The 55,616-nt window shown below is 69.4% G+C and carries 53 protein-coding genes and 2 tRNA genes (2 of these 55 only partly in view); 17 read left to right on the top strand and 38 right to left on the bottom strand.

Annotated elements, in window-relative coordinates:
• Nucleotides 1-7: the 5' portion of a TfoX/Sxy family protein gene (locus tag LWF15_RS09970; RefSeq protein ID WP_232810144.1), read on the bottom strand. The gene continues 323 nt to the left of window position 1, outside the view; 7 of the gene's 330 nt are visible here — the first part of the coding sequence; the start codon lies at nucleotides 5-7; the stop codon falls past the left edge of the window.
• A 150-nt stretch (nucleotides 8-157) separates the two neighbouring features.
• Here LWF15_RS09970 and LWF15_RS09965 point away from each other — a divergent pair, with 150 nt between their 5' ends.
• From LWF15_RS09965 to LWF15_RS09945, 5 genes are all read left to right on the top strand, one after another.
• Nucleotides 158-1,915, top strand: a complete 1,758-nt coding sequence (locus tag LWF15_RS09965) for an ATP-binding protein (protein ID WP_232810143.1) — start codon at nucleotides 158-160, stop codon at nucleotides 1,913-1,915.
• A gap of 62 nt (nucleotides 1,916-1,977) precedes the next feature.
• Nucleotides 1,978-3,156 carry an exonuclease SbcCD subunit D gene (locus LWF15_RS09960; protein ID WP_232810142.1) on the top strand — a complete coding sequence of 393 codons (1,179 nt, stop codon included), beginning with the start codon at nucleotides 1,978-1,980 and terminating at the stop codon, nucleotides 3,154-3,156.
• Nucleotides 3,153-6,689 carry an AAA family ATPase gene (locus LWF15_RS09955; RefSeq protein ID WP_232810141.1) on the top strand — a complete coding sequence of 1,179 codons (3,537 nt, stop codon included), beginning with the start codon at nucleotides 3,153-3,155 and terminating at the stop codon, nucleotides 6,687-6,689. Before LWF15_RS09960 ends, LWF15_RS09955 begins: the two co-directional genes overlap by 4 nt.
• A complete protein-coding gene (locus tag LWF15_RS09950) occupies nucleotides 6,686-7,699 on the top strand; it encodes a DNA double-strand break repair nuclease NurA (protein WP_232810140.1) in 1,014 nt (337 codons plus the stop codon). Before LWF15_RS09955 ends, LWF15_RS09950 begins: the two co-directional genes overlap by 4 nt.
• Nucleotides 7,696-8,829, top strand: a complete 1,134-nt coding sequence (locus LWF15_RS09945; protein WP_232810139.1) for a winged helix DNA-binding domain-containing protein — start codon at nucleotides 7,696-7,698, stop codon at nucleotides 8,827-8,829. Before LWF15_RS09950 ends, LWF15_RS09945 begins: the two co-directional genes overlap by 4 nt.
• Here the strand turns inward: LWF15_RS09945 and LWF15_RS09940 are convergent.
• Nucleotides 8,826-9,434: a TetR/AcrR family transcriptional regulator gene (locus LWF15_RS09940; protein ID WP_232810138.1), complete on the bottom strand. Its 609-nt coding sequence runs from the start codon at nucleotides 9,432-9,434 to the stop codon at nucleotides 8,826-8,828. The two genes, LWF15_RS09945 and LWF15_RS09940, sit on opposite strands and share 4 nt — an antisense overlap.
• A gap of 134 nt (nucleotides 9,435-9,568) precedes the next feature.
• Between LWF15_RS09940 and LWF15_RS09935 the strand changes: the two genes are divergently transcribed.
• Nucleotides 9,569-11,809, top strand: coding sequence for an MMPL family transporter (locus LWF15_RS09935; protein WP_232810137.1), 2,241 nt, complete (start codon nucleotides 9,569-9,571; stop codon nucleotides 11,807-11,809).
• Between the two features lie 46 nt (nucleotides 11,810-11,855).
• On the opposite strand, the gene LWF15_RS09930 is transcribed toward LWF15_RS09935, so the two are convergent.
• Entirely contained in the window at nucleotides 11,856-12,560 is a 705-nt protein-coding gene (locus LWF15_RS09930) for an NUDIX domain-containing protein (protein ID WP_269809861.1), read from the bottom strand.
• A 150-nt stretch (nucleotides 12,561-12,710) separates the two neighbouring features.
• Here LWF15_RS09930 and LWF15_RS09925 point away from each other — a divergent pair, with 150 nt between their 5' ends.
• Both LWF15_RS09925 and LWF15_RS09920 read left to right on the top strand, forming a co-directional pair.
• Nucleotides 12,711-13,538: a calcium-binding protein gene (locus LWF15_RS09925; RefSeq protein WP_232810135.1), complete on the top strand. Its 828-nt coding sequence runs from the start codon at nucleotides 12,711-12,713 to the stop codon at nucleotides 13,536-13,538.
• A gap of 76 nt (nucleotides 13,539-13,614) precedes the next feature.
• Nucleotides 13,615-14,454, top strand: coding sequence for a hypothetical protein (locus LWF15_RS09920; RefSeq protein WP_232810134.1), 840 nt, complete (start codon nucleotides 13,615-13,617; stop codon nucleotides 14,452-14,454).
• A gap of 51 nt (nucleotides 14,455-14,505) precedes the next feature.
• Here LWF15_RS09920 and LWF15_RS09915 read toward each other — a convergent pair whose 3' ends face one another.
• The 15 genes from LWF15_RS09915 to LWF15_RS09845 form a co-directional block, all read right to left on the bottom strand.
• Entirely contained in the window at nucleotides 14,506-15,555 is a 1,050-nt protein-coding gene (locus LWF15_RS09915) for a sodium:calcium antiporter (protein WP_232810133.1), read from the bottom strand.
• A 26-nt stretch (nucleotides 15,556-15,581) separates the two neighbouring features.
• Nucleotides 15,582-16,661: a pyrroloquinoline quinone biosynthesis protein PqqE gene (gene pqqE, locus LWF15_RS09910; RefSeq protein WP_232810132.1), complete on the bottom strand. Its 1,080-nt coding sequence runs from the start codon at nucleotides 16,659-16,661 to the stop codon at nucleotides 15,582-15,584.
• Nucleotides 16,654-16,932 (bottom strand): pyrroloquinoline quinone biosynthesis peptide chaperone PqqD, encoded by a 279-nt coding sequence (gene pqqD, locus LWF15_RS09905; RefSeq protein ID WP_232810131.1) that lies wholly within the window; start codon nucleotides 16,930-16,932, stop codon nucleotides 16,654-16,656. The genes pqqE and pqqD overlap by 8 nt, the downstream gene beginning before the upstream one ends.
• Nucleotides 16,929-17,618 (bottom strand): pyrroloquinoline-quinone synthase PqqC, encoded by a 690-nt coding sequence (gene pqqC, locus LWF15_RS09900; RefSeq protein ID WP_232810130.1) that lies wholly within the window; start codon nucleotides 17,616-17,618, stop codon nucleotides 16,929-16,931. The genes pqqD and pqqC overlap by 4 nt, the downstream gene beginning before the upstream one ends.
• 4 nt (nucleotides 17,619-17,622) lie before the next feature.
• Nucleotides 17,623-18,498 carry a pyrroloquinoline quinone biosynthesis protein PqqB gene (pqqB, locus tag LWF15_RS09895; protein ID WP_232810129.1) on the bottom strand — a complete coding sequence of 292 codons (876 nt, stop codon included), beginning with the start codon at nucleotides 18,496-18,498 and terminating at the stop codon, nucleotides 17,623-17,625.
• A gap of 46 nt (nucleotides 18,499-18,544) precedes the next feature.
• Nucleotides 18,545-18,637, bottom strand: coding sequence for a pyrroloquinoline quinone precursor peptide PqqA (gene pqqA, locus LWF15_RS09890; protein ID WP_232810128.1), 93 nt, complete (start codon nucleotides 18,635-18,637; stop codon nucleotides 18,545-18,547).
• A gap of 42 nt (nucleotides 18,638-18,679) precedes the next feature.
• Nucleotides 18,680-20,416, bottom strand: coding sequence for a PQQ-dependent dehydrogenase, methanol/ethanol family (locus LWF15_RS09885; protein ID WP_232810127.1), 1,737 nt, complete (start codon nucleotides 20,414-20,416; stop codon nucleotides 18,680-18,682).
• Between the two features lie 24 nt (nucleotides 20,417-20,440).
• Nucleotides 20,441-20,902, bottom strand: coding sequence for an MSMEG_3727 family PQQ-associated protein (locus LWF15_RS09880; protein ID WP_232810126.1), 462 nt, complete (start codon nucleotides 20,900-20,902; stop codon nucleotides 20,441-20,443).
• A gap of 101 nt (nucleotides 20,903-21,003) precedes the next feature.
• Nucleotides 21,004-23,190, bottom strand: a complete 2,187-nt coding sequence (katG, locus tag LWF15_RS09875; protein ID WP_232810125.1) for a catalase/peroxidase HPI — start codon at nucleotides 23,188-23,190, stop codon at nucleotides 21,004-21,006.
• Nucleotide 23,191: 1 nt separating this feature from the next.
• Nucleotides 23,192-24,565, bottom strand: a complete 1,374-nt coding sequence (locus LWF15_RS09870; RefSeq protein ID WP_232810124.1) for a DNA-binding protein — start codon at nucleotides 24,563-24,565, stop codon at nucleotides 23,192-23,194.
• 95 nt (nucleotides 24,566-24,660) lie between these two features.
• Complete coding sequence (gene bluB / locus LWF15_RS09865) at nucleotides 24,661-25,302, bottom strand: 5,6-dimethylbenzimidazole synthase (RefSeq protein ID WP_232810123.1); 642 nt, start codon at nucleotides 25,300-25,302, stop codon at nucleotides 24,661-24,663.
• A gap of 120 nt (nucleotides 25,303-25,422) precedes the next feature.
• The gene (locus tag LWF15_RS09860; RefSeq protein WP_232810122.1) at nucleotides 25,423-25,710 is read right to left on the bottom strand and encodes a HigA family addiction module antitoxin; all 288 of its coding nucleotides are present in this window, start codon (nucleotides 25,708-25,710) and stop codon (nucleotides 25,423-25,425) included.
• A gap of 16 nt (nucleotides 25,711-25,726) precedes the next feature.
• Nucleotides 25,727-26,005 carry a type II toxin-antitoxin system RelE/ParE family toxin gene (locus LWF15_RS09855; protein ID WP_232810121.1) on the bottom strand — a complete coding sequence of 93 codons (279 nt, stop codon included), beginning with the start codon at nucleotides 26,003-26,005 and terminating at the stop codon, nucleotides 25,727-25,729.
• An 83-nt stretch (nucleotides 26,006-26,088) separates the two neighbouring features.
• On the bottom strand, nucleotides 26,089-26,682 hold the full coding sequence (locus LWF15_RS09850) for a hypothetical protein (protein ID WP_232810120.1): 594 nt from the start codon (nucleotides 26,680-26,682) through the stop codon (nucleotides 26,089-26,091).
• 102 nt (nucleotides 26,683-26,784) lie between these two features.
• The gene (locus LWF15_RS09845; protein WP_269809860.1) at nucleotides 26,785-27,729 is read right to left on the bottom strand and encodes a LysR family transcriptional regulator; all 945 of its coding nucleotides are present in this window, start codon (nucleotides 27,727-27,729) and stop codon (nucleotides 26,785-26,787) included.
• 69 nt (nucleotides 27,730-27,798) lie between these two features.
• Between LWF15_RS09845 and LWF15_RS09840 the strand changes: the two genes are divergently transcribed.
• A complete protein-coding gene (locus tag LWF15_RS09840) occupies nucleotides 27,799-28,317 on the top strand; it encodes an SRPBCC family protein (RefSeq protein ID WP_232810118.1) in 519 nt (172 codons plus the stop codon).
• Nucleotides 28,318-28,415: 98 nt separating this feature from the next.
• Here LWF15_RS09840 and LWF15_RS09835 read toward each other — a convergent pair.
• Both LWF15_RS09835 and LWF15_RS09830 read right to left on the bottom strand, forming a co-directional pair.
• Nucleotides 28,416-28,488, bottom strand: a tRNA-Ala gene (locus LWF15_RS09835).
• A 116-nt stretch (nucleotides 28,489-28,604) separates the two neighbouring features.
• On the bottom strand, nucleotides 28,605-30,176 hold the full coding sequence (locus LWF15_RS09830; protein WP_232810117.1) for a pectate lyase family protein: 1,572 nt from the start codon (nucleotides 30,174-30,176) through the stop codon (nucleotides 28,605-28,607).
• Between the two features lie 313 nt (nucleotides 30,177-30,489).
• Between LWF15_RS09830 and LWF15_RS09825 the strand changes: the two genes are divergently transcribed.
• Entirely contained in the window at nucleotides 30,490-31,542 is a 1,053-nt protein-coding gene (locus LWF15_RS09825) for a glycerophosphodiester phosphodiesterase family protein (protein WP_269809859.1), read from the top strand.
• Between the two features lie 88 nt (nucleotides 31,543-31,630).
• A complete protein-coding gene (locus LWF15_RS09820) occupies nucleotides 31,631-32,464 on the top strand; it encodes a calcium-binding protein (protein WP_232810115.1) in 834 nt (277 codons plus the stop codon).
• A 62-nt stretch (nucleotides 32,465-32,526) separates the two neighbouring features.
• On the opposite strand, the gene LWF15_RS09815 is transcribed toward LWF15_RS09820, so the two are convergent.
• The 3 genes from LWF15_RS09815 to LWF15_RS09805 all read right to left on the bottom strand — a co-directional run bounded on the left by LWF15_RS09815 (nucleotide 32,527) and on the right by LWF15_RS09805 (nucleotide 34,675).
• The gene (locus LWF15_RS09815; RefSeq protein WP_232810114.1) at nucleotides 32,527-33,459 is read right to left on the bottom strand and encodes an NADP-dependent oxidoreductase; all 933 of its coding nucleotides are present in this window, start codon (nucleotides 33,457-33,459) and stop codon (nucleotides 32,527-32,529) included.
• 156 nt (nucleotides 33,460-33,615) lie between these two features.
• Nucleotides 33,616-34,092, bottom strand: coding sequence for a HEPN domain-containing protein (locus tag LWF15_RS09810; protein WP_232810113.1), 477 nt, complete (start codon nucleotides 34,090-34,092; stop codon nucleotides 33,616-33,618).
• Nucleotides 34,093-34,096: 4 nt separating this feature from the next.
• Nucleotides 34,097-34,675 (bottom strand): ArsR family transcriptional regulator, encoded by a 579-nt coding sequence (locus LWF15_RS09805; RefSeq protein WP_232810112.1) that lies wholly within the window; start codon nucleotides 34,673-34,675, stop codon nucleotides 34,097-34,099.
• Nucleotides 34,676-34,956: 281 nt separating this feature from the next.
• Between LWF15_RS09805 and LWF15_RS09800 the strand changes: the two genes are divergently transcribed.
• Genes LWF15_RS09800 through LWF15_RS09790 form a run of 3 tightly spaced genes read left to right on the top strand, consistent with a single transcriptional unit; the run spans nucleotide 34,957 to nucleotide 37,562 of the window.
• Nucleotides 34,957-36,171 (top strand): epoxide hydrolase family protein, encoded by a 1,215-nt coding sequence (locus LWF15_RS09800; protein ID WP_232810111.1) that lies wholly within the window; start codon nucleotides 34,957-34,959, stop codon nucleotides 36,169-36,171.
• On the top strand, nucleotides 36,168-36,623 hold the full coding sequence (locus LWF15_RS09795; RefSeq protein WP_232810110.1) for a MerR family transcriptional regulator: 456 nt from the start codon (nucleotides 36,168-36,170) through the stop codon (nucleotides 36,621-36,623). The genes LWF15_RS09800 and LWF15_RS09795 overlap by 4 nt, the downstream gene beginning before the upstream one ends.
• Before the next feature lie 9 nt (nucleotides 36,624-36,632).
• Entirely contained in the window at nucleotides 36,633-37,562 is a 930-nt protein-coding gene (locus LWF15_RS09790) for an NAD-dependent epimerase/dehydratase family protein (protein WP_232810109.1), read from the top strand.
• Nucleotides 37,563-37,649: 87 nt separating this feature from the next.
• Here LWF15_RS09790 and LWF15_RS09785 read toward each other — a convergent pair.
• A tRNA-Ala gene (locus LWF15_RS09785) sits at nucleotides 37,650-37,725 on the bottom strand.
• Between the two features lie 72 nt (nucleotides 37,726-37,797).
• Complete coding sequence (locus LWF15_RS09780; protein ID WP_232810108.1) at nucleotides 37,798-38,757, bottom strand: Rossmann-fold NAD(P)-binding domain-containing protein; 960 nt, start codon at nucleotides 38,755-38,757, stop codon at nucleotides 37,798-37,800.
• Between the two features lie 92 nt (nucleotides 38,758-38,849).
• Between LWF15_RS09780 and LWF15_RS09775 the strand changes: the two genes are divergently transcribed.
• A complete protein-coding gene (locus LWF15_RS09775) occupies nucleotides 38,850-39,422 on the top strand; it encodes a TetR/AcrR family transcriptional regulator (RefSeq protein WP_232810107.1) in 573 nt (190 codons plus the stop codon).
• Here LWF15_RS09775 and LWF15_RS09770 read toward each other — a convergent pair.
• The 4 genes from LWF15_RS09770 to LWF15_RS09755 form a co-directional block, all read right to left on the bottom strand.
• A complete protein-coding gene (locus LWF15_RS09770) occupies nucleotides 39,415-40,029 on the bottom strand; it encodes a histidine phosphatase family protein (protein ID WP_232810106.1) in 615 nt (204 codons plus the stop codon). The genes LWF15_RS09775 and LWF15_RS09770 overlap by 8 nt on opposite strands.
• Nucleotides 40,026-40,412, bottom strand: a complete 387-nt coding sequence (gene rsfS, locus LWF15_RS09765; protein WP_232810105.1) for a ribosome silencing factor — start codon at nucleotides 40,410-40,412, stop codon at nucleotides 40,026-40,028. The genes LWF15_RS09770 and rsfS overlap by 4 nt, the downstream gene beginning before the upstream one ends.
• A 21-nt stretch (nucleotides 40,413-40,433) precedes the next feature.
• On the bottom strand, nucleotides 40,434-41,018 hold the full coding sequence (nadD, locus tag LWF15_RS09760; protein WP_352396652.1) for a nicotinate-nucleotide adenylyltransferase: 585 nt from the start codon (nucleotides 41,016-41,018) through the stop codon (nucleotides 40,434-40,436).
• A 69-nt stretch (nucleotides 41,019-41,087) separates the two neighbouring features.
• Entirely contained in the window at nucleotides 41,088-41,279 is a 192-nt protein-coding gene (locus LWF15_RS09755; protein ID WP_232810103.1) for a hypothetical protein, read from the bottom strand.
• 124 nt (nucleotides 41,280-41,403) lie between these two features.
• On the opposite strand from LWF15_RS09755, the gene LWF15_RS09750 reads away from it, so the two are divergent.
• Nucleotides 41,404-42,387, top strand: a complete 984-nt coding sequence (locus LWF15_RS09750; RefSeq protein ID WP_232810102.1) for a glycosyltransferase family 2 protein — start codon at nucleotides 41,404-41,406, stop codon at nucleotides 42,385-42,387.
• 24 nt (nucleotides 42,388-42,411) lie between these two features.
• Here the strand turns inward: LWF15_RS09750 and LWF15_RS09745 are convergent, their stop codons facing one another.
• The 7 genes from LWF15_RS09745 to rplU form a co-directional block, all read right to left on the bottom strand.
• On the bottom strand, nucleotides 42,412-43,107 hold the full coding sequence (locus LWF15_RS09745; protein ID WP_232810101.1) for a class I SAM-dependent methyltransferase: 696 nt from the start codon (nucleotides 43,105-43,107) through the stop codon (nucleotides 42,412-42,414).
• Between the two features lie 37 nt (nucleotides 43,108-43,144).
• On the bottom strand, nucleotides 43,145-44,449 hold the full coding sequence (locus LWF15_RS09740; protein WP_232810100.1) for a glutamate-5-semialdehyde dehydrogenase: 1,305 nt from the start codon (nucleotides 44,447-44,449) through the stop codon (nucleotides 43,145-43,147).
• Nucleotides 44,450-44,558: 109 nt separating this feature from the next.
• Nucleotides 44,559-45,008, bottom strand: a complete 450-nt coding sequence (locus LWF15_RS09735) for a hypothetical protein (RefSeq protein WP_232810099.1) — start codon at nucleotides 45,006-45,008, stop codon at nucleotides 44,559-44,561.
• 166 nt (nucleotides 45,009-45,174) lie between these two features.
• Nucleotides 45,175-46,281 carry a glutamate 5-kinase gene (gene proB / locus LWF15_RS09730; RefSeq protein ID WP_269809920.1) on the bottom strand — a complete coding sequence of 369 codons (1,107 nt, stop codon included), beginning with the start codon at nucleotides 46,279-46,281 and terminating at the stop codon, nucleotides 45,175-45,177.
• 88 nt (nucleotides 46,282-46,369) lie between these two features.
• Nucleotides 46,370-47,914: a GTPase ObgE gene (obgE, locus tag LWF15_RS09725; protein ID WP_232810097.1), complete on the bottom strand. Its 1,545-nt coding sequence runs from the start codon at nucleotides 47,912-47,914 to the stop codon at nucleotides 46,370-46,372.
• Nucleotides 47,915-48,185: 271 nt separating this feature from the next.
• Complete coding sequence (rpmA, locus tag LWF15_RS09720; RefSeq protein ID WP_232810096.1) at nucleotides 48,186-48,449, bottom strand: 50S ribosomal protein L27; 264 nt, start codon at nucleotides 48,447-48,449, stop codon at nucleotides 48,186-48,188.
• A gap of 32 nt (nucleotides 48,450-48,481) precedes the next feature.
• Nucleotides 48,482-48,790, bottom strand: a complete 309-nt coding sequence (gene rplU / locus LWF15_RS09715) for a 50S ribosomal protein L21 (protein WP_232810095.1) — start codon at nucleotides 48,788-48,790, stop codon at nucleotides 48,482-48,484.
• 261 nt (nucleotides 48,791-49,051) lie between these two features.
• On the opposite strand from rplU, the gene LWF15_RS09710 reads away from it, so the two are divergent.
• Nucleotides 49,052-49,969 (top strand): GGDEF domain-containing protein, encoded by a 918-nt coding sequence (locus LWF15_RS09710; RefSeq protein WP_232810094.1) that lies wholly within the window; start codon nucleotides 49,052-49,054, stop codon nucleotides 49,967-49,969.
• On the opposite strand, the gene LWF15_RS09705 is transcribed toward LWF15_RS09710, so the two are convergent.
• Both LWF15_RS09705 and LWF15_RS37425 read right to left on the bottom strand, forming a co-directional pair.
• The gene (locus LWF15_RS09705) at nucleotides 49,966-51,678 is read right to left on the bottom strand and encodes a thioredoxin-like domain-containing protein (RefSeq protein WP_232810093.1); all 1,713 of its coding nucleotides are present in this window, start codon (nucleotides 51,676-51,678) and stop codon (nucleotides 49,966-49,968) included. The genes LWF15_RS09710 and LWF15_RS09705 overlap by 4 nt on opposite strands.
• A gap of 25 nt (nucleotides 51,679-51,703) precedes the next feature.
• On the bottom strand, nucleotides 51,704-55,616 hold the 3' portion of the coding sequence (locus LWF15_RS37425; RefSeq protein WP_232810092.1) for a ribonuclease E/G. The gene runs 116 nt beyond the window's last position; only the last 3,913 of its 4,029 coding nucleotides appear in the window; its start codon lies beyond the right edge, outside the window; it ends in the stop codon at nucleotides 51,704-51,706.

Below are 55,616 nucleotides of genomic sequence, written 5' to 3'. Positions count from 1 at the left end.
ACGGCATGACTCCTCCTTCGGATCTGCGGCTCAGACTACTTTCCGGAATGACGCTTTCGCGCTGTGTGTCCGCGGTGGGTCGCGGGCCATTTTGTCGGTGGGCTTCCCTAGTCTCTTGAGCGACGGAACTGGGCGACTCGGGCAAGGGGTTGGGCACGTGAGCGACGCGGTCGGGCTGGTGGTCGGAACGGAAGACTCCACGCCCCTGAAATTTGCCGTCGCGGTGGCGTCCGACGCCTACCTGCAACTGGACGACGTGGTGGTCACCCAGCGCGAGATCCCCGGTGTCGGGCCGGTGATGACGTCGGGCATCGTCACCGAGGTGCGCTCGCGGCACGAGGGGGCCAGCTTCGGTTCCGACGTGTTCCTGATCGCCGACGGGGTGCTGCCCGCCCAGGTGCAGGAGATCGCCGAGATCACCACCACCCGGGTCGATCCGGAGGTGTACGTGCCGCCCCGCCCGGGTGAGGCGGCACGCCGGGCCGAGGGGGAAGAACGGGCGCGGGCGCTCTACTTCGACCAGATGCAGAAGAAGGTGCCGGTCGGGCTCGGCCGCGACGGGGCGCCGGTCTACCTGAACCTCGAGTTTCTCAACGGCGTGCGCGGCGCCCACGTCTCGATCAGCGGCATCTCCGGGGTCGCCACCAAGACCAGTTTCGCGCTCTGGCTGCTGCACTCCATCTTCCGCTCCGGTGTGCTGGGCGGTGGCGGGCGCAACTCCAAGGCGCTGGTGTTCAGCGTCAAGGGCGAAGACCTGCTGTTCCTCGACAAGCAGAACACCCGACTGGACGACCGGCTGCGGGAAGACTACGCACTGCTGGGCCTGCCCGCGGCGCCGTTCGAGTCGGTCGGGTTCTTCGCTCCCCCCACCCCGCAGGACCCGACGGCCCGCCCCTACGTCAGCGGGCGCACCAGCGGGGTCAACGCCTTCTGGTGGACTCTGGCCGAGTTCTGCGCCGACGGTCTGCTGCCCTACGTCTTCGCCGACATCGAGGACGAGCGCAATCAGTACACGATGGTCGTGCACAACGTCGCCTCCAAACTGGCTCGCGAGGCCGAACCGGCCGGGGTCGACGGGGCGGTCACGCTCGAGGGCCGCACGATCCGCACCTACGACGCTCTGGTCGACTTCGTGGTGGAGAAGCTCAGCGACGACTCCACCCGGAGCACCTGGGCCGGCCCGGCGATCGGGCAGGGCACGGCGAACGCCTTCATCCGGCGGCTGATCTCGTCGGTGCGGCCGCTGAAGGAGATCCTGCGGGGCGACCTGACCAAGAACGACTCACGCCGGGTCTCCACCGAGAACGCGCAGATCACCGTGGTCGACCTGCACCAGTTGCAAGAGCGTGCGCAGCGTTTCGTGGTCGGTGTGGTGCTGGCTGCCGAGACGGCGCGTAAAGAGGCCGCCGGGCCGGGCAGTCTGCTGTTCACCATGATCGACGAGCTGAACAAGTACGCGCCCCGCGAGGGCAACAGCCCGATCAAAGACACGTTGCTCGACATCGCCGAGCGGGGGCGCTCGCTGGGCATCATCCTGATCGGCGCGCAGCAGACCGCCAGCGAGGTCGAGCGGCGGATCATCAGCAACAGCAGCATCAAGGTGGTCGGCCGGCTCGACCCGGCCGAGGCCGGGCGTCCCGAATACGGTTTCCTGCCGCCGTCCCAGCGGCAGCGGGCCACGCTGGTCAAGCCCGGCACCATGTTCGTGGCCCAGCCGGAGATCCCGGTGCCGCTGGCGGTGGAGTTCCCCTTCCCGGCCTGGGCCACCCGCCTGTCGGAGTGTGCCACGCATCCGGATGCCGGTGCTCCGCCGGCCTCAGCGTCAGCCTCGGCCACGCCTGCGGTGCGGAAACCGGGGTCGGACGTGTTCACCCGGCTACCACCGGCTTTCGAAGACGAAGAGCCGCCGTTCTGAGGGCTGTTGAGTTCGGCTGATCCCCCATCTCGTTCGTACCCGTACTGAGGAGGCCCGTCCGGATGAAGTTCCTGCACACGTCCGACTGGCACGTCGGCAAGCAGCTCAAAGGCCGTGACCGGATCGACGAACAGCGCGCGGTGCTGCGTGAGATCGTCGAGGTGGCCGGTCGCAACGAGGTCGATGCGGTGCTGATCTCAGGCGACCTGTACGAGAACGCGGTGCCCAGTGCGGCGGCGCAGAATCTGGTGGTGCGCACCCTGCTGGCGCTGCGCGATCTGGGGTGCGAGGTGATCGCCCTGGCCGGGAACCACGATCATCCCGGCACCTTCGATGCTTTCCGCCCGCTGATGGGGCGCTCGGGCATCAACCTGCTGGGCAATGTCCGGCGGCCCGATTCCGGCGGCGTGGTGCGGTTCAAGGCGCGGTCCGACGGGCAGGACACAACGGTTGCGCTGCTGCCTTTCCTCTCCCAGCGTTATGCGGTGCGAGCGGCGAACCTGATGGCGCAGACGCCTTCGGAGAACGTGGGCGCCTACGACCAGATGGTGCGGGACGTGCTGGAGCAGTTGTGCGGCGAGTTCCACGACGACACGGTGAACCTGGCCATGGCCCACCTCACGGTCACGGGTGGTGCCTTCGGTGGCGGTGAACGGCAGGCACAGTCCATCTTCGAGTACTCGGTGCCGGCCGGCGTCTTCCCGGCCGAGTGCAGCTACGCCGCGTTGGGGCATCTGCACCGCCGTCAGGCTCTGCCGGCTGCCTGCCCGGTCGTCTACAGCGGTTCGCCGGTGGCGGTCGACTTCGGCGAGCAGGACAACACCTCGGTGGTCTGCCTGGTCGAGGCCACGGCCAGCACTCCGGCCCGGATCACCGACGTGCCCATCACCAGCGCCCGCAAGCTGCGCACGGTGCACGGCACGGTGGCCGAACTGGAAGCCTTGGCCGACAGTTTCGGCGAGGACTACCTTCGGGTCTGGGTGCGCGAACCGGCCCGCGCCGGGCTGCGCGAGGCGGTGAGCGATGTGCTGCCCAACGCGCTCGAGGTGCGCATCGATCCGGAGTTCAGCGGATCGGCCGAACGTTCGGCCCAGCACCGTGATCGCACCACCGGCAGTCCGCAGGAGCTGTTCGAGCGGTACTGCGAGCAGTCCGGGGTGAAGGACGACGCGGTGGCCCGGCTCTTCGCCCAGCTGAGCGACGAGGTCACGGCGGCCGGTTCGGAAGGGGCTTCGGCATGAGGCCGGTGCTGCTGGAGATGGAGGGCTTCGCCTCGTTCCGCGAGCGGGCGGTGGTCGACTTCGAGGAGGCCGATTACTTCGCCATCGTCGGGCCGACCGGTTCGGGCAAGTCCACCCTGGTCGACGCGATGACGTTCGCACTGTTCGGCTCGGCGCCGCGCTGGGGCCGCAAGAACGCGGTCAGCATGGCCCTTTCGCCCCACGGCAACCGGGCGGTGGTCCGGCTGGTGTTCGAGCTGGCCGGCGAGCGCTACGTGGTGGCCCGCGAGGTGCGGCGCACCGGGGCCTCGATCACCGCGAAGAACCAGCGGCTGGAGCGGCTGCCGTCGTTGCAGAGCCGCGGTGAGCCCGATGAGGTCACGCACTCGATCGCGGCCGACAGCAAGGTTACCGAGGCGGTCGAGAAACTGCTCGGGCTCACCTTCGAGCAGTTCCGGCAGTGCGTGGTGCTGCCGCAGAACGCGTTCGCCGAGTTCCTGCACTCCACCCCGAGCAACCGGCAGCAGATCCTGCTGCGCCTGATCGGGGCCGAGCACTACGACAAGATCCAGCAGCGGGCCAACGAGAAGGCCGCCCAGGCTCAGGACAGGGTGCAGCATCTCGACCGGGCGCTCGGCGACCTGGCCGACGCCACCCCCGAGGCCGAGGCTTCCGCCCTGGCGCGTGAACAGCAGCTCGAAGGCCTGGTCACCCAGGTGCGGGCCGCCCTGCCCGGCCTGGCCTCGGCCCAAGAAGCCCTGGCCGAAGCGCTCAGACTGGAAGACCGCCTGGGCGGCGAGCGCAACGTGCTGGCAGCCATCGCCGTGCCTGCCGGAGTCTCCGAGATCGACCAGGCCTGGGCCGGCGCTCGCTCCTCGTCCGAGGCCGCCGCGCAGGCCGAGACCACGGCCGAAGCAGCCGACACCGCCGCCCGCGAACAGCTTTCGTCCGCCCCCGCCCGCGGCCCTCTCGAGCAGACGGTGAAAGACCACACCGAACTCGCCCGGCTCACCGCCGATCACCCGGCCCTGGTCTCGGCGGCCGACAAGTCCCAGCGCACCCACGAGAGCGCCGGCCACACCGTCACCGCCGCCGAACTGCGGCAGGCACAGGCTCAGGCCGCCGCTGAGCGAGCCTCCCGCACCGCCGAAGAAGTCCGCCGCCAGGTGGCCGAACTGGAAGCCCAGCACCACCTCCTCAGCCGCCCCACCCTCCCTTCCGGTCTGGACGAACTAGACCGCGACCTCACCACGGCCCGTGCAGACCTCGAGGCCGCCCAGGCCGTGCTCGCCGAGGCCGAAACGGCCGACGAAGCCGCCACCACGGCACTCTCGAGCGGCCCACCCAGAGGCCCGCTCGAGCGCGCCCGAGCCATGCTGGAAGAAGCAGCGAGTCTGGAAGAACGGCTGGCCGAACTCGAGGTACGGGTCTCGGCTGCACAGAAGGAGGCGCAGGAGGCGGCCTCACTCGTCGGCACGCAGAACGTGGCCGTTCAGGATGCCCGGCATCGGCGGGACGAGGTGCAGCTGCGGCACGCCGCCCTGAACCTGCGGGGGCATCTGGTGGCGGGGGAAGACTGCCCGGTGTGCGCCCAGGTCGTTACCGAGCTTCCCGCGGTCCCTGGCTCCGAGGTCGCCTCAAGCTCGGATTTGGCCAACTCTGGGGCCGAGCGAGAGCTGGCCGTGGCCGATGCGGCCATCGCCACGGCCGAGGCTGAGCTGGAGCGGGCTCGGGCTCTGCTGAACCGGGTTGCGCGGGCCGAGAGTGTGGCGGAGTCGAACGTCGAATCCACCCGCCGGCGCATCGAAGAGCTCAGGGGCTCGCTCCCCCGGGCCTGCCCCGACCTCGCCACCGCCGACCGCCTTCTCGGCGAACTCGAGGCGCTTGAGGCCGCTCAACGGCAGGCCTCCGTGCTCGTGCGGCAGGCTCGGGCCAAGGCCGATGCTGCCCGTTCCCGGGTCGAACAGCTTGCCGCCACCGAGGCCCGCATCCGCAGCGGGCTCGGGCAGACGCGGGATCCTCTGGTCGCCCTCGGGGCACCTGCTGTGGAAAATCTTTCGCTGGCCGAGGCCTGGCGCACCCTGATCGAGTGGGCCGGTGAGCGGGCCGGGGCGCTGGCCTCGGAGCTGGGCGCAGCGCGGGAGAGCCGGGCTACGGCCGACGCGCAGCTGCAGCTCGCCAGCAAGGAGCTCGCCGAGAGCGAGGCCGCGCTGCGGGCCGCGCGCACGGTGCAGCAGCAGGCCCTCGCGGAGGTGGAACGGGCCAGGGCGGCTCTGGCGCAGGCTGAGCGGCGGATCGCTGAGCTGGGTTCCGCCCTGAATTCCGCCGTTGCCCTTGAAGAGGCCCAGGCTCAGCTGGAGAACATCGCCCACCTCGAAGCGGCTGCCCGCCAGACCGACGTGGCCTTGCGCGAGGCTCGGCGTGGGCGGGAGAAGGCGCGTCAGCAGCTTGCCTCGCTGGAGGGGCGGCTCACTGAAGGGTGGGCAGCGCTGCGGCGCACTCGGGACTCGGTGGTGCACCTGGGGGCGCCCGAACTCGAGGGCAACGGGGTATGGGGCAGTGTGGCCAACAGTGGGAGTGCTGACGGCAGCACCGAAAGCGAAGGGGACAGCGGCCGCAGCATCGAAACTGCCACAGCCGACGTCGCTCCGGTTGCAGCCCAAGCGGCCGCAGCTGGCCCCGATACAGCCCGCGCCTCCGCTGGTCCCGCCCTGCAAGACCCCCGGCCGCCGGGGAGCCTGCTGGGCGGGTGGAACGTGCTCACGGCTTGGAGCAGCGCAGCCGCGCGGGAGCGTGAAGAGGCCCTGGTCTCAGCTCGCGCTGCCACCTCCGCACGCCACGAGCAGTCCGAGTCTGCGCGAGGCGAGCTGACAAGCGTCCTCAAACAACACGCGATCGAGGTGACTGGCGACGATTTGGCCACCAGCGCCCTTGCCGCCGCCACCGGGGCCTACGCCGAGGCGCGGGGCACCCTGGCGCGGGTGCGCGAGCGGCGTGAGCAGGCGGCGCAGGTGGTGAGCGAGCGTGCGGCCGAGGAGCGCAGCGCCCAGGTGGCCAAGTTGCTCGGCGAGCTGCTTCGCTCCACCGGCTTCCCCCGCTGGCTGGCCACGGCCGCGCTGGAGAGCCTGGTCATCGAGGCCTCGGACACGTTGCGGCAGCTGTCCAACGGTCAGTTCGACCTCGACCACGACGACAAGGGCGAGCTCGTGGTGGTCGACCACACCGACGCCGACGCGCGGCGCTCGGTGAAGACGCTCTCCGGTGGTGAGACCTTCCAGGCCAGTCTGGCCATGGCGCTTGCGCTTTCGTCGCAGATGTCGCAGCTCTCCAGTGCCGGTGGGGCCCGGCTGGACTCGATCTTCCTGGACGAGGGGTTCGGCACGCTGGACCCGGACACCCTGGAGACGGTGGCCGGGACGCTGGAGAACCTGGCCCGGGGCGAGCGGATGGTCGGGGTCATCACGCACGTGCCGGCTCTGGCCGACCGGGTGCCGGTGCGGTTCAACGTGCGCCGAGATGCGCAGACCTCGAGGGTGGAAAGGCAGAACCTGTGACGCTGACGACCGGCCGCGCGGCGATGAGCTACTCGGTGGAGGCGTGGGACCCGAGCTACGGCACCACTTTTGCCACCGGTGAGGAAGACGCTCTTTCCGGGTCCAAGGCCGAGCTCGACCCCGAGATCGAGATACCCGCCTCCGAGTGGCGGGCGGTGCCTCCGCGCAAAGAGCAGAGTCATCCGCCCACCGTGCTTTTCGTGGACGGCGTGCGGCGCATTGACTCGCGTATCTGGATCCGGGCGACCGAGCCGGACGAGGATGCCGCTCTGGGGCTGTGCGCCTCCTACGCCTCGGGCGTGGTGGTGTGCCAGCACCACGAGCGGGGAAACTCTGCACGTATCGGCGCGAGCCAGGTTCGCCGCGGGCTGTTCACTACGGCCGTCGAGGCCCGCGACATTGCCGCTCCCGCAGGCAATTACCAGGCATACATCACCGATGCCGATCCGGCCATGCCGCTGCCGGTGCTGTTGTCGGCGGAACTCCAGCAGCACCTGGCCAAGCTCGAGATCAGTGTGGCGGTGGCCGCGCGCGATCAGCTCGAGCCGTCCCAGCAGGACGAGGATCTGCTGGTGATCGACGGTCCGCTGCGCGGACGGCAGCACCTGCCCCGCACGATCGGCTACATCAAGACCCACCACAGCCGCTACCTGCCCGACGAGCTGAACCAGCTGGTCGGGCGGCTGGAACCTGGTCATCGCACACCGGTGTTCAGTATGGGCACGAACTGGGAGCGGTACTCCTGGTATCTGCGTCTGCCCTTCCGTGAGGGGGCGCCGTGGGCGGGAATCGTGCGGGTCGAGTGCAGCGCCGACCTGACCGCCGAGGATGCGGTGAAGCTGGCGTATCTCAGTCAGTCGGTGCTGGTGCGGTACGCCAGCAGTGAGATCAAGGATCCGCGGGCGCCGCAGAACCTGTACCCGATCGCCGGGCTGGAGCGCGAATTGCGGCGTCGGCTTGGAAATCCCCAGATCCTGCACCGTTCGCTGCGCTCCGGGCGGGCCGGGTGACCACCCGCCTCACCGCCCGCCAGCTCAACCGGGCAACGCTGGAACGGCAGATGCTGTTGCAGCGCGTCTACCGCGAAGTGCCCGACGCGATCGCCCAGCTCGTTGGGCTGCAGGCCCAGGAGCCGGCCTCGCCCTACCTGGCGCTGTGGAACCGCCTGTCCGGCTTCGATCCGGCCGCCCTCGACCGGGCTTTCGCCGATCGCAGCGTGGTCAAGGCGACGCTGATGCGGCTCACCCTGCACGCCGTGAACCATCACGACTACGCCCCCTTCTACGCTGCCATGAATCGCCGGGTCCGGGGCAGCCGGGTCGGCGATGCGCGGTTCACCGTCAGCGGCCTGACCGGCGAAGAGGCCGATGCGCTGTTCCCGGTTCTGCATCAGTTCGCCGGTAAGCAGGCGCGCACCGGTCCGGAGTTCGAGGCGCACCTGGCTGAGCAGCTCAACGGCCCCCGGGAAGGGCTTTGGTGGGCGCTGAAGAGCTACGCCCCGCTGCACTACGCCCCTACCGGCGGGCCCTGGTCGTTCAAGGGGCGGCTTTCGTTCCGGGCAGCCGACCGGGCCTGGGAGAAAGTGACCACCGAGCAGGGCGTCCGGGTGTTGGCCGAGCGCTATCTGCGGGCCTTCGGGCCGGCCAGCATCGCCGATTTCGCGCAGTTCACCCTGCACACGCGCGCCACCGCAGGCGCTGCATTCGCGGCCCTGGACACCGTGCAGCGGCCGGGGCCGGACGGGGTGCAACTGTTCGACCTGCCCGACTTCACCGTGCCCGACGGTGACATCACCGCCCCGGCCCGACTACTCCCGATGTGGGACAGCACCCTTCTGGCCTACAGCGAGCGCGCCCGCATCATTCCCCCGGCCTATCGGCCTCAAGTGATTCGGCGTAACGGCAACGTGCTCGCCACCATCCTCATCGACGGGCTCGTGGCCGGGGTCTGGCGGCTGCTCGACGGCCGGGTCGAGGTCACCGCATTCCATCGGCTACCCGAAAGCGACTGGGCCGAGCTCGCTGTCGAATCCGACGCCTTGCTGCGCTTTCTGGGTGACCGCGACCCCAAGCTCTACAGCGCGTACCACCACTGGTGGGCCAAAGGCTTCGATTCAGAAGAGATCCGGCTGCTGCCCTAAGAAGGGCTGAGCCGGGGCAGCACCGGCGGCTCCGCCGCCAGCTGGGCCGACACTGAACGGAACAGCTCGGACAGATAGTCGTCGGCCAGGACGTCCGATGCGTTGAACGACAGTTCGCCCAGGTACTCCAGCAGGCCGGTGGTCAGCCGGGCCGTCATCACGCAGAACACGTCACCCACCGGCCGGCCGAGTCGTTCGGCGATCGCGACCTCAAGCAGCCCACGCTCGTTGACGAACTCTTCCAGAAGGCGCATGCGTGGGGCCGGGTTGGCGTTGACCACCTCGCGGATCTGCCGGAGCTGGGCCGCCTCACCCCGGGGGGCCACGAACAGCTCGGTCATCACGTGGCCGAGCGCGACGTCGAGCGGCTCCTCAGCCGGCCGGGACCGCAGACCCTCGACCAGTTTTCCGCGAAAAGCCAGCGGATCGATGATCAGGAGGTCTTTCGTGGGGAAGTACCGGTAGAGCGTGGACGTACCGATCCCCGCCGCCTCGGCGATGTCTTCCATCTTGGTCGCGTCGTACCCGTGCTCCAGGAACAGGCCCAGCGCCGTGTTGATGATCAGCTCACGGGTCCGCGCCGCGTTCCGTTCCCTCAGGCCCATGAGCATCAGAATAACAGCGAACCCCAAGTTGGTAGTCACTTCCATCTCGGGTTACTGTGCCGATCCGGCAGTCACTGCGGACGGCCGTCTGCGCGTTGCGCCTCCCCCCGCCACCCCTTGAAAGGTTGTGCCGCATGGCATGGCAACTGTTCCGGCTGGGCCGGTGGTCGTTCATCCACCGCCGGATCGTCACGGTCGTCTGGATCGCGCTGCTGGCCCTGGCCGGCGCCGGGTCGGTCACGCTGGCCGGCCAGACCAACGACAACTTCACCCTGCCGGGACTGGAGTCGACCGAGGCGTTCGACCTGATCGAGCAGCGGGCCCCGGACAGCAACCCCGAGGGCGCAACCGCGCGGATCGTGTTCGAGGCCCCCGAGGGCGAGACCATCAAGGACAACCAGGAGGCCATCACCAAGGCCCTGGCCGCGGTGGTCACCGAGGACGTCCAGCAGCCGGTGGCCGACCCGGTCACCGCGGGCACCGTCTCGCAGGACGGGCGGGTCGGCTACGCCACCGTCACCTACACGGTGATCCCGGCCGAGCTCAGCGATGCCGACAAGGACGCGCTGACCGAGGTGAAGACCCTGGCCGAGGACGCCGGGCTGCGGGCCGCCATCGGTGGTGACGCGATGGACGCGGTGCCGCACGCCGGCACCGCCGAGGTGATCGGTATCGGGATCGCCTTCGTGGTCCTGCTGATCACCTTCGGCTCGCTCGTGGCCGCCGGGATGCCGCTGCTCACCGCCGTCATCGGGGTGGGCATCGGGTACGCCGGGATCAGCACGCTGACCGGTTTCGTCGACCTGAGCTCGGTCACCCCAGCCCTGGGCTCGATGCTCGGCCTGGCCGTCGGCATCGACTACGCGCTCTTCATCATGTCGCGCTACCAGCACGAGGCCCGCACCGGACGGCCCCTGGCCGACGCGGCCGGAGCAGCGGTGGGCACGGCCGGTTCTGCGGTGATCTTCGCCGGCCTGACCGTCATCATCGCGCTGGCCGGCCTGAGCATCACCGGCATCGCCTTCCTCACCCAGATGGGTCTCGCAGCAGCGGCCATGGTCGCGGTTGCCGTCCTGATCGCCCTCACCCTGCTGCCCGCCCTCCTCGGCTTCGCCGGGACGCGGGTGCTCAAGGGCGGGATCAAGGGCCTGAAACAGCTCGACCCGGAAGACGACTCGCAGCGCACGATGGGCCGCCGGTGGGTCGAGGCCGTCAGCCGGTTCCGCTGGCCCGCCCTGATCGGCGGGGTCGCGATCGCGGCGGTCATCTCGATCCCGGTCGCCAGCATGGAGCTGGCCATCCCGGACGACGCCACCTCCCCCTCGGGCAGCGACAACCGGGTGGCCTACGACCTGATCACCGACAACTTCGGGGCCGGCGCGAACGGTCCGCTGGTGATCGTGGTCGACACTGCCAACGCCGCCGACAAGATGGCCGCGGTGCAGAGTGTGCAGCAGACTCTGGGCGGCATCCAGGACGACGTGGCAGCCCTGATCCCGCCGCTCACCACGGACACCAAGGAGGCTCAGGCCGCCTTCCAGCAGCAGCTCGAGCAGGTCAACCTCGCCAACTTCACGATCATCCCGAAGAGCGGCCCGTCCGACGCGGAGACCAAGGAACTGGTCAACACCATCCGCGACTCGCTGGCCGGCCTGCCCGACGAGACCGGCGCCCGGGCGATGGTCACCGGCCAGACCGCCGTCGGCGTGGACATCTCGGAGAAGCTCGCCGACGTGTTCCCGCTCTACCTGGTGGTGGTCGTCGGCCTGGCGTTCATCCTGCTGGTACTGGTGTTCCGCTCGATCCTGGTGCCGCTGAAGGCCGCTCTCGGCTTCCTGCTGAGCGTCGGGGTGGCGATCGGCTCGGTCGTCGCGGTGTTCCAGTGGGGCTGGCTGAACGAACTGGTCGGCCTGGACGTCACCACGCCGGTCCTGTTCATCCTGCCGCTCCTGCTCACCGGCGTGCTGTTCGGCCTGGCCATGGACTACGAGGTCTTCCTGGTCACCCGGATGCGGGAGGCCTACGTGCACGGCACCGAGGCCCGGCAGGCCGTGATCGACGGCTTCGCCCACAGCGCCCGGGTGGTCACCGCCGCCGCCATCATCATGTTCGGCGTGTTCGCCGGTTTCGCCCTGGGCGACGACGTGATGATCAAGACGATCGGCTTCGGCCTGGCGGTCGGCGTGATCGCGGACGCCTTCCTGGTCCGGATGCTGATCGTGCCGGCCGTGATGGCGATCATCGGCAAGGGCATCTGGTGGCTGCCGAAGTGGCTGGACCGCGCGCTGCCCAACCTGGACATCGAGGGTGAGGCCCTGACCGAGAAGCTCGGCCCGGCGCCCGGCCCGAAGGAGCCGGTGGCAGTGGGCAAGTAGTCAGAATTGAAGACGGCGGTGGGCCCCCTGGGAGCCCACCGCCGCTTCAGTGGCTGGAACCGATGCGGTCGTAGTCGCTCCGCGAGCGCCCCCGGCCGCGGAACGTGAAACGCCGCCGCAGGGTGTGCCCGAAGGCGAAGGTCGCGGCCGCCGGATCGGCCTCGGCCCGAGGGCCGGGCATGTGCGCGGCGGACAGATCGACCAGTACATCTTCGGAAGGAACCTCGGGCGACTGGCCGAGATCGACCGACACCGCCCCGTCCCTTGTTTCGCTCTTCTTCTGCACTGCCCCGGAAACCTGCATCGCCGCCGCGACTGCGAGCGCCGCCGTGGTGACCAGCGACCGTACGGGCTGACGCAGCGGCAGGCCGTCGAGCGTGGCGGCGTCTACCCAGCGCGGCGTGTAGCGGTTACTGCGACTGGAGTGCTTGATCTCCGGACCGGACATCCGCAGCTTCGCCTCTTCCGGCACGACCGCCAGGAAGTACGCCTGCCCGTCGTGGTCGGGCAGCCGGCCGGCCAGGGTGATGGCCAGGCCGAGCTCTTCCTCGATCTCGCGGATCGCGGCCTCTTCCGGCGTCTCCCCCGGCTCCATCCGACCGCCGGGCACGCTCAGATAACGGTGTCCGCGAACGTAGCGCTCGATCATGGCCACCCGGCCGCTCGGGGCCAGCGTGACTACGCGGGCACGGCGGACCCTCTCCGGTCGCTCTTTACCTTTTGCTCGCACTGGCCCGGCCACACCAGCCATCGTGCCCCGGTCCGGCGTGGACAGCCAACCCGGAATGCCCCGGACAAGATCACAGGGCAGTCCCGGGCACGACGATCTGACGGGTCAGCAACTTGGGCGTAGCGTGACGGCCGCTACACATTGAGTGATGTTCACAAGAAAGGTTTCGCCATGCCGTCGTACCGCGCCGCGTCTGTCCTCGCCCTGGCCGTGACCCCGCTCGCCCTCGCCCTACCCGCCCAGGCCCAGACCACCACCGCCCGGGCGAGCGTGAGCAGCGACGGCGCGAGCCTGACCTACAGCGCAGCCATGGGGCAGGTGAACCGGATCGCGGCCTCGGTCGAGTGGGACGAGGACAACGAGGAACTGATCTACCTGATCGACGACCGGGTGCCGGTCCGCACCGGGAACGGCTGCGAGCACCTGGGTAAGAGTGACCGCACCAGCATCCGCTGCATCGTGCAGCCTGCGGGCAGTGACAACCCCTACCCCACCCTGGCGATGAACCTGCGGGACAAGGACGACAACGTCGAGTTCCACAACCAGACCGCCCAGGCGTTCTACTTCGCCGAGTTCCGCCTCGGCACCGGCAAGGACACGCTGGACAGCACCCACGCCACCAAGGGCGACGGCAGTTTCGTCTGGGGGCAGGACGGCCCGGACCGGATCACCACCGGCTCGGTGGCCACGGTGCAGGGCGGCGACGGCCCGGACACGCTCACCACCAGCGGCAACTACAGCGACCTGGACGGTGGGGCCGGCGAGGACAAGCTCTGGGGCGGGGTAGGCACGCAGTTCCTACGGGGCGGCGCCGACGACGACGTGGTGCACGGCGGCGCCGGGCGGGACACGATCTACGGCGGACCGGGCAACGACCGGCTCTATGGCGAGCAGCACCGCGACAAGGTCCTCGGTGAGGCCGGGGACGACTTCATCAACGGCGGCAAGGGCGTGGACAAGCTGATCGGTGGGCCCGGCAAGGACATGATCAAGCCCTGACGCAAGCACCCCCACGAATGGCGTAGCGTGACCAATGCAACACCATGCGTCACGTCTCTCACGGGGGTTCATCTACATGTCACTGCAGTTCTCCGCGCGCCGGGCCTTCGGCGCTGCCTCCATCCTGGCCCTCGGGCTGAGCCCGCTCGCCCTGTCCGGCACCGCGCACGCTGACGAGATCAGCGCCTCCGCCGCCGTCGCGGACAGCCAGCGGCTGGAGTACACGGCCCCGCCCGGGGTCGCCAACAGCGTGGTCGCCTCGGTGGCCTGGAGCAAGGACAAGACCAAGCTGATCTACCGCATCGACGACGTGATCCGGATCGGGATCGGCGACACCTGCGTGTACCCCGACAAGGACGACCACACGAAGGTGCGCTGTGTGGTCACCCCGGCCGAGGGCGGCTCGTACCCGACGCTGACCATGAAGCTGGGCGACGAGGACGACAAGGTCTGGCTGGACAACCGCACGAAGCAGACCAAGTACTTCGCCAAGGTCGCCCTCGGCCCGGGCGCCGACTGGCTGGACAGCACCTCCGAGGGGCTGGACGGCAGCCAGGTGCTCGGCCAGGGCGGCGACGACCAGCTCAAGATCGGCCCGCGCTCGCTGGCGATCGCCGGCAACGGTGACGACATGGTCTGGACCTGGGGCAAGAACACGGTGGCGGACGGCGGCAAGGGCGACGACCAGATCTGGGGCCACGGCGGCCGGCAGCTCCTGGCCGGTGGCGACGGCGACGACAAGGTGTGGGGCGGCGACGGCGACGACGACCTGTGGGGCAACAACGGCGACGACTGGCTGTGGGGCCAGGGCGGCGCGGACCGGATCTGGGGCGGCGACGGTAACGACGGCCTCGACGGCGGTCCGGGCCTGGACGTGCTGCGCGGCGGCCCGGGCACCAACAAGGTGCACAAGTAAGGGTTTCTGCTCAGGCCCGTCCGGCGCCCTCGGGTGCCGGACGGGCCTGTCTCAGTCGGCCTCGATCGGGGCCTCGCCGAGCACGGTGAAGCTCACCGCCCAGTACAGGACGTAGAGAGCCAGCAGGACGAAGCCGTGCTGGCGGCGCAGCCGGCCGGTGGAGATGAAGTACGCGGCCAGCCCGGTCATCACCACCAGTACCGGCAGGTGCCAGGTGAGCACTTCATCTTCGATCTCGATGCTGCCGCCGGTGAGCAGGATGATGCCCAGCTTGGCGGTCACGCCGAACACCACGCTGCCGATCACGTTGCCGATACCGATCTCCGAGACCCCTCGCCGGTTCGGTTCGACGGTCAGGAAGATGTCTTCCAGGGTGAGCACCAGGGTGGCGATGGTGGCCCCGAAGAGCGTTCCCTCGATGGAGAACTCGTCGAGGATGCCTTCGATACCCGCGCTCGTCACCGCCGCCGCGGCCACCAGGCCGACCAGCGCCAGCAAGGCCAGGGCGACACCGGCCCAGTCGGGCAACGGCCGGGATCCGGAGAACGGCGCGTGCACGGGGAACGGGGGCTGATCGGTGGTTTTCTCCACGACAGCAGTGGTCGCGCGCCCGTTTCCGCTGCCGGCGGCGGAGAGAACTTCCGCGTTACGGAACACCGGAGTGGTGCTGCGCAGCTCATTGGCCGCCACGTAGACGATGAACGCCACAAACAGCAGCACCAGCAGTACGCCGTCGCTCGAGGTCAGCGGCCCGGTGAGCACGAAGGGCACCATGGCCAGGGGCGACAGGGCGAAGATGGTGACATAGCTGCGGGGGATGTCGACGCGGGTCGGGCTGATGATCGCAGCCAGGGCCAGTACCACGCCGGTCATCGAGATCGCCGTGCCGAAGACGGTTCCCAGGGCCACGCCGTCGAGGTCCTCGAGGTTGAGCGCCACCCCGAGGGCCACGTCGTCGAACTCGATCCCGGTGAACACGATGGCCAGGAGGAAGACCGAGATGTGCAGCCCGGCCGCCGCCCCGACCAGGTAGAAGATCAGTTTCTCGGCACAGTAGACCAGCAGGGCCGCGCCCACCACGAAGATCAGGATCGACATCATGCCGCCGGAGCCTCCTTGCGCCGTTGTCAGGATCTGTGCGGTCTGGGGGTGAGCTGGAGATCGACCGGGCCGCCGCGCTGAGCCGCCTGCACCGCGTCGTCGACCACATGGCGGTCGGGTGACAGGTGACAGACCGGATCGGTGCGCGCCGCATCGCCCGTCAACTGGAAGGCCTGGCAGCGACATCCACCGAAGTCCAGATCTTTACGGTCGCAGTCGCGGCAGGGCACCGGCATCCATTCCGTGCCCCGGAAGGCGTTCATCACCGGTGAGTCGGCCCAGATCTCCCTCAGCTCGTTCTCCCGTACGTTCGCTCTGGGCAGCGGCAGGGACTGAGCGGCTGGGCAGGGCAGCACGTCACCGTTGGGAGCGATCGTGAGCTGACGCGAGGCCCAGCCGCCCATACAGGGTTTCGGATACTTGCTGTAGTAGTCGGGGATCACGTAGATGATGTCCATCTGCGAACTCAGCCGTTGCCGGGCCTCATGCACCACCGTCTCGGCCCGGGCCAGCTGTTCCCGGCTGGGCAGCAGTGCCTCGCGGTTCTTCCAGGCCCAGCCGTAGTACTGGGTGTTGGCCAGCTCCACCCGGTCGGCGCCGGCCTGCACGGCCAGTTCCAGCACGTCGGCGATGCGGTCGATGTTGCGCCGGTGCAGCACCACGTTAACCGTCAGCGGCCAGCCCAGTTCCCGCACCAGCCGCATCGCGTCGATCTTGCGCTGGAACGAGGGCGTGCCGGCGATCCGGTCGGACAGACCCGGCTGGTCAGCCTGAATGCTGACCTGGACGTGATCCAGCCCGGCCGCGCGCAGCCGCTCGGCCATTCGGCGATTGAAGCCCACTGCGCTGGTGACCAGGTTCGTGTACATCCCCAACGCTGACGCGTGAGCCACGATCTCGACGATGTCGCGGCGCAGCAACGGTTCCCCGCCCGACAGGTGGCACTGCAGCACGCCCAGGTCGCGGGCCTCGGTGAGCACCCGCAGCCACTCGCCGGTGGGCAGCTCGTCGGTGTACTCGGCCATGTTCAGCGGGTTCGAGCAATAGGCGCAGGCCAGGGGGCAGCGGTAGGTGAGCTCGGCGAGGAGGCCGAACGGATCATCCATCGGCCGGCTCCACACACCGCCGTGCGGCCAGCCCGGCCAGGAACCGCTGCACCTCTTCGGCCGGCACCTCGCGGTAACGCTGCCCCAGCTCGGTCACGATCTGGGCGATCGTGCGCTGACCGTTGCAGAGCTCGAGAATGGCCGCGCCGGTGGGGTTGAGCACCACCACGGTCTCGGGCAGCAGCAGAACCGGACGCTCGCGGGCGGCTGAGTAGGTGAGGCGGACGTGGCGGGCCAGGCGGGGTCTGGTGGCCGCTGCGATCGCCGTCACCGCGGGTACGCCCGGTCGATCACGTCCATCAGGCTCCAGAGCACGTCGCACTTGAACGACAGCGCATCGATCGCGGCCGCCTGTGTCTCGCTGGAAAGGCAGTACCGGGTGACCACTTCCAGAGCGTGCTCGCTGTCGCGCGGAGCCTGTTCCAGACGGGCCCGGAAGTAGGCCAGGCCGTCCGGATCGATCCAGGTGTAGTGCCGCTCGAACGCGGCCAGCCGCTCGGCCATCAGGTCGGGGGCGAACAGTTCGGTGAGCGACGAGGCCACCGCTTCCACCCAGGGACGGGTGCGGGCGAAAGTCACGTAGGCGTCGACCGCGAAGCGGGCACCCGGCACCAGATGCCGATGGTCAAGGATCTCTTCGCGACTGAGCCCGGTGGCCTCGCCCAGCCGCAGCCAGGCCTCGATACCCCCCTCCCCCTCGGCCGTTCCGTCGTGATCGGTGATGCGGCGGATCCAGCGGCGGCGCACCTCGAGGTCGGGGCAGTTGGCCAGGATGGCCGCGTCTTTGCGGGGGATGCACTCCTGGTAGTAGAAGCGGTTGGCCACCCAGCCGCGCAGTTGCTGCGGACTCAACTGCCCGGCGTTCATCCGGACGTGGAACGGGTGCTGGTCGTGATACTTGCGGGAGTGGGCCCGCAACGTGGAGACGAAGTCGGTCTCACCGGCCACGTAGGTCATGCGCTCATACCTCCACCTCGAGTCCGTCCACGGCCACCTCCGCCCCGGCCCGTTCGACGGCCAGCCGCTGCGGCGTGCCCTCGAGCAGGATCGGGTTGGTGTTGTTCAGGTGCACGAAGATCGTGCGCCGGCCGGCTCCGGCCAGATGCTGCAGACTCTCCTCGACCGGCGAATGCCCCATCTGCCGCGACGTCTTGGCGGCCAGCCCCAGCCGGACGAGTTCGTCGTCGCTCCAGCAGGTTCCGTCGACCAGCAGGCAGGTGCATCCCGCGATCGCCGCCCGTACCTCGGGCGTGAAGTGCTGCACACCCGGCAGGTACACCAGGGTTCCGCCGGTTCTGGCGTCGCTGATCCGGTAGCCCACGACCCGACCGGCGCCACCCCCGACCCCGAAACGGTCGCGTTTACTCGTCTTCACTTCGAAGGCTCTTCCGGTGAGCCCTTCGGACAGGACCAGAGGCGCGCCGGTGACCACCGGCGTCCATTCGACCTGACAGTAACGCTGCAGCAGGGTGAGCACACCTGACCCGTCGGACAGGGTCTTGTGCACGGTGGCCGTGGCGTACAACCTCAGCGCCGGGGCCTCCCGCAGCAGCAACAGGCCCAAGGTGTGATCGAGCTCGGCATCGGTCAGAAACACTGCTTCTACCGGCGATTCTCGCGAACCCCGGGGCCAGAGCTCGGGAAAGGCCGCGAACTGACTGAGGACGTCGGGGGAGGCATTGAACAGGAACCACCGCTTACGGTCGGGGCTGACAACAATGGACGACTGTGTGCGCGGAGGGGCGGCCCCGGCCCGTACGTCGGTGCAGACTCGGCAACCGCAGTTCCATTGCGGCGAACCGCCTCCGGCGGCCGAACCCAGCACCCGTACGAACATCCTGGCCTCCCCTCCGCGCATCGTGCTCAGTCGAACTCGGTCCAGCTCAGTCGAGCTGGGCGATGTACATGGTCACCTCGGGGGCGACCGTCACCTCATCGAACTCGGGCGTCTCCCACTCCTCGAAACGGGATTCCATGACTGAACCTCCTCTCCTCGTGGTCTGCGGCTTCTGGCGGGGTCAGTCGTCGTCGCCGCGGGTGGGCGTGTCCGACGGCAGGGCGAACACGATCAGCGCGCTACCGTGACCGGCCCCGAGCATCCCGGGCAGGAAGCCCTCCGCCCAGCCACCCCAGCCGACCGGCACTGCGATGTACTGACGGCCGTCGACCGAGTACGTGACCGGGCTACTGTGATGCCCGCTGCCGCACTGGAACTGCCAGAGCAGGTCACCGGTGCGCGCGTCGTAGGCGTTGAACTCGCCCGACGGCTCACCCGCGAACACCAGGTCTCCGCCGGTGGCGAGCACCGAGGCACACATCGGCAACTCGTTGCGCCAGCGCCACTTCTCCTCACCGTTGGCGTCGAACGCACTGAGATAGCCCACTGCCTCGTCGATGTCGACAGCCACGCCGGCACCCCAGTAGGGGATGCTCTCCTTGAACTCGCGGCGCCGACGGGCGGCGGTGGCACCTACGTCTTGGACGGGCACGTAGAACCAGCCCGTCTTCGGACTGTAGGCAGCGTGCGTCCACTCCTTGGCCCCGGCCGGACCGGGGTAGAAGTGCACCGCCACCCCCTCGGCCTCCGGATACACCTTGGGCACGACCTGCCCGTCGCGGGTGATCGCCCCCCAGGTGATCCGGTCGACGAACGGGGTGATCGAGATACGCTCGCCGTTGGTGCGGTCGAGCACGAAGAAGTAGCCGTTCTTGTCGAAGTGGCCCAGCAGTTTGCGGCCGTCCTTCTCGAACAGGATGCACTCGCTCATGCTGTCGTAGTCCCACACGTCGTGCGGGGTGCACTGGTAGTGCCAGCGGATCTGCCCGGAGTCGACGTCGACCGCGACGATGCTGTCGGTGTAGAGGTTGTCGCCCTCGCGCACCTCACCGTCGAAGTCGGGGGCCGGGTTGCCGGTGCCCCAGTAGAGCAGGTTCGTCTCCGCGTCGTAAGTGCCGGTGAGCCAGCAGTTCCCACCGCCGCGCTGCCAGGCCTCACCGTCGGCCGGCCAGGTCTCCGAGCCGGGCTCACCCGGCTTGGGCACCATGTAGCAGCGCCACTGGTGCTCGCCGCTGTCCACGTCGAAGGCGTCCAGGTGCCCGCGCACCCCGAACTCACCGCCGGAACTGCCCACGATGACCAGGTTCTTCACCACGATCGGGGCCATCGTGCCGCTCTCACCGGCCCGCACGTCGCCGTACGTCTTGTCCCAGACCCGCTTGCCGGTCTGCGCGTCGAGGGCGATCACGTGGGCGTTGGCGGTGACGAAGAAGACCTTGTTCTTGGCCACCGCGACCCCGCGGTTGACGTTGCCGCAGCACAGCGACACGTCGAACGGCACGGCGTGCTTGTAGCGCCAGATCTCCACCCCGGTGACGGCGTTCAGGGCCCAGACCCAGCCGTCCCAGCCGGACAGGAACATCACCCCGTCGACCACGATCGGGGTGGCCTCGAACGAGTACGTCGAGGTGCCGGCGATGATGCCGCTCACGCCGGCCTGGAAGATCCACGCCGGGCCGAGCTTGTGCACGTTCTCGGTGTTGATCTGATCGAGCGTGCTGAAGCGCTGCCCGTCGTAGGTGCCGTAGTAGGTGAGCCAGTTCTCCGGCTCGGAACGGGCTTCGAGAATACGCTCGTAGGTGAGGTTCTCGGCGACCGGCGGGGCGACCTCACCACCGGCGACCTTGCCGCTGAGACGGCCCTGGTCGATAGCCTCGCCTGCGTCGATGTACGGTTCGGCGGACTCCGCAGTAGTCATCGTTCTCCTCCTGGCGACGGTCGGCTAGGGACGCGGCTGGTCGGGACGGTCCAGACGGGCTTCCGGCGGCACCTCGCCGAGCACCACGATGGCCCCGGTCAGGCCGCGGCCCTCGTCGTTGCCGGAGGGCGAGCTGAACCAGTAGTAGCCCGGCCCGTCGAGATTGAGCCTCGCGGTGCCGCGGGAGTGGTTCACCAGCCAGATGAACTTGCGGTCGCCGTTGCTCGGCAGCAGCGCGCAGTGCGTGTTCAGGTCGTCGTTGATCAGTTCCAGTTCCAGGTCGCCGCCGTGCGGCAGGACCAGGATGGACGGGTCCCAGCAGATGTCGTCGGGCTGGATCCGGATGGTCGCGGTCATCACCCCGTCCTCGCGCTCCTTCGCCTCGGCCACGTTGCCGGTGTTCAGCAGGCGGCCCAGCGAGGCGGTGTTCTGGCCCGCCAGGCCGAGCCTTCGCAGCAGATCCTCTCGTTCCTCCACGGTCGTCATGGACTTCAGCTCCTCATCGGAAACGATCAAAGCCTCTACCGTGAGGGACCTTACGCGAGACCACCGACAACATCAGGAGCGCACCGTTCGCCCGGCCGCAGCTACCGTTCACACGCCGTCTGCGCACACCGGCCCAGATTCATCACCTTCACCCAGGCGGCGACGAAGTCGTGCACGAACTTCTCCGGGGCGTCGTCGGCCGCGTACAGCTCGGCGAGCGCGCGCAGTTCCGGGTTCGAGGCGAAGACCAGGTCGGCCCGGGTGGCCCGCCACCTGGTCACCCCACTCTGCCGGTCAATCCCCTCGAAAGTCGCTTCAGCAGAGACCTTCACCGAGGATTCCCGCCATTCGTAGCGGAGATCGAGCAGATTGACGAAGAAGTCATTGGTCAGCACACCGGGTCTGTCGGTGAACAGGCCCAGGTCGGTCCGGCCCGCACCGAGCACCCGAAGACCGCCCACCAGCACGGTCATCTCCGCTGCGGTAAGGGTGAGTTGGGCCGCGCGGTCGATCAGCAGGCGCTCGGACCGGTGCCGGGCACCCTTGCCGCGATAGTTGCGGAACCCGTCGGCCACCGGTTCCAGCACGGCGAACCATTCCGGGTCGGTCCACTCCGGCGACGCGTCGGTGCGGCCGGGAGTGAAGGGCACCTCGATGTCGTAGCCCGCCTCGTGGGCAGCTTTCTGCACTGCGGCGCAGCCACCGAGCACGATCAGGTCGGCCATCGAGACCTCCGGTGGCCGCAGCTCTTCCAACACGGTCAGCACTTCACCGAGAGAGTCGGGATCGTTGGCCGGCCAGTTGCGCTGGGGCTCCAGCCGCAAACGTCCACCATTTGTTCCACCGCGTTTGTCGCTGTTGCGGAACGTCGAGGCCGACGCCCAAGCGGTTGCGACGAGCTGTAACACCGTGAGACCGGAATCCAGGACGCGACTTTTCAGGCTCGCGAGCTCGCCTGGGCTGGGCAGGGCATGCTGGCGCTCGGGCACCGGGTCCTGCCAGATCATCGGCTCGGCCGGCACCAGCGGCCCGAGGTAACGCTCACGAGGGCCGAGATCGATGTGGGTGAGCTTGAACCAGGCCCGGGCGAACGCCTCACTCAACTGCTCGGGGTTTTCCAGGAAGCGGCGGGCGATCGGCTCGTAATCCGGATCCACCCGGAAGGCCAGATCGGTGGTCAAGAAGGTGGGCGCGTGCCGACGCTCGGGGTCGTGCGGATCCGGCACGGTGTTGGCCCCTGCTCCCCCGCGCGGCACCCATTGCCACAACCCGGCCGGGCTGAGGGCCACGTCCCACTCGTACTGGAACAGGTTCTGGAAGTAGCGGTTGTCCCAGGTGGTGGGGGTCTGCGTCCAGGCGCCTTCCAACCCGCTGGTCACCGTGTCCCCAGCCTTGCCGCTGCCGTGCGCGCCCCGCCAGCCCAGCCCCTGCTCTTCCATGCCGGCGGTTGCGGGTTCCGGCCCTAGGTAGCGCTCTGGATCGGCCGCTCCATGCGTCTTGCCGAACGCGTGCCCACCTCCGACCAGCGCGACCGTCTCCTCGTCGTCGAAGCCCATGCGCCGGAACGTGGCCCTGATGTCGCGGGCCGACATCAGCGGGTCCGGCACCGTGTTCGGCCCCTCCGGGTTGACGTAGATCAAACCCAACTGGTCGGCTGCCAATGGCTCGTCCAGTTCATGTACCCCGGTGTGCCGCTCGTCGGCCATCCACGCCTGTTCCGGCCCCCAGTCCACCCGCTCGCCGACGTAGACCTCGTTCCGGCCGCCCGCGTAGCCGAAAGTGCGCAGCCCCATCGATTCCAGCGCCCGGTTGCCCGCGAACACCATCAGGTCGGCCCAGGAGATCCGGCGGCCGTACTTCTTCTTCACCGGCCACAGCAGACGGCGCGCCTTGTCGAGGTTGCGGTTGTCGGGCCAACTGTCCACCGGAGCGAAACGCTGCAGGCTCGCGCTCGGGCCACCACGGCCGTCCCCAGTTCTGTACGTACCCGCGCAGTGCCAGACCATGCGCACGATCAGCGGCCCGTAGTGCCCGTAGTCCGCCGGCCACCAGTCCTGCGACGTGGTGAGCACCGCGTCGACGTCGGCGGCCAGCGCGTCCAGGTCGAGTTCGGCGAACGCTGCGGGGTAGTCGAAATCATCGGGTTGGCTTGTGGGCAGGATGCTCAGGTCGAGCGGCCTGTTCTGCTCGTTCGGATTGGTGGTCTGGGCCAGAACAGCTGAGTACGGACGTTCGAACGGGCTTGGGAGCCCAAGCCCGCCTCCGGGGGCACCACCGCTGTCGCTCACTTCAGATGTCCAGGGCTCGACGTACAGCGGGAGCGTTGCGGCGGGAGACCGGAACGTCTCCCCCGCCGTCCATGATCAGGAGCAGTTCACCGTTGCGGCCGCGTTCGACCTCGCGCACCCGTCCCAGGTTGACCACGTAACGGCGGTGCACGCGCAGGAACCCGACGTCAGCCAGCTCCCCACCCAACCGGTCGAGGCTCGCCGATGCCGCTCGCAAACGTCCTTGATCAGTAGAGAGCCACACGTCGTTCCCGTCGGACTCGGCGAAGCAGACCTCCGGCAGCCGCAGCAGCACCATTCGGTTCTCCCGGGTGCCGACCACCCGGCGGGGCCTCGGTTCGGCTCTCTCCGGACGATCAGCCGTGGGTAGGGCTGCTCCGGTGTCCGTAGTACCGAAGTGCACCAGGTTGCCGATCAGGTGGCCGGAGAGAAAGACCGGACGAATGACGATCGGGGTCGGCTCATCGGAGAGATGGGTGAAGATCTGCGTGGAACCGATCCAGTCCGGGTTCCGCGCCGCCTGGGTTGTGGCGTACTGGGCAGCACCGATCAACTCAGGTAAGCCGGGATTCCAGCGCACCGTCGGATCAAGCGCAGGGGTGGCGGCCGGCACTCCCATCAGCACACTCGCCGTCTCGTCGGCGATCACCACCTTCCCCGCCGTGTCGAGCGCGGCCAACGGCGTCGTGTTCGTGGCCCGGGCCTGCGTATAGGCCGCCACCAACTCAGCCCCACTGTTGCGAGCCCGTCGCCGCAACTGCCCCTGGGTGGTAACCGCTGCGTTGGTCAACCAGTTCGCTGCAAAGGAAGGCAACTGACTGCGCCAGCACGAGATGTTCAGCACCGCGATCGGCTCACGGGTGACCACATCGCGCACCGCCACTCCGGCGCACGTCCAGTCATGGAACGCCCGGCACCAGTGCTCCGGCCCCTTCACCAGCACCGGCCCATGACTCTCGAGCGCCATGCCCATCCCGTTGGTGCCCGCCGCCGACTCCGACCAGCAGAACCACGGCGCCAGGTTGGCCTCGGCGGCCCGGGCCAGCGTGGCCTGGTCACCCCACTCGGCCAGGATCCGGCCCGTGGAGTCGGTGACCGTGAGCACTCCCCCGGCGAAGCTCACGTCCTGCGCCACCGACGCCGCCCGGAACCCCAGCTCCGCGAAGACCCCGTCGTGCTCGGGCGTGTGCTCGATCTCGGCGACGGCGATCGGCGCCTCGGTCAGGTGCGGATCGACCCGGTAGCGCTCCCGACAACGATGCCAGGAGATCGCCACCTGCGGGCGGACGCCCAGCACCTGGTCGTCGCCCTGGACGAAGCGTTCCCAGGCCTCGTAGACCGGAGCCAGGAGCTCGTCCCGTCGTGCATCCTTCATCGTGGAGAACCGCCCTTGGTCCGTCCCCAACGCCCGCCGTGATGCTGCTGTGACCAAAGCCACTGTATGTACCGATTTCAGACGTGGCTAGCCACCTAAGCGCCGGTTCGGCCACCGGTCCATCGGTCGGTATGCACGGCATCGGACAGCGGCCGACGACGCCGCCAGTCGTGGCGTTCCAGGTCGGGAACGGTCTCCAGATGAGTGACCGGGCCCAGGCACAGCCAGGCCACCGGCCGCACGCCGGCCGGGATGCCGAGCAGATCAGCCAGGAACGGCTCGCGGTAGAACGACACCCAGCCCACGCCGAGCCCCTCCGCAGTAGCCGCCAGCCAGAGGTTCTGGATGGCCAGGCACACCGAGTACAGCCCCGCGTCGGCAATGGCATGGCGGCCCAGGACGGCCGTGCCGCCGCGCTCGGCGTCGTACGTCACCACGACCGACAACGTGGATTCCAGTACTCCGTCGATCTTGATGCGAGCGAACCGTTCAGCCGCTTCAGGATCCAGCGTGGACGCGAAGACCTTCCGCTCCTCCTGGACGTGCCCGTAGAACTGCTCGCGCAGCTCCCGGTCGCGCACCACCACGAAGTCCCACGGCTGCGAGAGCCCGACGCTGGGCGCCGCATGCGCCGCGCTCAGCATGCGCTCGAGGACATCGTCGGGGATAGGGGCACCGGTGAACTGGCCGCGGACGTCCCGGCGGCGATGGATGACGTCGTACAACTCGTTGATCACAGACGAGGATCCTTGCAGGCCGATCGCCGGCCGAGCCCGGGACCTCGGCTCTCAGACCAGCCCGACCAGTAGTCGTTGGACCGAGCAATGCCCTGGTCCGCCGCCTCTGACGTGACTGGTTCAGGCAACGTCCTCGAGGCGGCGGACCTTGGGCTTACCGGCGGCGCGTTCGATGGCCAGGTCATAGGCGATCTGCATAGCCAGCCAGGCACGGGCGGTGCCAACCCCGGCTTCTTCCAGCCGAATGGCCAGACTCGGGCTGATGCGAGCATGACCGTGCAGGACACGGCTGAGGGCGACACGGGAGACGCCCAGCCGGGATGCGGCTTCGCTGACGCCAAGGCCGATGTCGGCCAGAACGTCTTCGCGCAGGATCTCGCCGGGGTGCACGGGGGTCTTCATGGTCATGGTGGGCACCTCCTGCTCAGTGGTAGTCCTGATAGTCCACGAGTTCAATGTCGTTGTCGATGAACCGGAACGTGATTCGCCAGTTCGCATTGACCCAGATCGACCAGTGGCCTGCCAGGTCTCCTCTGAGGGGATGAGTTCGGAACGATGGGATTGCAAGATCGTCAGGGCCCTGAGCGACATCCAAGGCAGAAAGGATGCGCAACAGTTTCGGGACATGGGATGCCTGCACCCCCTTCTTCGAACCGTCACGGTAGAGACGTTCCAGGCCCTTGTGCTGGAAACTGACGATCATTTCCCAACCGTATCGCGTATCGCAACGCGATACAATCTGCACGGGCGCCGTGGCCCACCCGCAGCACCCTCGGCCGGACTTGATCAGACGTTGATCCTCCACTCGGTCGTCAGCTTGTCGCCGTACTCCAGGCCGTCACTGCCCAGGTTCAGCTTGAGCTCGCCGTTCTCGCGGCTGATCACGTAACCGGACCCGGCCTTCGAGATGCTGAACGCCAGGTTCTCCTCGCCGGTACCGCACTCGCCGGCGACGATCGGCGACGGGCTGATCTCGTCCGCGTCGGGCGCCCGCCAGCACAACGGCTCCAGCTCACCCGAGCCGTCCGTGGCCTTGACCTGGTAGAGCTCGCCACCGAGCGACTTGAACGTGAAGAGCTGGCGGCCGCTGTCGTCGTCGGTCATCGACAGGCCCTCGTCCTCCAGCGTCAGGCCCCCTTCGAAGCCGTCGACCGGCACGATCGTCACGCCCTTGCCGCTGTCGGGAAGTGCCTCGTCGGCCGTCGCCTCTGGCGTCCCTGGCGTCTCGCTGGTGGTGGGGGCCGTCGTCGTTTCGGTGGTCTCCTGTGTCTTCACTGGGCCCGAGGCCGCGCCCGACGCCGAGTCCGACCCGCAGGCCGAGGTGGCCAGCGCACCGATCGCCAGGATCCCTGCGGCGGTAACTCCCCTGAGCCGTGTCATGACCACTCCTCTGCTCATCTCTTTCTGACTGAGGTCTGCGCTGCCGTAGCGCCCTACAGAGAAGTGAGATGCACGCAGATCGGGTTTGGGTCGGAAGAATCTTTACTTCAGTAGCGACAGGTTCCAGTCGGCCCGGGCAGCGCGGGTCAGAGCCTCGCGCACCCGCAGCACATCAGGATTGCTTTCGGAGCCGGGACGGTGAACCAAGAAGTACGTGTTCAGTGGCGGTTCGGCGGGCGCGCCCAGCATGATCAGTCGGCCGTCCCGCAGATGCTCCTCACAGATCGAGCGGGATACCACGCTGTAGCCCGCGCCGGCGGAGACCGCCGACACCACCGCATGCAGATTCGGCACCGTCAGGCCAGGCTGCCCGGGCGGTGACGGCCGGCCCAGCACCGTGCGCCAGTAACGCCGCACGATCGGCATGTCCTCGGAGTAGCTGACCAGGGGTACGCGCCGCAGCCCGGTGGCCAGGTCCTGCTCGGCCTTCAGGTGCGGTGTCCAGGCCGGGGCGACGATCAGGACGTACTCCTCGTCGCTCAGAGGTACCGACGGCAGAGCGGTTCCCCGCGGACGACGGGTGGCAATGACCAGATCGTGCCGACCGTCGCGCAGATCTTCGAGCAGGGTCTCGGTGAGGCCCTGGGTGACGCGCAACTGCACCCCGTCTGCAATCAGGCCGGCAAGCGCCGGAAGCACGCGTACGCACAACAGCTCCGAAGGACCGCCGAGGTGAATTGGGGACGTCCGTCCCGGCTGGGTGCCGCCCTCACCAGTGAGCGCATCGAGTGGGTCTCCCACTCGCGCGGCCAGATCGTGTGCGAAGGGGGTGGGCTGCACGCCCCGGGGCAAACGGGTGAACAGCGCACGCCCGACATGCCGCTCCAGGGCCCTGACCTGGGTGGTCACGCTGGGCTGAGACAGGCCGAGGCAGGGTGCCGCCGCGGTGAACGAACCCGCTCGGTACACCGCCAGGAAGGTGCGCAGCAGGTTCAGGTCGGCCGGCGGGGTCCACTCCACGCAGCCGATGCTAATCCCGCCTGCCATAGGCTCGCCTATTCCAGACATCGTTCAGACTATTGGTAGATCGATGTCTTGCCGACTTAGCGTGAACGCATGACGACACAGAACGCGATCACCTGGCCCGAGCGCTACCTTCCCGGCACCGGCGACAACTTCGTCTCGAACGAGGTCGTGGTGGCCGGCCTGAGCGCCGCCCAGGTCTGGCCCCTCCTGACCGACACCAGCCGCTGGGAGGGCTACTACGACAACGTCGCCGACATCAGCTTCCCGGCCGGCGACGGCCCGGTGCTGTCCCAGGGCGTCCACTTCTCGTTCGGCACGTTCGGCTTCCCGCCGCTGGATGCCGAGGTGGTCGAGCTCCAGCACCCGGGCGAGGGCACCCCCGGCCGGCTGTCCTGGACGGCGAAGCAGGAGGGCACGCCGGACGAGAAGCTGGACGTGCTGCACGCCTGGCTGGTCGAGGACCTGCCCGGTGGCCGGGTGCGCGTGCTCACTCAAGAGACCCAGATCGGCCGCCCTGCCGCCGAACTCGCGGCCCAGCGGCCCAACCCGATGCTCAACGGGCACCAGGCGTGGCTGGACGGCCTGGTCGGGGCCGCCCGGAACTCCTGAAGGGTCACGCCGGCGACAGCCCTCATCGCGGACCACGCGACACCAAAACGGAAACAGCCGGGCCGACAATGTCGGACCCGGCCGTTAACCACATGCGGTGGAGCTGAGGGGATTCGAACCCCTGACCCCCTCCATGCCATGGAGGTGCGCTACCAGCTGCGCTACAGCCCCGCCCCTGGTTCGGCCCGCCTTGCGGCGTTCCTGCTCAGGAAGCTCCATGAGCATATCCCACTCCGGGGACTGCTCCGGACCACCCCTGACCGGCGAGCCGAACCGAGGTGGTGCGACTACTTCGCGTAGGTCTCGAACTCCGCGATCTGCGGGGTGCCCGAGGCCGCCTTGATCACCAGGGTCAGCTTCTTGGTGGAGACGGGGGTGAAGCTGGCCGTGCCGGTCTTGGTGCCGGAGGCGAGGACCTTGTTCTTGTTGGTCTCGTCGACCAGCTGCCAGGAGGTGACCTTGCTCGACGTCTCCTTGATCACCACGGAGCCGACGGTCTTGGTGCCGGCGAACTTGACCGACACGTCGCCGGTGGTGCCGCTGGGCGACCAGTACGTCTTGGTGTCGCCGTCGATCACCTTGCCGAAGCTGGTGCCCGAGGCCTTGCTGCTGCCGTCCGCGCCCGCGCCGATGGACAGGTTGGTGCCCGTCGGGGTGCTCGGGTTGCTGGTGGTGGGCGGCGTGGTGGTCACCGGCGGCGTCGTGGTGGCCGGGGTGGTGGTGGCCGGGTTCGACGTGGTGGCGCTCGGGGCCGGGACGGTGGTGCTGCCGTCCGACGTCTTCAGGCCGGTGCCGGCACCGGCCATGCTCTTGACGATCGTCGGGACCGAGGCGGCCGCGTCCAGCTTGGCCGTGTAGGGCACGGTCACGGTGCCGTTGGAGGCCATGCTCGCCCCGGCGTGGATGCCGTCACCGGTCCAGGTCACGTTGTCGAGGACGTTGCCCGCGGTCTGCCAGGTGCCCTTGAGGTCGGTGTAGTAGGTGCCCAGGACGTTCTGCGAGTTCTTGAAGTAGTTGTTCTGGACCAGGGCCTTGCCGCCGTTGCGCGGGTTGATGCCCGAGGAGCCCAGGTTCTCGTAGTAGTTGTTGTAGATGTGCGCGGTGGCCGCCCGCAGCAGCGGCGCGCGCGACTCGATGTTCAGGTAGTAGTTGTGGTGGTAGGTCACCGGGCCGTTGCCGGTGTCCGTGTCACTGGAACCGACCAGGCCACCACGGCCCGAGTTCTTCAGCACGCTGTACGAGAGGGTCACGTACTTGGTGCCCGACTTCATGTCGAAAAGGCCGTCGTAGCCCTCGGACTCGCCGCCGGAGGCCTCGAGGGTCAGGTGGTCGGCCCAGACGTTGGTGACGCCCGACTCCATGCCGATCGCGTCACCACCGTTGGAGGTGGCGCCGTTCGACTTCTTCACGTTCTTCACGTGCAGGTTCTGCAGGATGATGTTCTTGGCACCGCGCAGGTGGATACCGATCTGGTCGAACACCGCGCTGCTGCCGACCCCGACCAGGCTGATGTTGCTGACGTCCTTCAGCTCGATCACGCCCGCCGCGGTGCTGCAGCTACCGGATACCTTGGCGGTGTTGCCGATCGTGATGGTGCCCGCGACCTCGATGATGATCGGGGTGTCCACCGCCGCGCGACCGCAAATGGCCTCGTGGATCTGGGTTCCCGTGGTCGCCCGGACGGTCTTGCCGCCCGCGCCACCGGTGGTGCCGCCGTTCTGCGCCGCGAAGCCGTTCGCACCGCTGGGTTCGGCGGCCGTGGCGCCCTGCAGGTTCACCACGGCGGCGGTGGCCACCGCGGCGACCGCAACCGTCGCTGCGCCGCCGATACCCAGAACGCGCTTGCCCCGTCGCTTCATCGATGTCTTCCAATCGTTTCCCGCCGCCCGCCGGTTCGGGCCGCTGTTCCGCCCCCTTAGTCGCACCAGGAGGCCCGAAAGTTGCCTTGTTCCGGAAGTTTTTCGCTGGATCGCCAACAGAGGACGGGGTGGGTCAAGCGAGCGTCAAGGTCAACTTGTTTCTGTCTCACGGCTTTGCGGTCACCTCGGCGACCACCAGAGCCCGGCCAACATTCACCGCCGTCTCACGCGGGCGCCATTACCGCCGAACTACGGTGATTACGGACTTCCCGGGCAGTCGTGATGAATCACCGACGCATCGATCGGAGATCTGATGCCCCTGCACTCCCGGACGAGGCGACTCGTCCTCACTGCAGTTCTGACCCTGTGCGGCGCGAGCGTGACCCTTCCCGCCCACGCCGCCACCCCTCGTCCATTGTTTGATCTGCAGGCCCACCGCGGTGGGATCGGCCTGACCACCGAGAGCTCGATCGAGGGTTTCGCCAAGGCTCTCCAGGTGGGGGTGAGCACCCTGGAGCTCGACACCCAGGTCACCAAGGACGAGAAGGTCATGGTGACGCACGACCGGCAGGTCAACGCCACCAAGTGCCGCGACACAGCACCGGTCTCACCTGGTGACCCGCAGTACCCGTACGCGGGTAAATACGTGAAGGACCTCACGCTCGCCCAGCTCAAGACCCTGAACTGCGGCTACCAGCAGTTGCCGGGCTACCCCAGCCAGGAAGTGGCTCAGGGGATGCGGATGATCGAACTCAAAGACGTGTTCGGTCTCGTACGTAAGCACCGCGCCTGGGGCGTGAAGCTGAACATCGAGACCAAGGTGGAAGCCGGGGCGCCGGAGCAGACCGCCCCCAGGAAGGTTTTCGTACGGCGGGTTTTCGAGGAGATCCGTGCCTCCGGACTGCAGCGTCAGGTAACGGTTCAGTCGTTCGACTGGGGAGCGCTGCGGCTGATGCACCAGCTGGCGCCGCGCTTGTCCCTCGTCGCACTCACCAACTACGACTTCCTGCAGGTGGGTAAGCCGGGTGCCTCTCCCTGGCTGGGTGGGATCGACGCCGACGACTATGACGGCGACTTCGTACGGGCGGCCGACGCCGTCCCCGGTGTGAAGACCCTCTCCCCCGTGTACGGCTTCCCCCAGAACGGCACGATCGCCGACCCCACGTTCCGCTTCTACGTAGACAGCTCCATGGTGCGGCGGGCCCACGCCCGAGGGCTGAAGGTGGTGCCCTGGACTGCCAACGACCTGCCCACCATCGCGGCCCTGATAGACCTGGGGATCGACGGGATCATCACCGACTATCCCGACCGGGTACGGGAGCTGATGGCCGAGCGCGGGCTGCGGCTGCCCAAGCAGTACCGCTGATCCGGCCGTACGGCAGACCAGGGCAGCTTCTTGGCGTAGCGTGCCGATGCTCGATGATGAGTCACATCTTCTGCAGAGGACGCACACCATGGCTCTGTTTACTGCCGTCCGCCGCACGGCCTCTGTGCTGGCGCTCGGCCTCGTCCCGTTCGCCCTGGTCGACACCGCCCATGCCGCTCCACGGGTCGGGGCCACGGTGGCGGAGAAGGACGGCCGGCTGGTCTACACCGCGGCGCCCGGCGTGGTGAACGACGTAGCGGTCTCGGTCCGCTGGAACACCGCTCAGGACAAGCTCGTCTACCTGATCGATGATGCCGTCCGGATCAAGGCCGGAGGGCCCTGCATCCATCCGGACGAGGACGACACCACCAAGGTGCGGTGCACACTGACGCCGCCCGACGAGACCGACCAGAAGCCCGTGCTGAACCTGAAGCTGGGCGACCGCAACGACTCCGTCTCGCTGGTCGACCGCACCGGTAAGGGCGAGTTCTTCAACACCGTGGCTCTCGGCCCGGGCGCTGACCGCTACAAGGGCAGCACCACCGAGATCGACCGCAACCTGGTGCTGGGGCACACCGGCAACGACACGATCGAGGCCGGGGCGCAGGCCGCTGTGATGAGCGGCGACGGCAACGACCGGATCACTCTCTCCGGGGCGGACAGTGCTGCCTCGGCCGGCCCGGGTGACGACGAGATCCGGGCCGGGGCCGGGTTCCAGCACCTGATCGGCGGTCCCGGTGACGACCGGATCTGGGGCGGCGCGGGCAACGACCAGATCTTCGGTGAGGACGGGAACGACCGGCTCTGGGGACAGGGCGGGAACGACCTGATCCGCGGGGACAACGGGAACGACCACATCTGGGGCGGCAAGGGCGACGACGTGCTGCGCGGTGGGCCGGGGCGGAACGTGGTGAAGCAGTAGATCGGGCCGGACAGGAAGGCGGCCGGACCAACGATGTCGGTCCGGCCAGCCTGCGGTCCTGATCAGGAGGCCAGGACGATGACCTTGCCGGGGATACGGCCGGCGGCGGCCTCGGCGTGCAGGGCGGGCAGCTCGGCCAGCGGGATCCGGCGGGTGACCTCCACCTTGAGCTCGCCCTTGTCGACCAGGGACACCAGCTCGGTCAGGCGCTCGCGGTTCGGCAGGACGAACACCGTGGCCGCGGTGACGTTGCGGGCCTCGTCGCTGGGGGTGGCCATGAAGGCGGTGGTGCTGACCACCTTGCCGCCGTCGCGGACCAGGGCCACCAGGGCGGCGAACTGCTCCGGGTCGATGGGGGCGAGGTTGAGCAGTACATCGACCTGCCCCTCGACCGCGCTCAGCAGGTCGGTGGCGGTGTAGTCGACGATCTCGTCGGCGCCGGCGGCGCGGACGGCCTCCTCGCTGCGCGGGCTGGCGGTGGCCACCACGTGCACGCCCGCTCGCTTGGCCAACGCGATGGCGTACTTACCGACCACGCCGCCGGCGCCGTTGATCAGCACGCGCTGCCCGGCCTGCAGGTTGCCGTCGTCGAACAGTGCCTGCCAGGCAGTCAGTGCCACCGACGGCAGACCGGCCGCGTCGGCCAGCGGGATGCTGGTGGGAGCGGTGACCAGGCGGTCGGCCGGGACGATCGTGTACTCGGCCGCGCCGCCGTCCCGCTCCATCGGGAAGAAACCGACGACCTGATCGCCGACCGAGAGGCCGTCCACGCCCTCACCAAGCGCGTCGACCGTGCCCGAGACGTCGTAGCCGGGCACGTGCGGCAGCACCACCGGGATGGGGAGGAAGCCGGCCCGCATGCCGTTGTCGGCCGCATTGAACGCCGAGGCCGCGACTCGGATCCGGACCTCGCCGGCGCCGGGGGTGGGCTGCTCGACGTCCTCGAAGCGCAGAACCTCGGGGCCGCCGACCTCGTGGAAACGCACTGCCTTCATGGCTGAACCTGCTCTCGTGAAATGTTGCCGTCGGGGTGACGTCAACAAACTTCGCAGGTTCGCGAGCAATGATCCTGGGCCAGATCGGCCCACCCAGACGACGGCCTGTCCGCCCGGAACGAGACCCGCTGCTCCGTCCGGTGCGAACCCCCGTGATCACGCTCGCTGAGTCACGAACACTGTCATCTGAGGCAGCACACGCTCCACCGCATCGACGATCGCTGCCGCCGCCGGCAGGTCGGCCTCGACATCTTCGGCATGCAGTCGGTCTTCGGAACCCGCGTAGTCACCGTCATTGCGGCGTCGCTTGATCCGCCGCATAGGACGCATGACCTCTCCGAGCGGCGGCACCAACTGTGCTTGCACTGCCTCAATTACGACCTCATGCCCTCCGGCCCTGGTGGGACGGAGCCCCTGCTGAATCAGGAGGGCCGTAAGCGCCTTACGTGCCGCCGCGTACAGCGCCCCGTAAGCGATCTCCGGATCCAGGTCCGAAACGCTCTGAGCTGTTTGCAGATGAGAGTGCGCCTTGGCCAGTAAGTGCTGGGCCTCGGACTCGTTACCCGGTACGTGCTCAAGGTGACCCCGCCTGAGCAGATCTTCGATGACGTCGCGTCCCTTGTTCCAGCTCACAGTCTCATTCCCCCGAAGAGAGTTTCAGCAGAGGACGCCGTCTCACCTCACTGAGAAACGGGTCGTCCTGGGCAGACCAGCGTTGCCACGAAACGACAGTGGCGTTGACCTCGCGCCACAGGCGCCGGGCGGCTCGCTCAGCCGCGTCGTACACGTCGTCACGATCGACCGGGCCGACGACGAGGACGTCCACGTCGCCTGGCACCGACCCCCATTCCCCCTCGTACCGGGCCGCCCACGATCCAAAAATGTACAGCTCTCCCAGACCGGACAGATCCCCGAACTCCTCCGGCACGACCTGCCGCGGTCCGAAGGTGACCGCGATGAGCTGCCGCAGCGGTTCCGTCGCCGGGTTGGTCTCGTTCGCTGAGACCAGTTGGGCCCGGCCCTGCTTGTCCACGACCAGCAGGCCACCCTCACGCAGGCGACTCACCTCACGGGCAACCGTCGGGAGCGGGGCGGCCAGGTCCCGCGCGAGGTCAGCGATGCTGATTGGCGTGCTGCCGAGCAGTACCCGGGCCAGCAGCTCCCCCTGGAGACGACTGCGCAGGAGCGGCAACAATGGCGAGGCTGAAGCTCTCATATCACGAGAGCTTACTCTCATAAATGGAGAGCTTCCCAGGCTGCTGACTGCTTGCTCAGCCGGACCGGCCGTCTTCCAGGCCCAGACCGCGATCGCGGCGCGATTACGGGCGCCCAGCTCCTCCTGGATGGTGGCCAAGTGGTTCTTGGCCGCACCGGGGCCGCCTGGACCTGGGCCAGGACCTCGCTCACGTCCCACTCATTCTGGCAACGCCTGGCCCAACTTCTGACGAGGCAACATCAGGAAAGCAGCTGTCCGCATCGGGTTCTAGCGTGCGTCGCATGACAACCAGCCGGCCCGACCTTCGCCCGTTCCGGATCGACATCCCGCAGTCTCAGCTCGACGACCTGGCAACCCGCCTGGCCACCACCAGGTGGCCGCAGGAGCTTCCCGGGGTCGGCTGGAGCCGCGGAGTCCCCACCGGATATCTCCGGGAGGTGGCCGACTACTGGCGCACCGACTACGACTGGCGTGCTCAGGAGGCCGTTCTCAACCAGTACCCGCAACACCTGATCACCATCGACGGGCAGAATCTGCACCACCTGCACGTGCGCTCGCCCGAACCAGACGCCACACCGCTGATCCTGTTGCACGGCTGGCCCGGCTCGGTGGTCGACTTCCTCAACGTGATCGGGCCCCTGTCCGATCCCCGTAGCCACGGCGGCGACCCCGCCGACGCCTTCCATCTGGTGATCCCGTCGCTGCCGGGTTTCGGGTTCTCCACACCCCTGGCCGGGCCGGGGATGAACGCGGCCCGGATCGCCGGGATCCTCGCGGCCCTGATGACCCAGCTCGGCTACGACCGGTACGGCGTGCACGGCTACGACATGGGCGCGTGGGTAGCCCCCAAAGTGGGTCAGCAGGACCCGGAGCGTGTCATCGGCATCCACCTCACCGCCATGGTCACCCTGCCGGTCGGGGCCGACGGGGAGATGGACAACCTCAGCGAGGCCGAACAGCAACGTTGGCAGCGGATGCAGAACTCCAACGACGGTTACTTCCAGTGCAACAGCAAACGCCCCCAGACCGTCGGTTACGCCCTGAACGACTCCCCGGCCGGCCAGCTGGCCTGGATCGTGGAGACGTTCAAGGAGCACACCGCTCCCGCAGAGGGGCTGCCGGAGGACAGCATCGACCGTGACCGCTTCCTCACCGACGTGTCGATCTACTGGCTGACCGGCACCGCCTCATCCGCCGCCCAGATCTACTACGAAGAGATCTCCCAGGGCGGGGCCGACTGGGGAGACAGCCAGCAGGACCGGGCCCTGAGCCAACTCGGGACCGTGCCCACCGGCGTCCTCGTGTCCGGCAACGACAACGCCATCCGGCCCTGGGCCGAGCGTGACCACAACATCGTGCACTGGACCGAACTCGGCCAAGGCGGTCACTTCCTGGCCATGGAAGCGCCCGGGCTGCTGGTCGACGACATCCAGGTGTTCTTCCGCAAGCTCGGCCTTGACTTAAAGCGCTTCAAGGGGCGCAGACTCCTGGCATGACGACGCAGGCGCCCGGAGCGGACTTGACCATCGCCCAGATGGCGGCCCGCTCCGGCTTCAGCGAACCGACTCTGCGCTACTACGAGAGGATCGGACTGCTGCGGGAAGTCGCCCGCGACCAGGACAGTGGTCACCGTCGCTACGACGAGGCGACTGCGCAGAGGGTGGAGGCCCTGGCCTGCCTACGGTCGTCAGGCGTGGGCGTGGCGGACATGCGCCGCTACCTGGAACTGCTCGAACGCAGTGACCAGGGGGACGAGGCGGCCCGGCGGGAGCAGCGAGATCTGTTCGCCGCGCACGCACAGCGCGTGGAGGAAGAGATCGCGACGCTGCGCGTCCGCGCCGAGTACCTACGACGCAAGACCGAACTATGGGACGCCCGTGTGCGCGGCGATGTCGACGGGGAGGCACGTGCCGTCGCAGCCGTGGGCGAGGTGATCCAGCGATTCTAGGAGGAACCGATGAACCGGACGATCGTGGTGACCGGAGCCAGTGGCTTCGTCGGCAATCATTCGGTGGTAAGGCTTTTGGACGACGGGGAGACGGTTCGGGCGGTTGTCCGCAACGCCGCAGGCAAAGACTTGGTGCTGCAGGCCGTCGCTCAGGCCGAGGCGAACGCGGCAGGTCTGGAGTTCGTCACGGCGACTCTGGACGATGAAAGTGGCTGGGATTCGGCCCTGGAGGGCGCGGACGGGGTGTTGCACCACGCTTCTCCTTTCCCAGCGGCGGAACCGGACGACCCCGAGCACATCATTCGGCCTGCCCGCGACGGTGCTCTACGGGTGCTGGCTGCCGCGCGACGGCAGAATGTGCGGCGGGTTGTCCTGACCTCGTCGTTCGCTGCGGTGGGGTACTCCCGTCACAGCGGCGAGCCCTACACCGAGGCGGACTGGACTGACGGAGAAGACACGTCGCTTCCCGCGTACATCCGCTCCAAGGCCCTGGCCGAACGTGCGGCGTGGAAGTTCGCGGCCGACGGGGGTCCGGAACTGGTGGTGGTCAACCCGACCGGCATCTTCGGGCCGGCCCTCTCCCCGAAGCTGTCCGTCTCGGTGGAGATGGTGGCTGCGCTGCGCTCGGGCCAATCCCTGTCCGGTCCCGGCCGCCCCTTCACGATCGTTGACGTACGGGACGTCGTTGAGCTGCACCTTCGCGCTCTGGATGCCCCCGAAGCAGTGGGACGACGCTTCATCGCCTCTTCGGGGCGTCCGGTGACGGTGGAGTGGATGGCGCGTGTTCTGGCCGAAGGGCCGGGGGTGGCAGCGCCGGCCACGGACACCCCGCCGATCTCGGCCGAGGCGGCCCGGAACATCCTGGGCTGGGGGCCGCGGGATCCCGCATCCACCATTCTCGACACTGCCGACAGCCTGCCGGGCCTGCTGCCCGCCTGACCTACCACCAATGAAAACGGCCGGGCCGACAGTGTCGGCCCGGCCAGTGGCTCTGACCCCCGTCAGGAGGTTCGAACAAGCCACCTTTGGTGGAGCTGAGGGGATTCGAACCCCTGACCCCCTCCATGCCATGGAGGTGCGCTACCAGCTGCGCTACAGCCCCGCCACGCGACGAGCCCGCTTGCGCGGCCTCTCGTTCGGCGTCATGGAACTTTACCGCAGGACACGGGGGCAACTACAAATCGAAAACTTCGGGAGCGTCGGCGGCGGCCCCAGAGAGCGTGACGAGCGCACCACCGGCAGGCGCCCCGGCGGCGAGAACGTCCTCCAGCGAAACCATTTCGTCCATGGTCACGATCCCGGGCCGAGTTCCGGCGATCCGGGTGGCCGCCAGGGCGGTGAGCACGCCGGTGGCTACGGACTGCCCCACACCAGCAGCAGCCAGGCGCTCGCCGGTGCGCCGATTGATGCAGATCACATGCCAATCGCTGGAACCGATGTGCGGTGAGCGGGCGAGCAGACCCTTCAAACGGGGCAGGCGGGCCACGACGCCGAGGGCACCTGCCGCCAGGGGAGAGCTCAGGGTCAGGTAGCTGCGGATTGGGCGCCCGAGAAGCCAATGGTCGGGAAAGTCGGCCCGGAGGTAACGGCGGGTACGCCCGTCTGGCCCAACGCCGGAAAGGCCTGAGGTCAGGTTGCGCACGGTGCCACCCTCAGCGGGCTTGTACAGGTCAGCCCCGATCAGGCCGGCGGTCCAGGCCACGGCGGCGGGGCCATGCGCTTCACCGCTGCCCAGCATGACCAGCACGTCGATCTCGTCGGAGGGGGCAGCCTTGAGCGCCTGCACCAGCACCGTGCTCAGCCCCGGGATCAGCCCCGCGCCCAGCAGCACGTTCGTCCCGCTCTCGCGTAACTGCTCCAGATACGCAGCAGTGGCCGAGATCTCGACCAGGGGTGTCTCCCCCACCGACGGGCCGATGCGAGCGTCCTCAATGCCCGATGCATTGACCACCACATCGACACTGGCCGCCGCCCGCTCCAAGGCGCGCCACCCGTCCATTGTTGGTAGTTCGATCCGGACCCCGCCGGGAACCGCCGTGCGCCCGGCCGGGATCACTACGTGCCCGTCGGCGAGCAGTTCGGCCGCAATCACTCGCCCGACTGCTCCGCGCGCACCCAGCAGCAACGTCTTCATGAGCTAACTCCAAACGCTTGGTTGGGTTTAGCAGCGTAGGCAGGTCTCGCCGATATCTGCAACCATCCGGTTGGAGTTGTACGGTGGTGGTCGTGGCATGGGACACCGAGGCGACCAGGAAGAAGCTTTTGGACGCGGGTGCGCGCCAGTTCGCGGCCCACGGGTTCGCGGGGGCCCGGATGGACGCGATCGGCCGGGACGCCGGCGTGAACAAGGAACGCGTCTACAAGTACTTCGGCGACAAGCAGCAGTTCTTCGCCGCAGTGCTGGCGCATGAGCTGTCGGGCTTGCTGGCGGACATCGACATGACGCCGAGCAGCCCCGGGGCGGTCGGCCGCTTCACCGGTGAGCTCTTCGACCGTTGCAACAGAAGGCCCGAGCTACCCCGGCTGCTGGCCTGGGAGAGCCTGGAGGTGGGGCAGGCAGTGGCGCTGGAGCGGCGGCGGCCGATCTGTGCGGGGCAGGTGGACTGCTTCCGCGCAGCAGTGCCGGGGCTGGATCAGGCGGCGGCCGAACACCTGCTGCTGACGGCGGTCACGCTGGTGACCGCCTGCTGGTCGCTGGGCGCGGTGGCGGAGTCGGTGCTGGGCGCCGGGCTGGATCTACCTACCCGACGCCAGGCCGTGGTCAGTCAGATGGAACTCCTGACCAAGGCCCTCAGCTGACGTTGTAGCGGCTCAGCCGCCAGCCCCGCTCAGAGTTCTGCAGTTCGGCCCAGTGCGCGTTGTGCAGGCCCTCCAGCGCGTACCAGGGCCAGTCGGGCGTACCCAGCAGCGAGAAGATGGCTCCCCGCAGGGCGCCGCCGTGCGACACACACACCAGCGTGCCGCCGGTCATCGCCTTCTCGGCCTCGACGATCGCGGCGGCGCAGCGCTCGGCCGCCTCTGACCGGGTCTCGCCGTCGTTGCCCAGCCGCACGTCGGCGTCGCCGCGGCGCCAGGCCGCGTAGTCGTCCGGCCAGACCTTCGTGATCTCGTCGCGGGTCAGGCCTTCCCAGGCGCCCGCGGAGACCTCGCGCAGCCGCGGCTCCAGCCCGACCTCGACGTGCAGCCGGGTGGCCAGGGCGCGGGCGGTCTGCGCGGCCCGGGCCAGGTCGGAGGAGAGGATCTTCACCTCGGTGCCGACCAGCTGCTGGTAGAGCGCCTCGGCGGTGCGCTGGGCCTGGCCCACGCCCACGTCGTCGAGCGGGATGTCGGTCTGCCCCTGGAAGCGCGCGGTGGCGTTCCAGGTGGTGCGACCGTGCCGGATCAGGATCACCCGGTCGGCGGTCACTCCTGGCCGCTCTGCGGCTGGTTGACCTCGGCCGGGAGCTCCAGGACCGGGCAGTCCTTCCAGAGCCGCTCGAGGGAGTAGTACTCGCGCTCGTCCTCGTGCTGCACGTGCACCACGATGTCGCCGAAGTCGAGGAGCACCCAGCGGCCCTCCTGCTGACCCTCCCGGCGGATCGGCTTGGCGCCCGCCTTGAGCAGCTCCTCCTCCACCCCGTCGACGACCGACCGGACCTGGCGCTCGTTGTTCGCCGAGGCCACCAGGAAGGTGTCGGTGATCACCAGGTGGTCACTGACGTCGATGGCGACGATGTCGGTGGCGAGCTTCTCGGCGGCCGCGCGGGCAGCACGGGTGGCGAGGTCGATGGCATGGTCTGACGCGGTCACACCCCCAACCATCTCACGCCTTCAGAGGGCTTCCGGACGCTCCGGACGGTAGAGGCCGTGCTTGGCGATGTACTGGACCACGCCGTCGGGCACGAGGTACCAGACCGGTTCCCCGTCGGCGACCCGGTCGCGGCAGTCGGTGGAGGAGATCGCCAGGGCCGGCACCTCGAGCAGGCTGATCCGGTCGGCGGGCAGGCCGGAGCCGTCCAGCCGGTGCCCCGGGCGGGTGACCCCGATGAAATAGGCCAGCTGGAACAGCTCGTCCGGGTTCTTCCAGGACAGGATCGCGGTGAGCGCGTCGGCACCGGTGATGAAGTACAGGTCCGCGTCCGGGTACAGCTCGGACAGGTCGCGCAGCGTGTCCTTGGTGTAGGTGGGCCCGCCGCGGTCGATGTCCACGCGGCTGACCGTGAACCGCGGGTTGGCCGCGGTGGCGATCACCGTCATCAGATAACGGTGCTCGGCCGGGCTGACTCGCCGGTCGTCGACCTTCTGCCAGGGCTCGCCGGTGGGCACGAACAGCACCTCGTCGAGACCGAACCGGCTGCCCACCTCCGAGGCCGCCACCAGGTGGCCGTGATGGACCGGGTCGAAGGTGCCGCCCATCACCCCGATGCGCCGCCGGGGCCGGTCCGGGGCCGGCCCGGCGAGCTCACCGGCGGAGGAGGCGTTCACTCAGTGCTTGCTGGCAACGTTGCGGAACGCGTACGTCAGCAGGAAGAGCACGAAGAAGATCACGGCCGCGATGAGCGGGTAGACCCACGCGTCGAGCGGCAGTTCGTGGTGCTCCTCGGCGGCCTCGGTGGCAGCGGCGACCAGAGCGGCGGGCACGATCATCGTGGAGAACCTCTCATCGAACGGGTGCACCGGGTGATCGTCCCGGGCGGACCTACTCTGCCATGCCGGGTTGCCACCCGCGCGAGCGGCCCGCCCACTGCCCGGTTCGCCGCCCGGCCGGGGCCACCTGGTCGGGCCACTACGCTGACTGGTGATGAGACCCGGAGCCGGCACCGACCGCGACCACGCCCTGCCCCCGCAGCTGAGCGTGGTCGTGCCGATGTTCGACGAAGAGGCCGTGATCGGCATGTTCGTCGACCGGCTGCGGCCGGTCCTCGACGACCTGGGCCAGTCCTACGAGGTCGTGGTGGTCGACGACGGCAGCCGCGACACCACCCCGGCGCTGCTGGAGAAGGCGCGCCGCGACTGGCCGCAGCTGCGGGTGATCCGGCTGCGGGCCAACGCCGGGCACCAGGCGGCGCTGTCGGCCGGGTTGATGCGGGCCCGGGGCAACTGGGTCGCCACCATCGACGCCGACCTGCAGGACCCGCCGGAGACGATCGCGGAGATGCTCACGGCGGCCCGGGAACAGTCCGCCGACGTGGTCTACGGCGTGCGCAACGACCGCACCACCGACTCGGCGTTCAAACGGCTCACGGCCGACGGCTACTACCGGATGATCCGGCGGCTGGTCGGCCATCACGTGCCTGCCGACGCGGGCGACTTCCGCCTGATGTCACGGGCCACGGTCGACGCGGTGAACCGGCTGCCGGCCCAGAACCGGGTGCTACGGCTGGTCGTGCCCGCGCTCGGATTCCCCAGTGCACAGGTCGGTTACCGGCGGGAGGAGCGGGCCGCGGGCACCACGAAGTACCCGCTGTCGCGGATGATCCGGCTCACGGTGGACAGCCTGACCGGTTTCTCGGTCGCCCCGCTGCGCCTGGCCACCTACTTCGGTCTGGGCGGCGCCCTGGTCACCGCGGTGCTGTTCGCAGTGGCGATCGTCGCCTTCCTGACCGACCACACACTGCCCGGCTGGACCTCGACGTTCGTGGTGGTCGCGGGGGTCGGCGCGGTGCAACTGCTGTGCCTGGGGCTGCTCGGTGAGTACGTCGGCCGGCTCTACACGCAGTTGCAGGGGCGGCCGACGTACCACATCGCGTACGACTCGTTCGAGTGGGACCCGGAAGAGAATTGAGGACGTCGGTGACGGCCCGCGTTCCTACGCGGGCTTTTTCGCGTGGACCAGCAGGGTGACACCCGGCAGCGACTTCACCGGCAGATAGCGCTCCAGCGTGATCACCGCGCGCAGGGCGTTGTTCAGCAGCGCGGGCGGGTTGTCCAGGTCGCTACCGGTGGAACTGCGGCGGCGCAGCTGCACCAGCGGGCGCATCAGCACGTTCCAGCTGATCATCGGTTCCAGCTCGAAACCCGCACCCTGCAAGAGGTCTCCGAGCGTCTGCCGGGTGTAGCGGCGCACGTGGCCGACCGCGTCGTCGTGTGCCGACCAGAGCTTCGGGTCGCACGGGACCGCCACCAGGAACGTCCCTCCCGGCTTGAGCGCGTCGAACACCCCGGTGGCGGCGGCCTTGTCGTCCTCCAGATGCTCGAGCACGTCGAAGGCGACCACCAGGTCGAGACTGGCCGGCTCCAGCGGGAGCCGGGTGGCATCGCCGCGTAGCACCGGAATGCCCCGGGCGGCGCAGACTTCGGCGCCGGTGGGGCCGTACTCCAGGGCTGCCGCCTGCCAGCCGAGCGACTGCAGCACCCGGGTGTTGCCACCACCCGCGGCGCCCACGTCGAGCGCGCGCCCCGGCTTCAGATCGGCGACGGCCTGGGCCAGCAGGTGCCGGCGCTCGCGGTACCACCAGTGCCGCTCCTCAAGCTCGGTGAGCTTGCGGACCTCGGTCGCCTCCATGCGTTGGGTACTCCCGGTTTTCGTCGAAGGGGGATGATCAGGGACGGGTGTGGCCGTCGCCGTTGACGATCCACTTGGTGGACGTCAGCTCGGCCAGGCCCATCGGCCCACGGGCATGGAGCTTCTGGGTGGAGATGCCGACCTCGGCGCCGAGCCCGAACTGGCCGCCGTCGGTGAACGCGGTGGAGGCGTTGACCGCCACCACGGCGGAGTCGACCTCGGCGGTGAACCGCTCGGCCGAGCGCAGGTCGGAGGTCAGGATCGCCTCGGTGTGACCGCTGGAGTAGGTGCGGATGTGCTCGATCGCCCCGGTCAGGTCGTCGACCACGCCGACCGCGATCTCGGCGGCGAGGTACTCGGTGTACCAGTCGTCTTCGGTGGCCGGCTCGGCCTTCACCCCGGCTGCCTCGGCGGCGGCCAGAGCGCGCGCGTCGGCGTGGATGCGCACCCCCTGCTCGGCCAGCGCGGTGAGCGCGGCGGGCAGGAAGGTGTCGGCGGCGGACGCGTGCACCAGCAGCGTCTCGGCCGCGTTGCAGACGCTGGTGCGCCGCAGCTTGGCGTTCAGCGTGACCTCGAGGGCCATCGCCTGGTCGGCGCTCGCGTCGACGAAGACGTGGCAGTTGCCGGTGCCGGTCTCGATCACCGGCACGGTCGAGTTCTCCACCACGGTCCTGATCAGCCCGGCCCCGCCGCGCGGGACCAGCAGGTCGACCAGGCTCCGGGCGCGCATCAGGTGCTGCACGCCCTCACGGCCCCACGGGTCGATGGTGGCCACCGCGTCGGCCGGCAGACCGACACTCTGCAGGGCCTGGCGGATCAGGTCGACCAGCACCGTGTTGGTGGACTCGGCGGCCGAGCCACCGCGCAGCACCGCCGCATTACCGCTCTTCAGGGCCAGGCTGGCCGCGTCGATCGTGACGTTCGGCCGGGCCTCGTAGACCATCCCGATGACGCCCATCGGCACCCGCACCTGACGCAGGCGCAGACCGTTGGGCAGCGTGGAACCGCGCACCACCTCGCCCACCGGGTCGGGCAGGCCGACGATCTCGCGCACCGCACCGGCGATCGCCTCGATCCGCGGCGGGTCGAGCCGGAGCCGGTCGGCCAGGTTGGCGGCCAGACCGGTGCGCTCGCCGCGCTCCAGGTCTTCTGCGTTCGCGGCGACGATGCGCGGGGTCTCGGCCACCAGGGCCTCGGCGAGGGCGCCGAGCGCCGCGTCCTTCACCTCACGCGGGGCGGTGGCCAGAGCCCGGGCGGCCTGCTTGGCCCGGCCCGCCACCTCGTGCACGGCATCGCGGACGTCTGTCGCGGAAGCACTGGGCGACTCGACTTCGGTACTCACCGGGCCACTCTAATGGGCTCGCCCACAGGGTTGACCAAATCTTTCCGCGCACCCGACCGCCGGACGGGTGACCAGGCCGCCCCGATCGTCCACAGTTCTGAGGGTTCTCTCAGTCGTCAAAAGGGACGATCTCTCCCAAGGCGTACACCCGCTGGTGCCCGTCCCGGTCCCACTGCTGCTGGGCCGAGGCCAGGTCGACCACCTCGAGGCCGCTCACCCGCCAGCCGGGAAGCTCCTCGAAGACCTCCTCGTCGCCCCACAGCGAGAGGGCCTGACGGGTGGCCTGGGCCGCGTCGTCGCACTCGTCCCAGTAGCGCACCTGGGCCCGCGTGCGGTCGTAGCGGATGCTGACCACGAACGCCCGCTCGACGCTGAGCCGCTCGAGCGCGGCCCGGACCTCGGGCAGGACGAGGGCGCCCCCGCCGACCGTGACCGTGACGAACCACAGTTCGCGCGCAGCAGCAGGATCTTCGGCGCGGGCGATGTACGGCTGCTGCTCGAGGGCTGCGCGCCGCACGCACGACGTGGAGGGGACGTCGTGACGTGATCCGATTGACACCCCTCTAGTTGAGCAGATGGCGACGCGAACGTCTCGGGAATCGGCCACGAACCGCTGAATTCGTAGGATCAGCACAGCCGCGCAATCTTGATGCGTGGTGTGGCGGGATAGTCACGGGGCAGGTGATCTGCCCGTTTTCTGTGCGTCCGATCTGCGTCGGATCTGCTCAGCGACCGCGCAGCAGGACGATGTCGTCGCGGTGCACGATCTCCCGCGAGTAGTCCGGCCCGAGCTCCTCGGCCAGCTCACGGGTGGAACGCCCCAGCAGGGCGGGCAGTTCACCCGAGTCGAAGTTCACCAGCCCCCGGGCCACCGCGGCGCCGGCCGGATTCACCAGGTCCACCGCCTCCCCCGCGGCGAACCGGCCCTCGACCTTGACCACCCCGGCGGGCAGCAGCGACATCCGGCGCTGCACCACGGCGGCGACCGCCCCCTCGTCCAGCACCAGGCGCCCGCCCGCCTTGGCCGCGTGACGCAGCCAGAGCAGGCGGCTGGCGGTACGTCCGCCGCGGGCCTCGAACCAGGTGCCCACGTCTTTGCCGGCCAGGCCGTCGGCGGCATTCGCGGCCGAGGTGAGCAGGGTGGGGATGCCTGCGACGGTGGCGATCCGGGCCGCGTCGACCTTCGTCACCATGCCGCCGGTGCCGACATTGCTGCCCACCGAGCCGATCTCCACCCCTTCGAGATCGGCCGGGCCGCTCACCAGGTCGATCCGGCGGGCGCCGGGACGGCTCGGCGGGCCGTCGTAGAGCGCGTCGACGTCGGACAGCAGCACCAGGGCGTCGGCCCGGACCAGGTGCGCCACCAGGGCGGCCAGCCGGTCGTTGTCGCCGAACCGGATCTCGTCGGTGGCCACCGTGTCGTTCTCGTTCACCACCGGCAGCACCCCCAGCCCGAGCAGCCGGGTGAGGGTGCGCCGGGCGTTGGCGTAGTGCGTGCGCCGGATCACGTCGTCGGCGGTCAGCAGGACCTGCCCGACGGTGATCTCCCGCCGGGCGAAGGCCGCCGTGTAGTGCGCCATCAGCAGGCCCTGCCCGACGCTGGCCGCGGCCTGCTGGGTGGCCAGGTCCTTCGGGCGCCGGGCGAGGGTGAGCGGGGCCAGGCCGGCGGCGATCGCGCCGGAGGAGACCAGGACGATCTCCTGACCGGCCCGCCGGTGCTCGGCCAGCGCCGCGACCAGCTGCTCGATCCGCTCCGCGGCGATCGGGCCGCCGGCCGCCGAGGTCAGGGACGAGGAACCGACCTTGACCACGATCCGCTGGGCGGCCACCAGCCGCTGACGACCCGACTCCTGAGCATCCACGGTGCTAGTCCTACCAACCCCGGCCCGGCCCCGGTCAAAGCGGTTTCACGCCTCGGACTCAGTCCCGCCCGTCCTCCAGCGCCCCGGCCGACGCCTCGTCGAGGGCCGGATCGGTCCAGTGACCGGCCTGGCGCTCATGAGCCAGCTCGTCCCGGGCCTCCGTCTTGGCGTTCATCGAGTCCACGTACTTCTCGCGCCGCATGGCCCGGGTCGGACGGGCGTCGGACTCCAGCCGGACGTCGGAACCACGCGGCGCCGCCGGGCCGGTGGCGGCCGCGATCAGCGTGGGCTCCCAGTCGAAGATCACCCCGTCGTCGCCACCGATCACCACCGTGGCGCCGGCCACCGCACCGGCCTTCGCCAGCGCGTCCTCGACCCCGAGCCGGGCCAGCCGGTCGGCCAGGTAGCCGACCGCCTCGTCGTTGGCGAAGTCGGTCTGGCGCACCCAGCGCTCGGGCTTGGCCCCGCGCACCCGGTAGAACGGGCCGTCCGCGCTGTTCTCGCGGCGCACGTCGAAGGCGTCCTTCTCGGTCACCGGGACCGGCCGGACGACCACCCGCGGGGCCTCGACCGGGCCGGCGTCGGCGCGGGCCTGGGCCACCAGGTCGGCCATCGCGAAGGTGAGCTGACGCAGCCCCTCGTGGGCGATGGTGGAGACGACGAACACCTTCAGGCCGCGGGCCTCCAGGTCGGGCTTGACCATCTCGGCCAGCTCACGAGCCTCGGGCACGTCGACCTTGTTCAGCACGACCAGGCGCGGCCGCTCCTTCAGCGGCTTGGTGCCCGGCTCGACCGGGTAGGCGTCCAGCTCGGCCTCGATCACGTCGAGGTCGCTGAGCGGGTCGCGGCCGGGTTCCAGGGTGGCGCAGTCGAGCACCTGCACCAGGGCGGCGCAGCGCTCCACGTGACGCAGGAACTCCAGGCCCAGGCCCTTGCCCTCGCTCGCGCCGGGGATCAGCCCGGGCACGTCGGCCACGGTGAACCTCACGTCGCCGGCCTCGACCACGCCCAGGTTCGGGACCAGGGTGGTGAACGGGTAGTCGGCGATCTTCGGGCGGGCCGCCGAGACGGCCGCGATCAGGCTGGACTTGCCCGCGCTGGGGAAGCCGATCAGGCCGATGTCGGCGACCGTCTTCAGCTCCAGCGTGACGTCACCGGCCCAGCCGGGCTCACCGAGCAGCGCGAAGCCGGGCGCCTTGCGGCGGGCCGAGGCCAGCGCCGCGTTGCCCAGGCCGCCGCGGCCGCCCTCGGCGACCACGTAGCTGGCCCCGTTGCCGACCAGGTCGGCGATCAGGTTGCCGTCGGCGTCCTTGACCATCGTGCCGTCCGGCACCCCGAGGATCATGTCCTCGCCGTTGGCGCCGTTACGGTGGTCGCCCTCGCCGGGCTTGCCGTTGGTGGCCTTGCGGTGCGGGGAACGGTGGTAGTCGAGCAGCGTGGTGGTCTGCGGATCGACCACCAGGGTCACGTCACCGCCCTTGCCGCCGTTGCCGCCGTCCGGCCCGCCCAGGGGCTTGAACTTCTCCCGGTGCACGGAAGCACACCCGTGCCCGCCGTTACCTGCCGCAACGTGCAGCGTGACCCGGTCTACGAAGGTCACCATGCCGGCCTCTGCTCTCTTCGGTGGTACCCCGCCCGTAGTGATGGATCAGTTCGTGGGTACCAGCGCGAACTGACTGCCGCTGCAAGGCCGAATTGAGGATGCCGGTGTTCTCTTCAGGGACTTCCTCGGCCCCGAGCATGCTTCCTGATCCGTGCAACGTTGTCGTACTACCCGTGAGTCGGGTGCAACCAGGACATGATGCGTACCTGGACACGCAAGAGGGCGAGCCGGTCACCCGGCCCGCCCTCGTGCGGAAAGCTCGAAGCGGTGCTTACTCGGCGCCGACCGGGCTGACGATGCTGATGATGCGACGGCCACGACGCTGGCCGAACTCCACCGCACCCGGGGTCAGCGCGAACAGCGTGTCGTCCTTGCCGCGGCCGACGTTCTCGCCCGGGTGGAAGTGGGTGCCGCGCTGACGCACGATGATCTCGCCCGACTTGACCAGCTGACCACCGAACCGCTTGACACCCAGACGCTGAGCGTTGGAGTCGCGGCCGTTACGGGAGGAGCTGGCGCCCTTCTTGTGTGCCATGTGATTCTTCCTGCCTTCTGCTCAGCCGTGGACTACTTGGAGATACCGGTGATCTTGATCTTGGTCAGCGGCTGGCGGTGGCCCTGGCGCTTCTTGTAACCGGTCTTGTTCTTGAACTTCTGGATGACGATCTTCGGGCCCTTGGCGGCCTCGACGATCTCGGCGGCGACGCTCACCTTGGCGAGGGCGTCGGCGGCGCTGGTCACGTCGGTGCCGTCGACCAGCAGCAGCGGGACGAGCTTCACGGCGTCGCCGGGCGCGCCCTCGACCTTGTCAACAGTGAGGACGTCGCCGACGGACACCTTCTCCTGGCGGCCACCAGCGCGGACGATCGCGTACACGTGAAATCACTCTCCGGTCAGTTCAACGGGGGTGCGGTTCTCTCCCCGACACCCCGGAAGGGTGAGGGCTCAACGCAGGCATATCGATGCCAGGCGGCGCACCGCAGTAAAGATTACGGATAGCGAGGCCAAGGAGCAAACCAGCGCCTTCGCCGGACCCCGGATATCCCGCTTCCGGTGGACATCCTCTCAGGTCAACGACCGGTTCCGCCGATCTTCACCGGAAGTGACGCCGACGGCCGGAACGGACTCGTGAGCAGCATGACCAGGTGGCGCGCACTGTCGGCGGGCGCGGCCGCACGAGCGCAGGCCCTGTCCCGGTGGGTGCGGGCCGAGGTAAGCCACGTCACCGTCGGCTCCGGCCGCGGGTTCGGCGCCTGGGACGTTCCGGAGGCGAACCGCTCGGCCATCGGCATCCTGCTGGCCGGCATCGTCCTGCTGCCGGTGGACGCCTTCGTCTTCGGCTACACCGGCGCCGCGGCGGTCTGGGGAATCGTCCTGGCGATCGCCCTGGCCGGGTCTCTCGCCCTCCTGTTCAGCCACTACCCACTCGCCGAGGCCGTACGCGACTTCGTCTACCTGTGGGTGGTGGCCACCTCGTCGTCGGTCCTGCTGACCCGCGGCAACCAGGCCCGCCGCCGCCTCACCGAGCAACTCCGCCGCCAGGCCGACCTGGACGACCTGACCGGGCTGGTCACCCGCCGGGTCCTCGACGAGGCCGCCCGAGGTGCGCTCGCGGCCGGCCCCGGGCCGCCGGGCGCTGCTCTGCTGGTGGTCGACCTGGACCGGTTCAAGACCATCAACGACACCTACGGCCACCCGGTCGGCGACGCCGCCCTGAAGCACCTGGCCGCCGTCCTGGCTGCCAACACCCGCCCCGACGCGGTGATCGGGCGGATGGGCGGCGACGAACTCGCCGTACTGCTGCCGGGCTGCGACCACGAGGTGGCGGTGCGACGGGCCGAGCAGCTGGTCCAGACGGTGCGCGCCTCCCCGCTGGAACTCCCGGACGGAACCGTTCTGTCCTTCACCGTGAGCATCGGCGTGGCCCACGCCCCGACCGACGGACGCGATCTGCCGGAGCTCTACGCCAGCGCGGACGCGGCCCTGTACGTGGCCAAGCGCGATGGGCGGGACCGCTCGGCCTACGCCGGGATGGCTCCTGGCGCCAGGGGTTAGAGCTTGAGGTCCAGTTCGGTCGTCGAGCCGGGAATCAGCCGCACCGGGATCTCCCAGCGGCGCCGGTGCAGATGACAGACCGCTCCCGCCTCCTGGCTGATGTCACAGGAAGCCGCGCGGGCCTCGACCAGGAGCCGGCCGTTCACCCGTCCGCCCGAAAGCTCTCCGGCGAAGGCGATCCGACGGTTCAGGCCCCGCTCACCCCCAGCCCCCTGCTCGAGCAGTGAGGCCGGCTGAGCAGTGATCTCGAGCCAGGTGGGGTCACCGTCCCGCGTATCGGTCTCCTCCCCCGGCGGCGGAGTGAAACGAACTGTCACCTGGGCACCTTCGGGATCCAGATCGGCTACCGACTGCTGCACCGGAGCCGGTCCGGCCGGTTCGTCCCAGCCGCCTTCGAGTCGGTGCACCTGGTGCTGCCCGGCGTCGGCCACCCAGAGCTGATTGAGGACGATGGTGAGCGCGGACGGCTCCCCGAGTCCGGTGAGCAGGGTGGTCACCTGGTCGGTGATCGGGTCGTAGGCCCGGACCGAACCGTTGAAAGTATCGGCGACAGCGATCTTCCCGTCCGGCAACGCCTGCACGCCGAGCGGGTGCTGCAGACGGGCGTCCCAGGCCGGGCCGTCGTCCTGCCCGAACTCGAAGAGACCCTGCCCGATCGCCGTGCGGACCTGGAGACTGCCGTCGTCCGCGCGGTAGAGCAGACGTAGGGCAGAACTCTCGGCGTCGACGATCCACAACCCTCGGAAATCCACCGAGAGCCCGGAAGGCTGGGCGAACCAGGCCTTCTCGGCCGGGCCGTCGACAAGCCCTTCCTTGCCGGTACCGGCGTAGACCTGCACCTCGCCGCAGGCCGGGTCCACCGACCAGAGCTGGTGCCGCCCGATCCCCGCCACCACGATCCGGCTGTCGAACCAGGCCACGTCGCCGGGTGTCGAGATGCCGGTGGCCACCGTACTCACCGAGAGATCGTCGAGCCTCAGCCCGCGCAGAGCGTCGTTACCGCTGTCGGCGATCACCACGTCGTACCCGGCCTTGACCGCCACGTCGGGTGGCAGGACGGCAGCGCCGAGAGGATCGGCGAACTGAGCAGTGCCGGCCGGCCCGTCGACGAAACCCCGGATCCCGGAACCGATGTGCTTCTGCCCCAGGAGAAGACGCTGATTGCCGGTGTCCGAGGTCAGCACCTCGCCGTCCGACAGGGCGACCAGGCCACCGGGAAAGCGAAGGCCCTGAGGACTCTCCACCCGCACTGGTGCGGGTGGGACCGAGGCGGGCACCCCGTCCTCAAGCTTTTCCGAGATCAACCCGGCCAGCTCGGGAACGTGCCCCTCCCCCGAGACCTGGGCCACCACGTACCCGTCCGGATCGATGAGAACCAGCGTGGGCCAGGCATTCACCGCATACGCGTCCCAGGTGAGCAGATCCGCGTCGTCCAGCACCGGATGCTCCACCCGGTAGCGCTCCACGGCATTGGCCACCGCCGAAGCCGTGGCCTCGTAGGGGAACTTGGGCGAATGCACCCCGATCACCGTGAGCACGTCAGCGAACTGCCGCTCCAGCGGCCGTAGTTCGTCGAGCACGTGCACACAGTTCACGCAGGCGCCGGTCCAGAAGTCGAGCATGACCCAGCGACCGCGCAGCTGCTGCAGGTCCAGGCCGGGCGAGTTGAGCCACCCCCGGCCGCGCAGGCGGGGCGCACGGATCCTCACCGTTCGCCCCGCCGGCCCGAAACCCTTAGTGGTGGTGGTTGTTGCGGCCCTTACGACCACCGCCGCCACCGCCGTTGCCGTTCTCCTGCTGCTTCTTCTCGACCGGCTCGTCGTGCATGATCAGCCCACGCCCGCCGCAGTGCTCGCAGGTCTCGCTGAACACCTCGAGCAGCCCCTGGCCGACCCGCTTACGGGTCATCTGCACCAGGCCGAGCGAGGTGACCTCGGCGACCTGGTGCCGGGTGCGGTCGCGGCCCAGGCACTCCAGCAGCCGGCGCAGCACCAGGTCCCGGTTGGACTCCAGCACCATGTCGATGAAGTCGACCACGATGATGCCGCCGATGTCGCGCAGCCGGAGCTGGTGCACGACCTCCTCGGCAGCCTCGAGGTTGTTCTTGGTGACGGTCTCTTCCAGGTTGCCGCCGGCCCCGGTGAACTTGCCGGTGTTGACGTCGATGACGGTCATCGCCTCGGTCCGGTCGATCACCAGCGAACCGCCCGAGGGCAGCCAGACCTTGCGGTCCAGGCCCTTGGCCAGCTGCTCGTCGATCCGGTACTTGGCGAAGACGTCCTTGTCGCCGGTCCAGTGCTCGACCCGCTCGGCCAGGTCCGGCGCGACGTGCGCGATGTAGCCCTGCAGCGTCTCCCAGGCCTCGTCACCGGAGATGATCAGCTTGCTGAAGTCCTCGTTGAAGACGTCCCGGACCACCTTGATCGCCAGGTCCGGCTCGCCGTACAGCATCGCCGGGGCGTTCGCCGAGTCGATCTTGGCGGTGATGCTCTCCCACTGCGCCTGCAGCCGGGTGACGTCGCGCTCCAGCTCGTCGTCGCTGGCGCCCTCGGCCGCGGTGCGCACGATCACGCCGGCGTTGTCCGGCACGACCTCGCGCAGGATCTTCTTCAGGCGGGAACGCTCGGTGTCGGGCAGCTTGCGGCTGATCCCGGTCATCGAGCCGTCCGGCACGTAGACCAGGTAACGGCCGGGCAGCGAGATCTGGCTGGTCAGGCGGGCGCCCTTGTGACCGATCGGGTCCTTGGTGACCTGCACCAGCACCGAGTCGCCGGCGTGCAGCGCGTGCTCGATGCGGCGCGGCTGGCCTTCCATGCCGGCGGCGTCCCAGTTCACCTCACCGGCGTAGAGCACGGCGTTGCGGCCCTTGCCGATGTCGACGAACGCGGCCTCCATGCTCGGGAGCACGTTCTGCACCCGGCCGAGGTAGACGTTGCCGACGGTGGAGGTCTGGGTCTTACGGGCGACGTAGTGCTCGACCAGCACGCCGTCTTCCAGCACACCGATCTGGGTGCGGCCGTCGCGCTCGCGCACCACCATCTTGCGCTCGACGCTCTCCCGGCGGGCCAGGAACTCGGCCTCGCTCAGGATGGTGCGCCGGCGGCCGGCCTCGCGACCCTCACGGCGGCGCTGCTTCTTGGCCTCCAGGCGGGTGGAACCGCGCACCGACGTGACGTCGTCGCTGCTGGTACCGCCGCCGGAACGGCTGCGGCTCTCGCGGACCTTGGTGACGACGGTGGTGCCCTCGTCGACCGAGACCTCACCGTCGGTGCCGGCCGAGCCCCGGCGACGACGACGGCGACGGCGACGGCTGCCGGTCGACTCCGACGACTCCTCGCCGTCCTCGTCCTCGCCACCGTCGGTGTCGTCGGACGTGGGCTCGGCCTCTTCGGCGCTCTCCGGCGCAGCTGCCGCGGCGGGCGCCGCGGGCGCGGCCTCGGGCTGGTCGCCCGAGTCGCCCCGGCTGCGGCCTCGGCGGCCCCGGCCACCCCGGCGGCGACGACGACGGGGAGCGCTGCTCTCCTCCTCGTCCTCCTCGCCGGCTGCTTCGTCGCTCTCGTCCTCGTCGACGACGTCCTGCTCGTCGGCCGCGGCCTCGTCGTCGGTCTCGTCCTCGACCTCGTTCTCGTCGAGGTCGTCGAGGTCGTCGGCCTCGTCGGACAGGTCGCCGGCCGGGCCGTCGAGCAGGCCGGTGGCCTCCTCGGCGACGTCCTCGGCGGCGACGACCTCGTCGTCATCGATGTCATCGACGGGGCGGGTGGTCGCGGCGACCTCGTCCTTCGGGGCTTCCTCGGCGACCGGCTTGGGCGGGCCCGCCGGACGGGAGGCGGCCCGGCGCGGACGCGCCGAGACCGGCTCGGGAGCCTGGAAGAGCGGCATGATCGCCGGCCGCGTGGGCGCAGCCTGGACGTCACCCTGCTGGGCGGCGATCTGCGCGGCGGTACGGCCGGCCTCCGGCGCGTCGCCCCGCTGGGCGGCGGCGGCCTGGTCGCGGGCGGCCTGGGCGGCCTCTTCGGCCGCGGCCTCGGCGGCGCGCTCCGCGGCCGAACGCACACGGGTGCGCGGGCGGCTGCGCGGCGCCTCGGCGGAGGGCTGGGTCTCGATTGAGGACGACTGTGCGGACGACGCGGCCAGGTCACCGGACGCGTTGGTCAGGTTGCCGGAGCCAGCCTCGGAACCGCTCGCTTCAGTGCCACCGAGTTCGGTGCCACCGGCTCGCGTGCCGCTGGTTCCGGCTCCACTGGCTGCGGCGCCGCGGGCCTGCGTGCCACCAGCTTGCGTGCCACCGACCTGGTTGCTGCCTGCACCGTCCTGGTCGGCACCTGCTTCGGTACCGCTCGGCTGGGCGGCGCTGCCCTGGGAAGCGTCGCCCTGGAGCGAGCTCGCCTGGGTGCTGCTGCTCTGGCTCGCGCTGCTACCGGCTTCCCCGGCCTGGGTGTTCTCGCCGGCCGAGGCGCTCTCGGACTGGGCAGCCTGCGTGCTGGTCGCCGGGGCAGAAGCCTTGCGGGTGCTGCGGCGGCGGGCGGTCTTCTTGGCCGGTGCGGCGGTGGGCTCGGCGAACAGGGTGTCGGCGCCCGGCGCGGACGGAGCCTCGACCCCGGCGACACTGGCCAGGACCTCGGCCGTCTCGAGCTCGGCGGCGCTGATGGGCTGCGCGCTGCCTGCGGCGTTCTGCGTGCCGGCGGCGGTACCCGCGGCACCTGCACCGTCAGCGACCGCGCTACCCGAGCCACTGCTCCCAGCAGCCGCGCTACCCGCGCTGCTGTTCCCAGCGCCCGTGCTACCCGCAGCGGTGTTCCCCGCGCCGGTCTTCCCAGCAGCCGTGCTGTCCGCGCCGGTGTTGGTGGCGCCGGCGCTACCTGCGGCGCCATTGCTACCCGCCGTGCCGCTGGCGACCGCGTCAGCTTCGGTGCCCGCCTCGGCGGCGGCCGCGGCGGCGCGCTTCGACGTGCGCTTACGGGTGGTGCGGGCGCGCTTGACCGGCGCCGGGGTCTCCCCCTCGGCCGCCTCGCCCGTGCTCTCGGCGCCTTCGGCAGCTGCGCTCTCCCCCGCGGCGGCCTCGGCCGGAGCGGCCACGGCCTTCTTCGCGGTGCGGGCGCGGGTGCTGCGGCGCCGGGTGGTGGTGGCGGGCGCCTCGGGATCGGGGACCACGGCCGCGGGCTCGGCGCCGGTGGCGTCGGCCGAGGTGTCGGGCACGGCGATCGCTTCTTCGCTGGCCAGCGTCACGTGCTGGGTGTGCTGAGGCGCCGGGGCCTGCGGCGTGTCGCCGGCCGCGGCCTGGGGGTCGCTCGCGCTGTGGTGGCTCGCGGCCAGGTTGCCGATCGGCGCGGTGCCCGCGTCCGGATCGAGGACCGGGCCGGTCGCCGCGGAGACCGAGTCCCGGCCCGCGGCGGTGTCGGGCACCGGGACCGCGGTGGCGTCGGCGGTACCGGCCTGGCCGGCGGCGGCCGCGTCAGCCGGGCCCCCAGCGGCGTCGGTACCAGCCGGGCCGGCGGCCGTGTCGGTACCGGCGGCCGTGTCGGTACCGGCGGCCGTGTTAGTAACGGCCGGGCTCCCAGCCGTGTTGGTGCCGGCGGCGGCCGCAGTGTGCGTGCCGGTCGCGGCCGAGTCGGCATCGGCCGTCTCAGCGGTACCAGCGCTGCCGGTG

It is taken from the genome of Kineosporia rhizophila, from assembly GCF_021277265.1.
Lineage (GTDB): Bacteria > Actinomycetota > Actinomycetes > Actinomycetales > Kineosporiaceae > Kineosporia > Kineosporia rhizophila.
This window is presented reverse-complemented; position numbering and strand designations above follow the sequence as displayed.

What these genes read in the sequence shown, in the direction of transcription:
- LWF15_RS09960 (WP_232810142.1), top strand. Translation starts at nt 1,978, where the DNA reads ATGAAGTTCCTGCACACGTCCGACTGGCACGTCGGCAAGCAGCTCAAA.
- LWF15_RS09955 (WP_232810141.1), top strand. Translation starts at nt 3,153, where the DNA reads ATGAGGCCGGTGCTGCTGGAGATGGAGGGCTTCGCCTCGTTCCGCGAG.
- LWF15_RS09940 (WP_232810138.1), bottom strand. Translation starts at nt 9,434, where the DNA reads ATGGGCCTGAGGGAACGGAACGCGGCGCGGACCCGTGAGCTGATCATC.
- LWF15_RS09935 (WP_232810137.1), top strand. Translation starts at nt 9,569, where the DNA reads ATGGCATGGCAACTGTTCCGGCTGGGCCGGTGGTCGTTCATCCACCGC.
- LWF15_RS09930 (WP_269809861.1), bottom strand. Translation starts at nt 12,560, where the DNA reads ATGGCTGGTGTGGCCGGGCCAGTGCGAGCAAAAGGTAAAGAGCGACCG.
- LWF15_RS09925 (WP_232810135.1), top strand. Translation starts at nt 12,711, where the DNA reads ATGCCGTCGTACCGCGCCGCGTCTGTCCTCGCCCTGGCCGTGACCCCG.
- LWF15_RS09920 (WP_232810134.1), top strand. Translation starts at nt 13,615, where the DNA reads ATGTCACTGCAGTTCTCCGCGCGCCGGGCCTTCGGCGCTGCCTCCATC.
- LWF15_RS09915 (WP_232810133.1), bottom strand. Translation starts at nt 15,555, where the DNA reads ATGATGTCGATCCTGATCTTCGTGGTGGGCGCGGCCCTGCTGGTCTAC.
- pqqE (WP_232810132.1), bottom strand. Translation starts at nt 16,661, where the DNA reads ATGGATGATCCGTTCGGCCTCCTCGCCGAGCTCACCTACCGCTGCCCC.
- pqqC (WP_232810130.1), bottom strand. Translation starts at nt 17,618, where the DNA reads ATGACCTACGTGGCCGGTGAGACCGACTTCGTCTCCACGTTGCGGGCC.
- pqqB (WP_232810129.1), bottom strand. Translation starts at nt 18,498, where the DNA reads ATGTTCGTACGGGTGCTGGGTTCGGCCGCCGGAGGCGGTTCGCCGCAA.
- pqqA (WP_232810128.1), bottom strand. Translation starts at nt 18,637, where the DNA reads ATGGAATCCCGTTTCGAGGAGTGGGAGACGCCCGAGTTCGATGAGGTG.
- LWF15_RS09885 (WP_232810127.1), bottom strand. Translation starts at nt 20,416, where the DNA reads ATGACTACTGCGGAGTCCGCCGAACCGTACATCGACGCAGGCGAGGCT.
- LWF15_RS09880 (WP_232810126.1), bottom strand. Translation starts at nt 20,902, where the DNA reads ATGACGACCGTGGAGGAACGAGAGGATCTGCTGCGAAGGCTCGGCCTG.
- LWF15_RS09870 (WP_232810124.1), bottom strand. Translation starts at nt 24,565, where the DNA reads ATGAAGGATGCACGACGGGACGAGCTCCTGGCTCCGGTCTACGAGGCC.
- LWF15_RS09860 (WP_232810122.1), bottom strand. Translation starts at nt 25,710, where the DNA reads ATGACCATGAAGACCCCCGTGCACCCCGGCGAGATCCTGCGCGAAGAC.
- LWF15_RS09855 (WP_232810121.1), bottom strand. Translation starts at nt 26,005, where the DNA reads ATGATCGTCAGTTTCCAGCACAAGGGCCTGGAACGTCTCTACCGTGAC.
- LWF15_RS09850 (WP_232810120.1), bottom strand. Translation starts at nt 26,682, where the DNA reads ATGACACGGCTCAGGGGAGTTACCGCCGCAGGGATCCTGGCGATCGGT.
- LWF15_RS09845 (WP_269809860.1), bottom strand. Translation starts at nt 27,729, where the DNA reads ATGGCAGGCGGGATTAGCATCGGCTGCGTGGAGTGGACCCCGCCGGCC.
- LWF15_RS09840 (WP_232810118.1), top strand. Translation starts at nt 27,799, where the DNA reads ATGACGACACAGAACGCGATCACCTGGCCCGAGCGCTACCTTCCCGGC.
- LWF15_RS09830 (WP_232810117.1), bottom strand. Translation starts at nt 30,176, where the DNA reads ATGAAGCGACGGGGCAAGCGCGTTCTGGGTATCGGCGGCGCAGCGACG.
- LWF15_RS09825 (WP_269809859.1), top strand. Translation starts at nt 30,490, where the DNA reads ATGCCCCTGCACTCCCGGACGAGGCGACTCGTCCTCACTGCAGTTCTG.
- LWF15_RS09820 (WP_232810115.1), top strand. Translation starts at nt 31,631, where the DNA reads ATGGCTCTGTTTACTGCCGTCCGCCGCACGGCCTCTGTGCTGGCGCTC.
- LWF15_RS09815 (WP_232810114.1), bottom strand. Translation starts at nt 33,459, where the DNA reads ATGAAGGCAGTGCGTTTCCACGAGGTCGGCGGCCCCGAGGTTCTGCGC.
- LWF15_RS09805 (WP_232810112.1), bottom strand. Translation starts at nt 34,675, where the DNA reads ATGAGAGCTTCAGCCTCGCCATTGTTGCCGCTCCTGCGCAGTCGTCTC.
- LWF15_RS09800 (WP_232810111.1), top strand. Translation starts at nt 34,957, where the DNA reads ATGACAACCAGCCGGCCCGACCTTCGCCCGTTCCGGATCGACATCCCG.
- LWF15_RS09795 (WP_232810110.1), top strand. Translation starts at nt 36,168, where the DNA reads ATGACGACGCAGGCGCCCGGAGCGGACTTGACCATCGCCCAGATGGCG.
- LWF15_RS09790 (WP_232810109.1), top strand. Translation starts at nt 36,633, where the DNA reads ATGAACCGGACGATCGTGGTGACCGGAGCCAGTGGCTTCGTCGGCAAT.
- LWF15_RS09780 (WP_232810108.1), bottom strand. Translation starts at nt 38,757, where the DNA reads ATGAAGACGTTGCTGCTGGGTGCGCGCGGAGCAGTCGGGCGAGTGATT.
- nadD (WP_352396652.1), bottom strand. Translation starts at nt 41,018, where the DNA reads ATGGGCGGCACCTTCGACCCGGTCCATCACGGCCACCTGGTGGCGGCC.
- LWF15_RS09750 (WP_232810102.1), top strand. Translation starts at nt 41,404, where the DNA reads ATGAGACCCGGAGCCGGCACCGACCGCGACCACGCCCTGCCCCCGCAG.
- LWF15_RS09745 (WP_232810101.1), bottom strand. Translation starts at nt 43,107, where the DNA reads ATGGAGGCGACCGAGGTCCGCAAGCTCACCGAGCTTGAGGAGCGGCAC.
- obgE (WP_232810097.1), bottom strand. Translation starts at nt 47,914, where the DNA reads ATGGTGACCTTCGTAGACCGGGTCACGCTGCACGTTGCGGCAGGTAAC.
- rpmA (WP_232810096.1), bottom strand. Translation starts at nt 48,449, where the DNA reads ATGGCACACAAGAAGGGCGCCAGCTCCTCCCGTAACGGCCGCGACTCC.
- LWF15_RS09710 (WP_232810094.1), top strand. Translation starts at nt 49,052, where the DNA reads ATGACCAGGTGGCGCGCACTGTCGGCGGGCGCGGCCGCACGAGCGCAG.